The organism is Bacteroides sp. (assembly GCF_052357945.1).
Lineage (GTDB): Bacteria > Bacteroidota > Bacteroidia > Bacteroidales > Bacteroidaceae > Bacteroides.
On record NZ_DAWCXD010000027.1, the window covers coordinates 1 to 46505 of the forward strand.

Annotated in this window: 33 protein-coding genes and 3 riboswitches; of the genes, 17 read left to right on the plus strand and 16 right to left on the minus strand. The window is 42.1% G+C overall.

Annotation, left to right across the window (positions count from 1 at the left end; all coding sequences use genetic code 11):
- Window positions 1-193: 193 nt before the first annotated feature.
- From ACT8YW_RS07800 to ACT8YW_RS07810, 3 genes are read right to left on the minus strand one after another with little or no spacing between them, the layout of a single operon-like run.
- Window positions 194-1225: an ABC transporter ATP-binding protein gene (locus tag ACT8YW_RS07800; protein WP_074637581.1), complete on the minus strand. Its 1032-nt coding sequence runs from the start codon at window positions 1223-1225 to the stop codon at window positions 194-196.
- Window positions 1226-1250: 25 nt separating this feature from the next.
- On the minus strand, window positions 1251-2288 hold the full coding sequence (locus ACT8YW_RS07805) for a FecCD family ABC transporter permease (protein ID WP_008024880.1): 1038 nt from the start codon (window positions 2286-2288) through the stop codon (window positions 1251-1253).
- A 7-nt stretch (window positions 2289-2295) separates the two neighbouring features.
- Window positions 2296-3480 carry an ABC transporter substrate-binding protein gene (locus ACT8YW_RS07810; RefSeq protein WP_444104570.1) on the minus strand — a complete coding sequence of 395 codons (1185 nt, stop codon included), beginning with the start codon at window positions 3478-3480 and terminating at the stop codon, window positions 2296-2298.
- Between the two features lie 64 nt (window positions 3481-3544).
- Window positions 3545-3756: riboswitch (cobalamin riboswitch) on the minus strand.
- A 138-nt stretch (window positions 3757-3894) separates the two neighbouring features.
- Between ACT8YW_RS07810 and ACT8YW_RS07815 the strand changes: the two genes are divergently transcribed.
- The 10 genes from ACT8YW_RS07815 to ACT8YW_RS07860 all read left to right on the plus strand — a co-directional run bounded on the left by ACT8YW_RS07815 (window position 3895) and on the right by ACT8YW_RS07860 (window position 18129).
- A complete protein-coding gene (locus tag ACT8YW_RS07815) occupies window positions 3895-5028 on the plus strand; it encodes an ABC transporter substrate-binding protein (RefSeq protein WP_444104571.1) in 1134 nt (377 codons plus the stop codon).
- Window positions 5025-6041 carry a FecCD family ABC transporter permease gene (locus ACT8YW_RS07820; protein ID WP_444104572.1) on the plus strand — a complete coding sequence of 339 codons (1017 nt, stop codon included), beginning with the start codon at window positions 5025-5027 and terminating at the stop codon, window positions 6039-6041. Before ACT8YW_RS07815 ends, ACT8YW_RS07820 begins: the two co-directional genes overlap by 4 nt.
- Entirely contained in the window at window positions 6038-6793 is a 756-nt protein-coding gene (locus tag ACT8YW_RS07825) for an ABC transporter ATP-binding protein (RefSeq protein ID WP_004306689.1), read from the plus strand. The genes ACT8YW_RS07820 and ACT8YW_RS07825 overlap by 4 nt, the downstream gene beginning before the upstream one ends.
- Window positions 6794-6871: 78 nt before the next feature.
- A riboswitch (cobalamin riboswitch) is annotated at window positions 6872-7082 on the plus strand.
- A 214-nt stretch (window positions 7083-7296) separates the two neighbouring features.
- Window positions 7297-8982, plus strand: a complete 1686-nt coding sequence (locus ACT8YW_RS07830) for a putative transporter (protein WP_444104573.1) — start codon at window positions 7297-7299, stop codon at window positions 8980-8982.
- Between the two features lie 132 nt (window positions 8983-9114).
- Window positions 9115-9332, plus strand: a riboswitch (cobalamin riboswitch).
- A 137-nt stretch (window positions 9333-9469) separates the two neighbouring features.
- Window positions 9470-11533 (plus strand): TonB-dependent receptor, encoded by a 2064-nt coding sequence (locus tag ACT8YW_RS07835; protein WP_444104574.1) that lies wholly within the window; start codon window positions 9470-9472, stop codon window positions 11531-11533.
- Window positions 11530-12687, plus strand: coding sequence for a DUF5074 domain-containing protein (locus tag ACT8YW_RS07840; protein WP_444104575.1), 1158 nt, complete (start codon window positions 11530-11532; stop codon window positions 12685-12687). The genes ACT8YW_RS07835 and ACT8YW_RS07840 overlap by 4 nt, the downstream gene beginning before the upstream one ends.
- A gap of 34 nt (window positions 12688-12721) precedes the next feature.
- Window positions 12722-14341: a PL29 family lyase N-terminal domain-containing protein gene (locus tag ACT8YW_RS07845; protein WP_444104576.1), complete on the plus strand. Its 1620-nt coding sequence runs from the start codon at window positions 12722-12724 to the stop codon at window positions 14339-14341.
- A complete protein-coding gene (locus tag ACT8YW_RS07850; RefSeq protein ID WP_444104577.1) occupies window positions 14341-16053 on the plus strand; it encodes a PKD-like domain-containing protein in 1713 nt (570 codons plus the stop codon). The genes ACT8YW_RS07845 and ACT8YW_RS07850 overlap by 1 nt, the downstream gene beginning before the upstream one ends.
- 128 nt (window positions 16054-16181) lie before the next feature.
- On the plus strand, window positions 16182-17537 hold the full coding sequence (locus ACT8YW_RS07855; protein WP_444104578.1) for an MATE family efflux transporter: 1356 nt from the start codon (window positions 16182-16184) through the stop codon (window positions 17535-17537).
- Window positions 17538-17550: 13 nt separating this feature from the next.
- Window positions 17551-18129, plus strand: a complete 579-nt coding sequence (locus ACT8YW_RS07860; protein WP_008998873.1) for a Crp/Fnr family transcriptional regulator — start codon at window positions 17551-17553, stop codon at window positions 18127-18129.
- Between the two features lie 128 nt (window positions 18130-18257).
- On the opposite strand, the gene ACT8YW_RS07865 is transcribed toward ACT8YW_RS07860, so the two are convergent.
- The 8 genes from ACT8YW_RS07865 to ACT8YW_RS07900 are packed head-to-tail and all read right to left on the minus strand — an operon-like array spanning window position 18258 to window position 31708.
- Window positions 18258-20996, minus strand: coding sequence for a GH92 family glycosyl hydrolase (locus ACT8YW_RS07865; protein WP_008998874.1), 2739 nt, complete (start codon window positions 20994-20996; stop codon window positions 18258-18260).
- 17 nt (window positions 20997-21013) lie between these two features.
- A complete protein-coding gene (locus tag ACT8YW_RS07870; RefSeq protein WP_008998875.1) occupies window positions 21014-22195 on the minus strand; it encodes an MFS transporter in 1182 nt (393 codons plus the stop codon).
- A 5-nt stretch (window positions 22196-22200) separates the two neighbouring features.
- A complete protein-coding gene (locus tag ACT8YW_RS07875) occupies window positions 22201-23304 on the minus strand; it encodes a DUF4185 domain-containing protein (RefSeq protein ID WP_008998876.1) in 1104 nt (367 codons plus the stop codon).
- A gap of 16 nt (window positions 23305-23320) precedes the next feature.
- Window positions 23321-24814 carry a RagB/SusD family nutrient uptake outer membrane protein gene (locus tag ACT8YW_RS07880; protein WP_008998877.1) on the minus strand — a complete coding sequence of 498 codons (1494 nt, stop codon included), beginning with the start codon at window positions 24812-24814 and terminating at the stop codon, window positions 23321-23323.
- 13 nt (window positions 24815-24827) lie between these two features.
- Window positions 24828-27929: a SusC/RagA family TonB-linked outer membrane protein gene (locus ACT8YW_RS07885; protein WP_444104579.1), complete on the minus strand. Its 3102-nt coding sequence runs from the start codon at window positions 27927-27929 to the stop codon at window positions 24828-24830.
- 24 nt (window positions 27930-27953) lie between these two features.
- On the minus strand, window positions 27954-28826 hold the full coding sequence (locus ACT8YW_RS07890; protein WP_444104580.1) for a hypothetical protein: 873 nt from the start codon (window positions 28824-28826) through the stop codon (window positions 27954-27956).
- A gap of 21 nt (window positions 28827-28847) precedes the next feature.
- Window positions 28848-29948 (minus strand): ROK family protein, encoded by a 1101-nt coding sequence (locus tag ACT8YW_RS07895; protein WP_008998880.1) that lies wholly within the window; start codon window positions 29946-29948, stop codon window positions 28848-28850.
- Between the two features lie 29 nt (window positions 29949-29977).
- Window positions 29978-31708: a class I mannose-6-phosphate isomerase gene (locus ACT8YW_RS07900; protein WP_444104581.1), complete on the minus strand. Its 1731-nt coding sequence runs from the start codon at window positions 31706-31708 to the stop codon at window positions 29978-29980.
- Window positions 31709-31850: 142 nt separating this feature from the next.
- Here ACT8YW_RS07900 and ACT8YW_RS07905 point away from each other — a divergent pair, with 142 nt between their 5' ends.
- Window positions 31851-32579, plus strand: a complete 729-nt coding sequence (locus ACT8YW_RS07905) for a GntR family transcriptional regulator (RefSeq protein ID WP_004313528.1) — start codon at window positions 31851-31853, stop codon at window positions 32577-32579.
- Window positions 32580-32695: 116 nt separating this feature from the next.
- Here ACT8YW_RS07905 and ACT8YW_RS07910 read toward each other — a convergent pair whose 3' ends face one another.
- Window positions 32696-33487 (minus strand): hypothetical protein, encoded by a 792-nt coding sequence (locus ACT8YW_RS07910; RefSeq protein ID WP_444104582.1) that lies wholly within the window; start codon window positions 33485-33487, stop codon window positions 32696-32698.
- A gap of 607 nt (window positions 33488-34094) precedes the next feature.
- Here ACT8YW_RS07910 and ACT8YW_RS07915 point away from each other — a divergent pair.
- The 3 genes from ACT8YW_RS07915 to ACT8YW_RS07925 all read left to right on the plus strand — a co-directional run bounded on the left by ACT8YW_RS07915 (window position 34095) and on the right by ACT8YW_RS07925 (window position 35746).
- Complete coding sequence (locus ACT8YW_RS07915; protein ID WP_007751819.1) at window positions 34095-34697, plus strand: HU family DNA-binding protein; 603 nt, start codon at window positions 34095-34097, stop codon at window positions 34695-34697.
- A 181-nt stretch (window positions 34698-34878) separates the two neighbouring features.
- Window positions 34879-35358, plus strand: a complete 480-nt coding sequence (locus tag ACT8YW_RS07920; RefSeq protein WP_004313515.1) for an HU family DNA-binding protein — start codon at window positions 34879-34881, stop codon at window positions 35356-35358.
- A 142-nt stretch (window positions 35359-35500) separates the two neighbouring features.
- Entirely contained in the window at window positions 35501-35746 is a 246-nt protein-coding gene (locus ACT8YW_RS07925; RefSeq protein WP_004299385.1) for a DUF4248 domain-containing protein, read from the plus strand.
- A 23-nt stretch (window positions 35747-35769) separates the two neighbouring features.
- Here the strand turns inward: ACT8YW_RS07925 and ACT8YW_RS07930 are convergent, their stop codons facing one another.
- Genes ACT8YW_RS07930 through ACT8YW_RS07940 form a run of 3 tightly spaced genes read right to left on the minus strand, consistent with a single transcriptional unit; the run spans window position 35770 to window position 41341 of the window.
- On the minus strand, window positions 35770-37140 hold the full coding sequence (locus tag ACT8YW_RS07930) for a TolC family protein (RefSeq protein WP_444104583.1): 1371 nt from the start codon (window positions 37138-37140) through the stop codon (window positions 35770-35772).
- Window positions 37137-40274 (minus strand): efflux RND transporter permease subunit, encoded by a 3138-nt coding sequence (locus ACT8YW_RS07935; protein WP_444104584.1) that lies wholly within the window; start codon window positions 40272-40274, stop codon window positions 37137-37139. Before ACT8YW_RS07935 ends, ACT8YW_RS07930 begins: the two co-directional genes overlap by 4 nt.
- Entirely contained in the window at window positions 40271-41341 is a 1071-nt protein-coding gene (locus tag ACT8YW_RS07940; RefSeq protein ID WP_444104585.1) for an efflux RND transporter periplasmic adaptor subunit, read from the minus strand. The genes ACT8YW_RS07935 and ACT8YW_RS07940 overlap by 4 nt, the downstream gene beginning before the upstream one ends.
- Window positions 41342-41520: 179 nt before the next feature.
- Here ACT8YW_RS07940 and ACT8YW_RS07945 point away from each other — a divergent pair, with 179 nt between their 5' ends.
- A complete protein-coding gene (locus ACT8YW_RS07945) occupies window positions 41521-42381 on the plus strand; it encodes a helix-turn-helix domain-containing protein (protein ID WP_444104586.1) in 861 nt (286 codons plus the stop codon).
- Here the strand turns inward: ACT8YW_RS07945 and ACT8YW_RS07950 are convergent.
- On the minus strand, window positions 42371-43723 hold the full coding sequence (locus tag ACT8YW_RS07950) for an MATE family efflux transporter (protein ID WP_444104587.1): 1353 nt from the start codon (window positions 43721-43723) through the stop codon (window positions 42371-42373). The two genes, ACT8YW_RS07945 and ACT8YW_RS07950, sit on opposite strands and share 11 nt — an antisense overlap.
- A 105-nt stretch (window positions 43724-43828) precedes the next feature.
- Between ACT8YW_RS07950 and lysS the strand changes: the two genes are divergently transcribed.
- Both lysS and ACT8YW_RS07960 read left to right on the plus strand, forming a co-directional pair.
- The gene (lysS, locus tag ACT8YW_RS07955; protein WP_444104588.1) at window positions 43829-45556 is read left to right on the plus strand and encodes a lysine--tRNA ligase; all 1728 of its coding nucleotides are present in this window, start codon (window positions 43829-43831) and stop codon (window positions 45554-45556) included.
- Between the two features lie 26 nt (window positions 45557-45582).
- Window positions 45583-46505 (plus strand): NAD(P)H-dependent glycerol-3-phosphate dehydrogenase (locus ACT8YW_RS07960; protein ID WP_444104589.1); only part of this gene is annotated, 923 nt, incomplete at its 3' end.

Here is a 46505-nt window from a genome sequence, read left to right on the forward strand (position 1 = left end):
GAGAAGAGGTGACAGCAAAAGTACTGTCACTGTGCTGTCACATGCTGCCGTCACACCACTACTCATTCACTGTCAGATGTTTAAATACAAACATGTGACAGGTGACAGCAAATTTTTACTTTTTAATTCTGTAGTAGAGTGTTAAGAGATTATATTTCGGCTCATTTCCATACAGTTTTGAGGATTTTTTGAATCAACTATATCTGCTATTCACTAGATAACCGGACACCAACTTGAGCAATACCTCAATGTCTTCCGCTTTTCGAACTTCATTCTCCGGCAAATGCAGCAAAAATCCTTCCGTCTGAAGATTACCTGTTTCTATGTAAACATCAGATTCAATCTCACGCCCTGCCAGAATTCCATTTCGCAAAAGAGCTTTCCTGACCATCGCATATTTTTGACCATGCCCTTCAAGATGCATCTTTACAGAATATTCATTGTTGATTTTAAACAATCCCGTATTTTGGTCGAACATGATTCCTTTACGGGAAAAGAAGTTACTCAATGTACCATTCAGTGACAAGTCTTCAGGAGTTCCGATAGTCACACCGTTTTCTTTATCCATCATCCAGACTTTATCGGCAATCTGTAAAGCCAGTTCCAAATCATGGGTACTCATGAAAATCGTTTTCCCCGTATTGCGGGACAACCGATGCAACAGTTGCATCATCTCCACTTTACTTGGAAAATCAAGGAAGGCGGTCGGTTCATCCAGAAAAATTACAGGTGTTTCCTGCGCCAACGCTTTGGCAATCATCACCTTTTGTTTTTCTCCGTCACTCAACGTATGCATCATCCGACCGGTTAGCACCTCTATCCCTACACCGGCTATCGCACGGGAAACAATTTCTTTATCTCCTTTCTTCAACACTCCCCAAAACCCGGTATAAGGACTTCTTCCTAACGCTACCATCTCTTCCACCGTCATATTACGCAAGTCGCACTTTTCTGTCAGCACCACACTGATGACTTTCGACATATCCGCATCGGAATATTTCTCAACCTCTTTATTCATGATCCGGATCTCTCCCGACAATTTCGGAAGGAAACCGGACAGTGTATGCAACAAAGTGGACTTTCCCGCTCCATTGGCTCCGAGCAGGCAAGTGAGTTCGCCAGCATAAATACTGGCATTTATATCACGGGCTACGATATGCGTTTTATGCTTTCCTTTATAGCCTGTGGCCAGGTTCCTGATAGTTATGGTTTCTTGCTCTTGCATGTTAAGTTTCTCCCTGTTCTGATTATCATTCATTTACCTCTCCCTTACGCTTACGGAACAACACCGACACTACCACCGGTGCACCGACCAAAGCTGTGACGGAGTTGACCGGCAAAGCACCTTCAAATCCCGGCATACGGGCTATCAGATTACATAATAACGCCATTGCCGCCCCTACCAATAAAGAAGAAGGCATCAATATCCGATGGTCGGAAGTACGGAACAAAGCACGGCAAAGATGCGGCACAGCCAGTCCCAGAAAAACAATCGGGCCACAATAAGCCGTAACAATCGCCACCAAAGCTCCGGAACAGGAGATTACCAACAAACGGGCACGTTTGATATTCAAGCCCAGATTTCGCGCATAACTGTCTCCAAGCAACAACAGATTCAATGTCTTAATCAACAGAAAAGAGAGTGGAAGAAGTACAGCCATTGTACAAAGGAATGGGAATAACTGGTCACCGGAAATACGGGAAAAACTTCCTAATCCCCAAATGACATACGCGCGAATATCTTCTTCGACGCTGAAAAACTTCAAGACTCCAATCACAGCATTGGCTACATAACCAATCATCACACCGATAATCAACAGAGTCACGTTTCCTTTTACTTTCTGTGAGGCGAAAGCAATAAGCGCCATGATAGACAATGCTCCTGCAATAGCGGCAACCGTCAGCGCCAATTCACCAATCAGCCCCAGACTGCTCAACGCCACTCCTCCGAGACTGCCTGACAATAAAACGACAAAAGCCACTCCCATACTTGCTCCGGAACTAATCCCCAACACAGAAGGCCCCGCTAACGGGTTTCTGAAAACTGTCTGCATCTGCAATCCGCTGACGGACAACCCTGCTCCGGCAACTAGCGCAGTAACTGCCTGGGGCATTCTCGATTTCCAGATAATATTCGTCCAGATGTGGTTCTCATGATCTCCCCACAGGCAAATATCCCATACAGCACGAAACGGTATAGATACAGAACCCAATACGAGATTCAGGAAGAAAAGAAAAAAAATCAATCCAACCAACAGAAGCATCAACAACCAGACAGGAGTTTTCATACCCTTCTCATTTTAAAAGCTCATAAAAAACGGGAGTATATTCCGGTAGCAGTTCCGGATGAAATACTTTAATCAAATCTTTCAGCAGCACTTCCGGATGAGTGGGAACATTCTCATAATAAGGTTTCTCCTTGAGATTGCAATAAATCACTCCTTTATCTTTGAATGCCCGGAAATCAGCATACCGGGAATCCTGCGCTTTCAAGGCGTCGTAAGTGAACGTGCCGTTATGACTGTTCAATATCCGCCAATAATCAGCACTTTCCGCGCGACTGTAAACAGTCTCAAAGTCTAAAGTCACTCCACCTGTATTCGGATCATCTTTTAGGAAATAATCTGCACCGGCATCACGGAAAAGTTGTGCGAGGAAATTACGTCCTCCTACGGCGTACCAGTTGCCGCCACGCAGCTCACCACTAAAAACAACCGGCTTTTTCTCAATCTTTGCCGTCAGCTGCTTCAATGTATTATATTCAGCCTTAATCGAATCAAAGATTGCATTTGCTTTCTCCTCTTCTCCAATCAGCAGACCGATAAACTTAATCCATTCTGCCTGCCCGAGGGGAGAATTCTCTTTATATCCCAAATGCGGAATCAAAGGACTACCTACCTCTTTCAATGCGTCATATCCTCCCCGTTTGAAAGGAGAAATCAGAATCAGATCGGGATTCATGGAGATAATAACTTCATTATCAAAGTTTCCCTCTATCCCTATCTTACGAATTTTCTTCTCTTTCAACCGGCGTTTTACTTCCTCATTAAACAAATGGCGGGTACTTGTGATACCAACCACATGATCCAGCTCATCCAGTTTTATAAAATTAGATAGCTGCAACGAAGTCATACAAATGATATTCTTAATCGGAACGGACTGCACTACATAATCAGTGGATACTTTATTTTTCGCAAAGGCTTCCTTATCCCTGACAAACGCATACTGATAAATTTCCCCTTTACCTTTTTCTTTCTGCGGGTCCTGAATGGTCACCAGACACCCTCCCTCTACATATTGCACTTCGAAACCTTCAGCATATTCCGGAAGAATGATCCGGGAGGAATCAGAGGCGCTAACCGCCACTCCGACTGCCTGCGTATTGTTTTTACTCTTCTGTCCACAAGAAACGAGAAATAACAAAAGGCAAACAACCGGCCAGCATTTTCCTTTCAGCCGCATACTATTATATCTGCTCATATTTTATCTATAAGATTAATCTTCAGATTATTCAAGTATTTTTCGAACCTTACTCCCGGAAAGTATCGAAAACTTCATTCTGGCAGGTCTTCTGACTTACTCCATTTTCCTGACGCCCTTCCCGCCTCTTCATGATCGAGACAGTGGATTTGAGTATTGCAGGAAAACTTCAGCGGAGCTTACAGCAGCGGGTCTGTTCAGGATTTTCACCTGATTCCCTTTTCACCACTCTTTCCGTAGCATCGGAAAAGTGACACCAAAATTCACCTTGCAAAGATACATAAATAGGAATGATTTCGGAGAAAATGCAATAAAAAAAGAAAGAATATCTCCAAAGATACTTATCTTTGCCCCACAATGTCAATCTTCAGACACCGAAAATTATTTATTCATTTAAAAGATACACGAATAAAGATGAAATCTCCTATTTCAATCCTCACATGGCTATGTCTTCTCTTCCTGGCTAGTTGTATACCCAACAAGAAGACTTCTCTCGAGGCTTTCAAACAGGATGTCTATACACCTGAATATGCTACCGGATTCAAGATTCTGGGTGCGGACAATACCGCCAGCACACTTATTCAGGTTTCCAACCCATGGCAGGGAGCCAAGGACGTGAAAATGTCTTATTTCATTTCCCGCAACGGTGAACAAGCGCCTGCCGGATTTACCGGTCCTACGATTCCTGCCGGAGCAAAACGCATCGTATGTATGGCTTCTTCCTACATCGCCATGTTCGACGCACTAGGACAGGTGGACAGAATTATCGGAGTATCGGGCATCGACTATGTATCCAATCCATATATCCTTGCACACAAAGATTCTATTAAGGATATGGGGCCCGAAATGAATTATGAGTTATTATTGGGACTGAAACCGGATGTTGTCCTGTTATACGGTATCGGAGATGCGCAAACTGCCGTAACAGACAAACTGAAAGAACTGTCTATACCCTATATGTATGTAGGAGAATATTTGGAGGAATCACCGCTTGGTAAAGCCGAATGGCTGGTAGCTCTTTCCGAATTAACAGACAGCAGGGAAAAAGGCATCGAGATATTCCGTGAAATCCCTAAACGTTATCAAGTTTTGAAAGCGCTCACCGAATCGGTAGAGCAACGTCCTACCGTTATGCTCAATACCCCGTGGAACGACAGTTGGGTGATGCCTTCCACACAAAGTTACATGGCACAATTGGTAACTGATGCAGGTGCGGATTATATCTACAAAGAAAACACTTCTAACAGTTCCACTCCCATCGGACTAGAAACGGCTTACAAACTGATACAAAAAGCCGACTACTGGATTAATGTAGGCATGGCTTCTACGTTGGATGAACTAAAGACGGTCAATCCTAAATTTGTAGACGCCAAAGCTGTACGCGAAAAAACTGTTTACAACAACAATTTACGAACAACACCGACAGGAGGCAATGACTACTGGGAATCTGCAGTGGTACGTCCTGACGTCGTATTGCGTGACCTGATTCATATCTTTCACCCCGAACTCGTATCCGATTCACTTTACTATTACAGACATCTGGAATGAAACAACCTAATAAACGTACTCCCTTTTTATTCATTACACTGGGGATAGTTGCCATACTGTTATTACTGATAGACATGGCAACGGGAGATACATATATTCCTATCACCAAGGTATGGGCTGTACTCACCGGAGGCGAATGTGACGAAATGACACGGAATATTCTCCTTTCTATCCGTTTCATACGGGTAGTGGTAGCGGCTTTGATAGGAATAGCACTCTCCGTTAGCGGTTTACAGATGCAAACAGTATTCCAGAATCCGTTGGCAGATCCTTACCTGCTGGGAGTAAGTTCCGGTGCAGGACTGGGCGTAGCTCTGTTCATACTAGGTGCTCCATTACTTGGATGGGCGGAGTTTCCAATTCTTCAGTCGCTGGGTATCGTAGGTTCGGGCTGGATAGGAACTGCCGTAATCTTATTGGGAGTAGCCATTATCAGCCGGAAAGTAAAAAACATTCTCGGTGTATTGATTATGGGAGTTATGATAGGCTACGTAGCAGGCGCTATCATTCAGATACTCCAATACCTAAGTTCTGCCGAACAACTGAAAATGTTCACACTCTGGTCAATGGGATCTCTTAGCCATATCACAGTCACCCAATTGGGAATCATGATACCAATGCTATGTATCGGCTTACTGATTTCCGTAGCCTGTATCAAATCGCTGAACCTGCTACTGCTCGGTGAAAATTATGCACGAACGATGGGAATGAACATTAAACGTTCACGCACGTTCATCTTCGTTTCTACCGCACTGCTGACAGGAACGGTCACCGCTTTCTGTGGTCCGGTAGGATTTATCGGCCTGGCAGTACCGCACGTCACACGACTGCTGTTCAACAACGCCGACCACCGGATACTGGTCCCCGGCACCATGCTGACAGGGCTTATCAGCATGCTTCTCTGCGACATCATCGCCAAGAAGTTCCTGCTTCCGGTTAACTGCATCACCGCCTTGCTAGGTGTTCCGGTTATTTTATGGGTAATTACTAAAAACTTGCGTAGATTCAAATGATAGAGCTTAAAGAACTGACATTAGGATATGGACAGCGCACGCTGTTGGAAACGGTAAATGCCCGAATCACAGGCGGACAACTCGTTGCCCTGTTAGGACGTAACGGAACGGGAAAGAGCACCCTACTCCGTGCCATGATGGGACTGGAAAAGCCTCAATCAGGAGAAATTACTCTGCAAGGAAAAAACATAGCTTCATTGAAACCGGAAAAATTAGCCCGGAATATCAGCTTTGTCACCACCGATAAAGTACGCATCGCCAATCTCCGCTGTAAAGATGTAGTAGCCTTAGGGCGTGCTCCCTATACCAACTGGATCGGCCAACTGCAACCGGAAGACCAAAAGCGGGTGGATGAGGCTATGCAGCTAGTCGGTATGTCCGGTTATGCAGAAAAGACAATGGATAAAATGTCCGATGGCGAATGTCAGCGAATTATGATTGCCCGTGCCCTTGCACAGGATACTCCCGTCATCCTGCTTGATGAGCCGACCGCCTTCCTGGACTTACCCAACCGCTACGAGCTCTGTTTACTTTTAAAGAAATTGGCACAGGAAGAAAAAAAATGTGTCTTATTCTCCACTCATGACCTCGACATCGCCTTATCGCTTTGCGACTCCATCATGCTCATAGATAATCCGCAGATGTACACGCTGCCTACTCCGGAAATGGTGGCCAGCGGACATATAGAAAGACTTTTCCGAAATGAATCCGTCACGTTTGATGTGCAGGAGATGAGAGTACGCATCAAATAAACAAACAGATATCCGACAAGAATCAGACTGTGTATAAAATAAATAGGTAGCATTCATTTGGGTTCTATATAAATTCGCTATCTTTGCCCCCGAATTGGTTTCAGATAGCCATATCAACTATCTGAATTAAAAGGGAATCGGGTGTAAATCCCGGACAGTCCCGCTGCTGTGAAACTCTATTCAACTTCTTGATATTTACTTTTACCACTGACCGGGTATAGATAGTCAAGGTCGGGAAGGAATCAGGAAGGGAGTCAGTCAGAAGACCTGCCATTCATACCTTAATGGCTGTTTTTACTCGTGGGATAGGAAAACGGCAAACTATAAAAAAATAATCGAGTAGTCATGACATCGGAAATGATTGAAGGAGGATAAATTCTCTCTAGCTAAAATATCAAAAGGACGGCATTAGACCGTCATGCTCAATGTGTGCGTATCCCCGCAGAAGTGATTTCTCCGGGGGTACTTTTAGCTAAACTAAATATCATCATATAATAATCACAATGGAAGTTCTAAGAAATTTATTTGAAGGTTACCCCAATCTTTGGGGCGGCGGAGTGGCACACTCCGTACTGATTCTGTCACTAACCATAGCGTTTGGAATCATCCTTGCAAAAATCAAAGTGCGGGGAGTATCTCTGGGAGTTACCTGGATACTCTTTGTCGGAATCGTATTCGGTCATTTCAACATGAATCTGGACGAACACCTGCTCCACTTTCTAAAAGAATTCGGATTGATTCTGTTTGTTTACTCAATTGGTTTGCAGGTAGGACCCGGCTTTTTTTCAGCATTCAAAAAGGGTGGCTTTACCCTGAATATGCTGGCCATGCTGGTAGTAGTATTAGGAGTAACCATTACTGTTATCCTGCACTTCACCACCGGAGCTCCGATTACCACAATGGTAGGTATTCTGTCGGGAGCCGTCACCAATACTCCGGGGCTGGGAGCCGCACAACAGGCCAATAGTGATTTGAATGGTATAGATGCTCCCGAAATTGCTTTAGGATATGCTGTCAGTTATCCGCTGGGTGTAGTAGGTATCATCCTTTCCCTGCTTGCTTTGAAATATCTCCTTCGCATCAATACTGCTCAAGAAGAAAAAGAAGCGGAAGTCGGTCTGGGACATCTCCAGGAACTTACCGTACGTCCTATCTCCATTGAAGTGAGAAACGAATCGGTAGACGGCATCAGGATTAAAGAACTCCGCCCGTTACTGAACCGTAAGTTTGTCATTTCCCGCATCAAACACCGCGAGGGTGGAGAAACCGAATTGGTCAATTCCGAAACAATTCTACATGTAGGGGATATCATATTAGTGATCTCTACCCCGATTGACGTGGAAGCAATCACTGTATTCTTCGGAAAGGAAATCAAAATGGAATGGGAACAACTGAACAAAGAGCTCATTTCACGCCGTATCCTGATTACTAAACCGGAATTGAACGGAAAAACGCTTTCACAACTCAAAATCAGAAACAACTTCGGAGCAAACATCACCCGTATCAATCGTTCGGGAGTAGACTTGGTAGCTTCTCCACAATTACAGTTACAAATGGGAGACCGTGTCACCATTGTAGGTTCCGAACTGGCTGTTGCCCATGCAGAGAAAGTACTTGGCAACTCCATGAAACGCTTAAATCATCCGAACCTGATTCCTATCTTTATAGGTATCGCTTTAGGATGTATTCTGGGAAGTCTTCCTTTCGCATTTCCCGGAATCCCGCAACCTGTGAAACTAGGACTGGCAGGCGGTCCGCTCATCGTTTCTATCCTGATTAGCCGTTTCGGTCCGAAATACAAGCTGATTACTTATACCACCATGAGTGCCAACCTGATGCTTCGTGAAATCGGTATTTCCATCTTCCTCGCCTGCGTAGGTTTGGGAGCAGGCGAAGGCTTTGTAGACACAGTCATTCATGGCGGAGGATATGTATGGGTAGGCTACGGAGTCATTATAACCATCCTGCCACTTCTGATTACAGGATTGATAGGACGGTATTATTGCAAGCTGAATTATTTCACGCTTATCGGGGTTCTGGCTGGTTCTACCACCAATCCGCCGGCATTGGCTTACTCCAACGACCTGACCTCCTGTGATGCACCTGCCGTTGGTTACGCTACGGTCTATCCGCTCACCATGTTTCTGCGAGTATTGACGGCACAAATATTGATTCTGTCGTTGGGATAACATATTAATATATCCTTTTTCCATCCTACTGATTATTAACAAATGGGGAAAACAGAATCAGATGCCGGAATATTTGTTATTGGTCAGTGGGATATTTTTTTAGAATAAAACAAACTAATTAATAAAAACTTTCTAACTTTGTGCCGTTAAGGTTTCCTTAAACAACTTTTGCGTTGTTAAGGAATGAAAAGGGAATGCCGTGTAAACCGGCAACAGAACCTGCTGCTGTAAATCTCCGCTCCTTGTAATCAGAGAGCAAAATTGCAACACGAAAGTCACTGGATAGTTTATCTGGGAAGGCGTTGCAAAATGGGATGAGTCAGAAGACCTGCCTTGATGCTCTGATTTACACCTGCGGGATTTCGGGTAGTAGTCAAATAGAAAATAAGCAATTATCTTTTATTTGGTATAATAGCTATATGTCCGTTTGTGTAGATTGAATTCAGATCTGAACAAACGGATTTTTTATACCTATAAAATAAAAGACATGCTTTCTATTCAAGTCCATTCATACAATAAGCATTGTATCCATTTACGGTGGATATTATGTTTGATTCTATCTCTATTTACCACATTACCGGCCATTTCCCAATCCAAGGTTCGGCATCAGACTTCTCTGTCTGATACACTTCTCAAACTCAAAGAAGTTACTATCTACAGTAATCGGATACAAAAAAAGATGTCTCCTGTGCAGATACTGTCCGGCAAAGAACTTGAGAAGCTAAATGTTTACTCCGTTGCCGATGCTTTACGCTACTTTTCCGGAGTACAGATAAAAGATTATGGAGGTATTGGAGGACTAAAAACCGTCAATATACGAAGTATGGGCAGTCATCATGTCGGAGTATTTTATGATGGTATTGAATTAGGAAATGCGCAAAATGGAGTTGTCGATCTAGGTCGTTTTTCATTAGATAATATGGAAGTCATTTCACTATATAATGGTCAAAAAAGTGCCATCTTCCAACCTGCCAAAGATTATAGTTCCGCAAGTGCCATATATATGCAGACACGAAAACCCCTATTCAAAGGGGAAAAGAAAAACAATCTGAACATCGGGGTGAAAGGCGGTTCATTCTCTACCATCAATCCGTCACTACTTTGGGAACATCGTTTCAACGAACGAATAAGTAGTTCCATCAGTACGGAGTATATGTATACATCAGGACGATATAAATTCACATACGCCAAGAAAGATGGTTACGACACAACAGCTGTCCGTCAAAATGGAGACGTAAGAATGTTACGTTTGGAGAATGCATTCTTCGGAAAAATCCCCAAAGGAGAATGGAAAGCCAAAGCATACCTATACAATTCAGAACGAGGATATCCCGGAGCTACGGTAAGAGAAGAGCCGGGTAAGTTTCGACATCAGGACCGGCAGTGGGATACCAATCTGTTTGTGCAAGGCTCTTTTCAAAACTATTTTAAGCCTTGGTACAGTCTGCTAGCCAACGGAAAATATGCTTATGACTATCTCCACTATTTATCCGATCCCAGACTGGATGTCACCACCATGTACGTAGACAATCACTACCGACAGCAAGAAATCTATGCTTCGGCCGCCCATTTATTCACCATCTATCCCTGGTGGAGTATGTCATTATCCAACGATTTTCAATGGAATACATTACGGGCCGATCTCATAGATTTTGTCTATCCAACCCGTAATACAATCCTGACTTCTGCCGCCACGTCCTTTGATTTCAACCGCCTCATGTTGCAGGCGAGCCTGTTATATACTCATGTCGACGACAATACTCGTACCAAAGGAGCTAATGCAGGCACCAAAAACAAATACACTCCTTCTGTCATAGCCACCTGGCAACCATTGACCAAGTTCCCTCTGAATGTACGGGCCTTTTATAAAAAAGTCTTTCGCATGCCGACTCTCAATGATTTGTATTATACTTTTATAGGCAATAAGGACTTAAAACCAGAATATACCACCCAATACGATGTGGGTATCACTTTCTCTCACACCTGGAATAACCATTGGCTGAAAAGCCTGGACTTACAAATAGATGGTTACTATAATGAAGTAGATGATAAAATCATTGCCATGCCTACCTCCAACCAGTTCCGTTGGACTATGATAAATCTCGGACATGTGGAAATTCGGGGATTAGACGCAGCCATACGAGGAGAATGGGGTTTCGGAAAGGTGGAACTTAGCACTCTATTCAATTACACCTATCAAAAGGCACAGGATTTTACCGATCCTACCAGTGAATGGTATGGAGGCCAGATTCCTTATATACCTTGGCATGGAGGTTCCATCATCCTCAATGGAAGTTATCAAACATGGTCCTGCAACTATAGTTTCATTTATACAGGTGAACGCTATGAAGCAGTCGCCAATATCCCGGAGAACTACGCACAGCCTTGGTATACCCATGATTTTTCCCTATCCAAAACTTTTCAATGGGGGAAAACGGGAATACGTGTAACGGCAGAAATTAATAATATCTTCAATCAGCAATATGAAGTAGTGCAATGCTATCCTATGCCCGGTACAAGTTTTAAAATCAAATTAAACGTCATGTTATGAGAATATCTGTTCTATCCATCATTATCTGTTTTGTTCTTCTATCGACTTCTTGTCGCGAAGATGAACGCATTATTCCGTCAACTCCCAACCAAGTTACCCCCGGAGTAAGCGGTACCTCTGTCAAAGGTTTCTTTCTACTCAATGAAGGAAATATGGGAAGCAACAAGGCTACCCTTGATTACTTTGATTACGAAACCGGTATCTATCATAAGAATATCTATGCGGAACGGAACCCGGGAATCGTACAAGAATTGGGGGATGTGGGAAATGATATCCAAATCTATGGAAATAAGTTATATGCCATCATCAACTGTTCTCATTTCGTAGAAGTGATGAATGTAGAAACAGCAAAACACATCACGCAAATTTCCATACCTAATTGCCGTTATATAGTTTTTAAAGATAAATATGCATACGTCAGTTCGTATGCAGGCCCTGTCAAAATAGATCCCAACGCCAGACTGGGGTATGTAGCACGTGTTGACACTACCACACTGACTGTCAAAGATACCTGTGTGGTCGGCTACCAGCCGGAAGAAATGGTGATTGTGGACAACAAACTCTATGTAGCCAACTCCGGCGGGTATCGCGTACCTAATTATGACCGCACGGTATCCGTCATCGACTTGAACACATTCAAAGTTATCAAAACCATTGATGTGGGAATCAATTTGCATAGAATGGAATTAGACCAATACGGAAATATTTATGTCTCATCCCGGGGAGATTATTATGACACTTACTCCGAAACATTTGTAATAGATTCCAATACCGATAAAGTAATCGATGAATTACCGCTTCTTCCCAATACAGAAATGGCGATTTGCAGAGATTCACTGTATGTATACAGTACAGAATGGAGTTATTACACCAACAGTTGGACAGTCTCTTACGCCATCTATAATACAAAAACAAAGAGAACTGATACCCGCAATTTTATTACAGATGGTACGGAAAAATCTATCAAGATACCTTATGGAATAGCAATCAATCCGGAAACAGGTGAATTCTTCGTCACCGATGCCAAAGACTATGTGACTCCCGGCACATTATACTGTTTCTCCCGGGATGGAAAAAAGAAATGGTCAGTCATCACGGGGGACATTCCGGCACATATTGCCTTTACAGATAAGAAACTAAAAGCGATTCAATAATTCATATCACTATTACTAATTAAAAACAAAAGCAATGAAGAAAATTCTATTTTTACTGCTCACTATCATTACGGTATGCAGTTGCTACAATGACGATGATCTCTGGGATAAAGTCAATGATCTTGACGGACGAGTAGAAACACTAGAAACAACAGTCAAGAAAATGAACTCTGAAATTACAACTTTACAGAGTTTGGTAGACGCATTAAATCAAGGGAAAATAATTACGAATACAGAACAGACCTCCGAAGGCTACACATTAACTTTCAGTGATGGAAGCACCGTATCTATCAAAAATGGAAAGAATGGTACAGATGCTCCTGTGATTGGAGTGAAAGCTGACGAAGACGGAATATATTACTGGACCATTACTACCAACGGTACTACAGAATGGCTGCCGGATGCAACTAACAAGTTAAAAGTGACAGGTACAACTCCAGTTATGGGAGTTGACAGTGACGGATACTGGACCGTTGATACAGGCGAAGGAGCCAAACGTATTAACGGAACAGACGGAAAACCTGTGAAAGCGGAAGGACAAGACGGAGACTCTTTCTTCAAATCTGTTACAGTTAATGACAACCATGTACTAGTTACTCTTGCAGATGGAACGTCGTTCACATTGCCCAAAGGGGAAACATATACATTTGACATTGCCAATAGGGATTATACCTTGTTCTCGTCTAATGAAACAAGGACGTATCTTCTTACAACTGCCAATATAGACGACGCAACATTAATTGCTATTCCGCAAGGATGGACAGCGGTTCTTAATGATAAAGACTTAAGAATCACAGCTCCGGCAGTTTCAGGTGATGATGTCAAAGATGGTGAACTTAAAATACTTGTCACTCCGTCCAAAGCTTTCGGTAAAGTAATAAAAATGCAATTAAGAGCAGTGCGTGAAGCACACTTCTTGACATTCGAGGATGTTGATTATAAAGGTGATGCTAACATGGTAGGAGAAAGAAACTGGTCATCATTAATTGACAGCCAACAATATGGTGGCTCACTACTTTATCCTAAGAATAACCAACTCTATAACTGGAATGATGCAAACAATACTTTTCTTGCTTCCGAACTTCCTAACGGATGGGGTGATTACCAATACTGGGGTGGCGGACACGCAATTTCCAATTATCTGGATATGGACCTTACTCATGGAGACTTCCAGCACCAACTAGCGGTTTATTATCAGGATGCAAAAACTGGTTTTGGAGGACATAATGGTTCCAAAAACTTCTGCGTACATTACGGCTATGCAGACAATTCCGGATATGCCAACGGTCCATTACCCTATATTTACTTTGGAGACGGAGTTGCTCGTGTAGTTGACCACATGTATGTGACTATGACGACCTACCTAGCCAACTGTGTGGCCAACGGTAACGGTTTGACCGCACCCGCAGGCAAAGATGATTGGGTGAAACTGGTTGCTATCGGTTATGATGAAGATGGAAAAGAAGTAGCTACACGTCCGGAATTTTATTTGGTTGGAGTCGAGGGTAATATACTTGAATGGACAAAATGGGATTTATCCGCATTAGGCAAAGTGGTCAAAATAGACTTTAATGTCACTGGAAGTAATGATAACGGATATGGTTTCAGCCAACCTGCCTATTTTGCTTATGATGATGTAGCAGTGAGATTCTAATGAAACATATTATACTTTTTTTATTTGTTCTGTTAGCATTAATATCATGCGTGAAAGAAGAGGAGGACTCTCCTCTTCTCTCCGCTCCTGTCATTACCTTGAAAGAAGAATCCCCCATCTATAAAACAAAAATTGGTCGGGAGATAACCATCGCTCCCATTTATGAAAATACCGATTCGGAAACGACCTTTAACTGGACAATAGATGGAAAGAGTATCTGTACCGCTTCCACCCTGACATTTTCAGCCGATGAAGCAGGCAGGTATTTCATTCTGATTTCTGCCACCAATGCTGGAGGGACAACAGAAAAAGAGATACGTATCGATGTCTTTCAACTTGATGTACCTACTATCTCTATTGCGGATGCCGACAAAGGTTTCAAAGTGCTTCAAGGCTCTGAACTAACCATTACACCTATAGTAGATTCTTTTCTGGAAACCAGTTACTCCTGGCAAATAAACGGTGAAGATATTTCGAGCGAATTAACCTGTACTCTCCCCACAACCGAGCTTGGCGAATATCAGGTTCGTTTTGCTACTCACAATGAAGATGGCGATGACGAAGTAACTTTCAAAGTAGAAGTTTGTTCACCGGATCAAGTAGATTTCAACTGGACATTCCTGCAAACGGAATATAACATGTCAGCCGGCAGAACTATCCGTATCAAACCGGTTGACGTGAATAATGCACTGGATGCAGTCTATACATGGACCGTGGACAATGAACAAGTGCAATCCGGAGAAAATGATACTTATCTGTTTACATCCGAGCAGCAGGGAGAACACACGGTAAAGGTCGAAATGAAGAACTCATATATACTCGCTACGCAAACATTAAAAGTCAATGTTTGCCCTCCCGCAGGAACATACCAGCGGAAGATTAGCGCCACAAGTTCTGCGTCAATGAACAGAGTATATGAATATTTACCGGCTCCCGGTCAATTCATCAATGAGAATCATACCACAACTACTATGGCAGAAGCCTGCACCTATGCAGAAGAACGAATCAATCAGACGGCTTATGTTTCCCTAGGCGGATTCGGTGGATACATCATCGTTGGATTCGACCATAGTATCGTGAATGATGGAGATTACAACATTGCTATTACAGGAAACGCTTTTGATGGTTCGTCAGAACCGGGAATTGTATGGGTAATGCAGGACGAAAATGGTGATGGGTTACCTAATGACACTTGGTATGAATTGCGCGGATCCGAATATGGGAAAGCCGAAACCTGGCAGGACTATGCCGTCACCTATCATAAACCAACTGGTATTCAGCTTCCCACCTCATGGACAGACAATCATGGTCAAAGTGGGTCTATTGATTATCTGGGTGCTTTTCACCGGCAAGATTATTATTATCCCGCCTGGGTAAAGGAAAAACAATATACTTTGCGAGGTACTCGCCTGAAAGAGCGTAATTACGATCAATCCGGTAATGGTACTTATTGGGTAAATGATAGTTATGAATGGGGATATGCTGATAATTTCAGTGCCATTGATCGTCTGACAGATGATGACAACTATAATGCCGGACCGTCTGACAATCATTTCAAGATATCCCATGCTGTAACTTTCGACGGTAAGGATGCAAACCTGAAGTACATTGATTTTATCAAAGTACAAGTGGGTGTTAATAGTAAAAGCGGTTGGTTGGGTGAAATATCCACTGAAGTTTTTGGAATAAAGGATTTCAACATGCTCAAATAATTGATAGAATATACATAAGAGATTCTTTTCCCTATTAAATATAGAGATAAAAATTACCAAATGGTAATTTTTATCTCCTCCCATAACCCTACCTTTGTCACCATTTTCAACGACAAAGGTAGAAAGTTATGAAAGATAGTATTGATTTCGGCAGTATGAACATCTCCACGTTGTTCCGTAAGTTACTAATTCCTACGGTACTTGGGATGGTATTCTCGGCTCTGTTCGTTATTACGGACGGGATATTTGTAGGAAAAGGAATTGGCAGTGACGCGCTGGCGGCAGTAAATATCACTGCACCGCTTTTTATGATCGCAGCGGGTATCGGACTGATGTTCGGAGTGGGAGCTTCGGTGGTGGCTTCCATTCATTTATCTCAGGGAAAACGCAAAGTAGCAAGTATTAATATCACTCAGGCAATTGCTTTTTCCGCATTGCTCATACTTATCCTGTCTGCTCTGTGCCTTTATTTTATAGAGCCATTAGCCAGATTATTAGGTAGTTCGGACCGATTGTTGCCGTTAGCTGTAGAATATATGGCATGGTACATTCCTTTTCTCGTATTCTACGAAGTCTTAAATATAGGTATGTTCTGCATCCGTCTGGACGGTTCACCCACCTATGCCATGATGTATAATGCGGTTGCAGCCATACTCAATATCATACTGGATTATATATTCATCTTCGAATTTGGTTGGGGAATAATGGGAGCAGCTTTTGCCACCAGTCTGGGGACTGTTGTGGGAGGGTTGATGACACTGATTTACTTACTCCGCTTCTCTCGTACCCTCCATCTATGCCGGATAAAGTTAAGTATCAAAAGTCTGTTACTGACTCTTCGCAACATCGGTTATATGATTAAACTGGGAAGTTCTGCTTTTATCAGTGAAGCCTCCATTGCCTGTATGATGTTTCTGGGGAACTACGTTTTCATCCGCCATCTCGGTGAAGACGGAGTGGCAGCATTCAGTATTGCCTGTTACTTCTTCCCTATCATCTTCATGGTCTATAATGCCATTGCACAATCCGCACAGCCGATTATCAGCTATAACTTCGGAGCCGGACAACCCGAGCGTGTACGAAAGACACTACATCTCGCCATTCGGACCGCTTTAATCTGCGGTATCAGCTTTTTCATTCTTACCGTACTATGCTGCCAAGACATCGTTTCGTTATTCATTGACCGCAGCTACGCTGCATTTGATATAGCAGTAAACGGGCTTCCTTATTTCGGAGTAGGATTCATTTTCTTTGCCGTCAACATGATTGGCATTGGTTATTATCAAAGCGTCGAAAGAGGTCAGCGGGCAACAATTATCACTCTTCTCCGAGGAGTCGTGTTTATGTTGATCGGATTCTTTGCGCTCCCTCCGGTATTGGGTATACCGGGTATCTGGCTAGCCGTACCATTGGCAGAGTTATTAACCACTTTCTATATTTTCGGAATTTATTTGAAAGATCGTTTCATTGTCTGCCGACGATAAGTATCTTTGCAATATGAGAACATTCATTGAAAAACTTTGCGATAGATACAAGGTATCAGAAACCGATGTACAGTCTCTACTGAACTGTATGGAAGAGGTACATTTCAAAAAGAGAGATTTAATAGTACGCGAGGGAACAAAGAACTGTAATCTTTATTTTATCAAGACAGGAATATGGCGAGCCTATTATCATAAAGACGGAGTGGATACTACCATCTGGTTTGCTTCAGACGGAGAAGCTGCTTTCTCCGTCTGGGGCTATGTAGATAATGCCTACTCATTAATAAATATTGAGGTCATGTGTGACAGTGTGGCCTATTGTATTTCCCGAACAGCTCTGAATCAGCTATTCGCCTCATCCATCGGACTCGCTAATTTGGGGCTCCGCCTCATGGATCATCAGTTTCTTCAACAGGAGAACTGGCTTATCAGTTCGGGAAGCCCACGGGCTAAAGAACGCTATCTCAACCTTATCAAAGAGACTCCGGAATTATTGCAATATGTACCTTTAAAACATATTGCGTCTTACTTGTGGATAACTCCGCAGTCGCTAAGTAGGATTCGGGCGAAGATAGCATCTTCTTCTCTTTAATAGACGCCTCTAAAAGAAGTGGTTCTGTCAACATGATTAGTTATAACAGAACCACTACTCGGCATTTAATGCCATAATCGACATTATTCCAATCACTTAATAGAGAAATAACAACTGTTTTATTTCAATTATAAATCTGAGTCCGGAGCCAAATATTTAAGTTTTCCCCACGATTTATTGGGTTCATTACCTAACCATAGCTCAAGCTTTCCTCCTTTCGTAAAGTCTGCATGATTAAATTGTGCATAATTCCATTCCATATCGTTCAATTGCGCACGTTGGATATAACAATTTTCAGCAGAATTATTGTGGGTAGTTATAGTAAATGTACTTCCTTCATAATAATCCCCATTCAGTTTGATTGTGATCTTATCAAAAATAGGTGAAGTAATATCGTAGTATGGAGTATCAGATTCCGTACCTGTTACACTAAATAGTCCAAGTGCCATCAATGCACTGACCCCTCCCATTTGACCTTCATCTTCATCATGACCACCGTACCCTTTATCTGGAGTAATTCCTCCATACGCACGTTCTTTTACCTGACGTACCCAATATTGTGTCAACCAAGGTTTTCCACCATAAGCAAAGATGTGTGCATTAGAACATCCGGGCTGATTAGCATAACTTACGTATCCTCCACTGTAAGCATAAACAAAATCTAAATCTCTTGCCTGCTCAAATGCGAAATTTAATTTCTCGCAAAACTTATCTGCTCCTCCCATCATCTTTACCAGCTTAGGCAGTTCATGAGACAAAGACCAGGTGGCCTGCCAGGAATTCGCTTCCACCCAACCGTTTCCACTCAATGCATCCTGATGCAACCATTCACCATTTCTCTTTTTCGGAAATACCAAGCCCTGTTCCGCATTGAATAAAGGAGTCCATGCTCGTGAGCGTTTTTCAAACATACGTGCATCCGAGTGTTTTCCCAACCTTGCAGCCATCCGGCTTGCTCCCCAATCTTGAAATGCCCATTCCAGAGTTTTACTTGCATTGTCCGGACAATAACCATGACTGATATAAAACTTTAAATCATCAGCACTCTCATAGCTCATCATTCCGCCAGGCATATGATTACGTTTTATGACATCAAATGTATGCAAAGGATCGGCTTTTTTCATAATTCCTTTCATATATGTACTTACCAGTAAGCTGGTAGCCGGACAACCGGTCATAATAAATGAATATCCACCCGAACATGCCCCACGAGGCAACAGCTTACCATTATCAGCATACTGAACTAAACAAGCAGATAAATCATCCATGACTTCGGGCCATGCCAGACCCCATAATACGTTCAAATTCCAGTGTGTCAACCAAAGCCCGTCAAAGCCATACATATTAAACTTAGGTTTTCCATCCGCCGTAAGTGGAAGACGACGTACCTTCATAGGTTCAGACGTACGTTTATTGACGTATTTATTTCCGGCATAATCCGGATAATAGCCATTCACATCATTTATTTTATGTCTCCCTAGCAATACATGCCAAAGGTCAGTGTAGAATTTGATGCGTTGAGCATCCGTACCACCTTCAACAGCTATACGTCCTAAAGCCTCATTCCAGACAGAACGGGTTTCTTTACATACCTTGTCAAAATCCCAATGGTTCAGTTCCGCATCCATATTGGCTATTGCATTGTCTACGCTTGTATATGAGAATGCCATTTTAAAAAGCAACTCTTCAGCATTCAATTGTCCAAAGTTCAAAACCATACCGGCAGCATTCCCCGCAATAGCCTCAACATCGGGCAAGACACCTTTCTCATTCCATCCGTCAATGCTTTTTATGGGACGGTTACAATCTAGTACAAAGCTTATTTTTATGCTGTCAGGACCACCCCAAAAGCGTTCTGTCGTGAAAAATTCTCCTACAACACGTGTATTGCTGACACGCAGTAAGGTAGCTTTATCCATAGAGCAATTCCCTAAAACACTACCTACATCCACCAATAATTTGGCATTTACATTTTCGGTATAATTCAAACGGTAGAATGTAGCCCGCTCTGTTGCCGTATACTCCACCCAAGTCTTATACCGGTCCAAATACAGACGATGATAGCCTGGCTGAATTATTTCACTTTCATGTTTAAAAGGTGATTTCCATCCTGCCATACCTTCAGTAGGATTTATTTCCCCTACAACCGGCATAATGTTCGGACCGGAAATCATCCACTCATTTATTTGAGAGAATCCTAAGATATCCGGAAAATTATAATTATATCCGCCACCTCCCTGATTTTTATTGCGGGTGAAAGCATGAGCAGCCACCATACCAAAGGGACGTCCGCCCGGAGTACAGAAGAACCACCGTCCCCGGGTAGTTTCAATATAAGGGTCAACCCACTCTACATAGTCAGTTTGATTACCATGTGCGGCAAAAACTTCGATTTCAGACAACCCCAAATTTTTTCCATTCCCATCTGTTGCCTCAAAACGAATCCATTTCACCTTTTTCTTAGGGAAAGAGATACTTTTCGGGCTTCCATCATTAGGAATAGCTGTTACACTAAGCTGAGATCCATCACTGAAATGAAGAGTTCCACCGGCAAGGTGTTCAGCAAGAGATACCCGGTCATACAGCACCACTCGATCCACACACACTTCTTCATCCCATTCCAACTGTGCCCACGGGGTATACATGACTCCCCACGACGTAACACTTCCCTTGCAAGCCCACTCGCCCTTATCATCATACATTATTTTACCGTCAACCAGGTTGTCGGCAGCATAATTCTCATTCAACACATTAGATACCGTGACATGCGCCCGTGGGGCTATATTATCTTGTGCTGCCTGAAGTACAAGAATATTGCTGCACCATATAGCAGCTACTAGCAATCCTTTTATTATGTTTTGATTCATCATTATATTTTTATTTATTATAAAGTTGTCTGCTCTCCACATTTCCGTTCTCTTACCGCAAAAGCACAATAGGTGAGATACAACACACAAAGTAAAATGACAATAACTCCAGCCGTAATTCCGGCGTTATCTATTGCAAACCCAATAACAGGAGTTACCACTCCCCCTCCGGCTACAGCCGTCAGCATTAACCCGGAAATCTGATTCATTTTTGTGGGACATTCTTGAAATGCCATCGAGTAAATAATAGAAAATACAGACGAAGCAAAAAAGCCAATTCCGCCAATACATAATAGACTAACAGCTGGATTCTGAACACCAATCAATAATACAAGCATCATGATACATGCCAGAATATTGACTTTGAAATAGCGAGCACCTGCAATGCGGGTCAGCAAGAAAGCACCGAGAAGAGCACCAACCGTTCTACTAAAGAAATATACTTGTGGAGCAAACTTCACTTGTTCCGCAGTCCAATCATACCGGATGCTCATTAATTTTGAACTGACATAATTTGTAGCGACATCCACACCTACAATAAAGAATATTCCAAAAAAAAGAATGAGTATGGTTCTATTTTTCAGCAGGTTGAAAGAATCAGAAACAGATACTTTACTCTCTTCCACCTGCTCTCTCCGAATGGGAGTAAACGTCAACCATAAAGCAAAGAATAATGTAATAGCGCCTAAAATGGGGAAACAATAATACCATTTATCATCACCAAAATGCAGGGTGGCAAATAATACAATTTCAGGACCTACCAACGAAGAGACAGCCTTGATAACCTGTCCGGCCGTCAGACTGCTAGTCAATAGCCGAGGGCTGGAAATAACATTATTCAATAACGGATTTAAAGAGATCTGTAGTATGGCGTTCCCTATACCTAGCAAAACATACGCAATAATACATGTTACACTACTGTAGACCAACAATGGCAAAAACATCCCAACAACTGTCACCGCCATACTAGCGAGTACTGTATTTTTCCGTCCGTATTTACTCATTCTGTTACCAACAGGAATCCCTAAAAATAGAAACCAGATAAATACCATTGAAGGAACAAAACCCGTCATAGTTGGAGACCAATTAAAGCTCTTCTGCATATAGTCGGATGAAATACCGACTATATCACAGAATCCCATAACAAAAAAAGCGGCAAGCACGGGAATGGCTTTCAAATAAGAGTTATTCTTTACCATAACTATCACTTTAATATATGATCTACGGGTACCCAGAAGAAACGAGGCTGGTACAATGATGCCTTCTCAAATACCTTCTTCAAATCATAGGTATTAACGTTATAACACATCAATATTTTATCATTTTTCATGTATTGAGGATGTACCATTGTATTATAAGTCATCATACTGTCTTGTTCAAAATTAGGTTCATCGACCGTATAGAGCAATTTCTCATGACTAAATGCACCTTCAGGGCTGTCGGCAATATAGGAATAAATTTCTTTGGCATTTCCCGAACGATTTTGGGAAACCAACACAATTTTTTCATTTAGACTAAATACATTGAATTGCTCAGAGATATTTTTCTGAAGTCCTTCAAGTTTCGCTGTTTTAGTAGCATCCGCCTGCCAGCTAGCCCCATCCCAATACACAAAGTTCGCCAGCTTATTATCAACCAATTCAGCCTTCGCCACATGAACAACTGCCTTTGCTCCTGTCGAGTCCGACTTTGTTCCGTAAATGTAGATTGCATTTTGATAAGGCATCACTGCATGTCCATAGTGTACACCATTCTGATTGGCAGCAGGGATATTCATCTCATCAATGATCTTCATGGTTTTCACATCCAGACGAAAATAGTCACAACACATATATTCAAAACCAAAAGATCCCTCACCCACTTTCCTGAACTTGGACATGAACAAATGAAGAATACCATCTTTCACAAATCCATCTCCAGGCCAATACCAACGGGGTGAATCCCCATCCTGCTCTGCCGGTATATATGCAGAAGGATTCTTCAAATCACCACTATACAAGGTCTCCAGTTCTCCTTTCTCATTGATAATCGTAAAAGTGTTACCCATCACAAATTTAGAGTCTTTACTCCTTTTATCATCGACAACATCTCCAAAAAACGAGTCACCCCACATAAAAAGATTCCGTCCATCCTTCAAGTCTATTGATATAGCACCGTCACCTCCTGTCACTCCACCGCCAAGTCCGGGCATCAACCGTGTACACCACATTGAATCCAGTTCGACTTCCATCTGTGTTACAGATGACTTATTGTTGTTTTGGCAAGATACAAATAATGTACAGGCCAACAAATAGATAAACTTATTCATAATTCTATCTTTTTGGTTATTGTCCATAGCCTTCATTCTGCGTAATCATGTTTTGTGACAGGTCTATTTCTCTTTGAGGAATAGGAAATTTCACATGGTATTCTTTAGGAGTAGATTCCGGTTTGGCAGCCTTTATGATAGACACAAATTCTTGCGGTGTACACATCCTGGTCAAATCAAACCAACGATGTCCTTCCATCACAAATTCATGACGATACTCATTCAATACGGCCTTCTTAAATCCCTTATAGTCGGTAGGTACAGCCGTGGTCAGTCCGGCACGGTTCCTTACAGCATTAATTGCGATCACCGCCTCCTCATTAGCTCCTTGATTTATTTCATTCAAAGCTTCGGCTATAATCAAATACATCTCTGCTGTACGAATTGCCGGAAATATAGCCTCTGTATTATTCCCTTTAGGTTCGGCTTGACTATCCCAATACTTAAAAACATAGGGCTTATCGAAATCCTTAATGCTACCATCACTATAAGTAAAACTTCTCTTCAAAGTAACATCCAGGCGCTGGTCATTCTGCTGGTCAAAGCTATTCCATAAATCTTCGGTAGCATTTTCCCATCCTTGGGCATTGCTTACTCCGTCAAGGGCAGGCAATAAACGTACCAAAAACTGTGCACCTTTCCAACCTTCACTCAACGTTGCGCTAAAGTTTACTCCCCAGATTATTTCCGTATTAAAACGATTGGCCACTTTAAATAAATCACCGTAGTTTTCAAGCATAGGGAAATTCGGGATGACAGATTTAGCCTTGTCTACAGCAAGCTGGTAATGCTCCTGACTATGATGTTCTGCTGCATAAGTTAAATAAACCCTGGCTAACAAAGCTGATGCAGATGCAGGATAAGGTCTTCCTCCGCCAAAGCGTTCAGTGTACTTCAAATCGGTTTCAGCAGTCTTAAGATCCGAAAAGATCAATTCATAAATTGTCTCTTTGGAGGTCCGGCTAGTTGCATCTTCCTCTGCACTTTCAACATTATGTTCGCGTAAAGGAACATCACCAAACATCCGGATCAAATCAAAATACATCATTGCTCTAAAGAATTTTGCTTCGGCCACCAACTGATTTCTTAAAGTCACATCCATATCAATAGATGGAACTTTATCAATCACGACATTACAACATTTTATCGTTTGATAAAAATCTCTCCACAGCAATTCTACAGGCTGATTATATTGGTCTATTTGCATATTTTCCACCGATTGGTAGTCAATGCTGGTCTGATTAGTTTCCGAATTATCAGCAAACATATCCTGAAGAACCCAATAATCATTGTAGAAAGTACCACCATAGTTTTTATCCCATAACCCATTCGGAGCATATCCGATAATCAAATAATCATAAATAGCATTGGTGGCGGATATAGCATGCTGAGCTGTTTTATAATATCCTTCACTTGTAATATTCCCTTTAGGCACTTCGTCGAGGAAATCCGAACAAGCAGTGAACATGAATGCTCCACTCAATAAAATGCTTAATATGTATTTTTTCATAATCTATTCTTTTTTAAAAATTCATTCTTAAACCAAACTCATACGATTTAGACATCGGATAAGAACCATAATCAGCTCCCATTGAAAGATTGTCGTTAGAAAAACGACTTACCTCAGGATCATATCCGGAATAATTGGTGAACGTATAAATATTCTTTAATCCGGCAAAGATTGTAAGTCCCTCACAATAAAATTTCTGAAGGATGCTTTTGGGGAAAGTATAACTTAACGTGATATCTTTTATTCTGAGATATGAACCGTCTTCCACATAATGATCGGACAAAATAGTACCAGATGATTTAGTCGTGGCACGAGGATATTTATTAGTAGGATTCTCGGGAGTCCATCTTTCCAATGCTGCCACAGAATTATTTTTATGTCCGTCAAAACTTTCCAATGAAAACTTATTGAAGTTCACAATCTCATTACCTACCGCACCTTGCAAATAGACTGTCAGCCCAATGGATGAATGATCGCGCAGGTTATAAGTAAAGGTATTATTGAATCCGAAAGTAAAATCCGGATTAGCATTTCCCAACTCATATAAATCGTCCTCATTAATCACATTATCACCATTCTTATTGACATATTTACGATCACCATGTTTCAAGGTTTTTCCAGAGAAATATGGAATTTTAGACAAGTCTTCGCTCAATTGTGCTATTCCATCAGTTTTATATCCATAAATTGTACCGATAGGCTTACCCTCATTTATTTTAGTCCAATAGGTTACTCCCAAAATAGATGCCCCCGAAAGATTTTCCTGGCTTCCAGCTAAATCTGTAATTTCATTCTTATTGTAACCGAGAGTAAAATTCATATCCCAGCCGAATTTACCGGCAAAAGGTACTGCACCCAAAGCAAATTCAAAACCCTCATTACGCAGACTGCCAACATTCTTTACGGCTGTATCATAACCGGTATTAAACGACACAGGCATAGCAAGCAGCAAGTCGCGCGTATTTTTTCGGTAATAGTCCGCAGTTAAGGTAAGACGATTATTAAATAAACCCAAGTCAAAACCAAGATTCACCTGCGAAGTTGTTTCCCACTTCAAGTCTTGATTACTCAATGTATAAGGCACCACGCCGGTTGCCACTTCACTATTGCCAAAATACGCTTCTGTGTTATACATCAACCCTTGCGAACTATATGGAGGAATTCCTTCATTGCCCACAATACCATAACTTACTCTCAACTTCATATTTGAAATGGCTTGCGCCCGCTTCATGAAATTCTCTTCTGAAATTCTCCATGCACCCGAGATTGAAGGGAAAAAGCCATATTTATTGCCCTTACCAAATTTTGAAGATCCGTCAATACGACCGGTCAGACTCATTAAATAACGACCACCGTAATTATAATTCACACGAGCCAGATAAGATAACATCTGCCATTCGGAGATACCCGAACTTGCAGCTTGACGCAACGCTCCTGATTGTATTGAGTTGAATCCTAAAAATCCGTCTGTAAAATCAGCTGTTGAAACTGACGAATTTTCCGAGACAAAAGCTTGCGCTGTCATACCGGCCAAAGCGCTAATCGTATGCTTCTCAAAAGTGTTTGTATAGTTGACGGTATTCTCCCATACCCAGTTGTAACCGTCACGATTTCCTATGCTGGCATAGCCACCATTCGATTCTGCACGTTTAATCTCCCCGGGAGCAAAAGCCTGATCCTTTATATAGAAATAGTCAACACCGATACTAGTCTTAAAGGTTAGATTTTTAATTGGAACCCATTCTAAATAAGCATTAGCCAATGTCCGGAATGAAGTATTTCTATTTTTCGCTTCATAGGCATCTTGCACAGGATTACCCACATTATTAGTTGTAGTCAAATTGTTTTCATAAATGTAATCTCCGGATTCATTTCTCACGGGAAGAGCCGGATTCATTTCCAACGCCCAAGAAGTGATAGAAGAAGCAAATCCTCCTTCCGAATTCGTTACCACACCATTTGAACGGCTATAGCTCAGATTCACAGAAACGCCAGTCTTCAGCCATTTATTTATTTGCTGCCCCAGGTTAATACGGAAGCTTCCTTTTCCAAAATCTGAACCAATAATTATACCATCTTGCAACAGTAAATTACCGGAAACAAAATAAGTAGTTTTATCATTTCCACCTGATACTGAAATATCATAGTTCTGCATAGGTGCTGTACGGAATATCTCATCTTGCCAGTCCGTATTTAGTTTGGACAGATTATTCAACCCAGCAAAAACGGGATTTCTTTCTTCACCAGCATTGTCCGTTGCCTCATTTCCCAACTCGGCCAATTGGACCGCATTCAGCATATCCATTTTTTTAGTTACCTGCTGCAATGTGTATTTAGCTCCGATAGAGACTTTAGGCTTTCCATTCTTACCTTGTTTGGTAGTGACCAGCACCACACCATTCGCCCCACGGGCACCGTATATGGAAGTTGCAGAAGCATCTTTCAAAATTTCAATAGATTCAATATCATTGGGATTGATATTAGTCAAAGGATTAAGAGCCGGATTCTTTAAAGTCCCGGTGCTGAATGTATTTGCATCACTAATCACAGGAACACCATCAATCACATACAAAGGTTCATTGTTTCCATTAATAGAACTGGTACCTCTGATTCGAATAGAAGTTCCGGCACCTGGCTGACCCGAAGTGTTTAAAACAGCCACACCGGCTGCTCTTCCCTGAATACCCTGATCTAAAGAGGTTATCGAAGTGGAAGATAATTGTTCTGACTTAATAGTAGAAATTGACGAAGTCAGATCACTTTTCTTTTGCACACCATATCCTACCACTACCACATCAGCCAATACTTGCATATCATCTTCCAGCACTATGTGAAATTCTCTCTTTTGTGCGGTAACTTTAACGATCTTTGTTTGGTATCCTACAAAAGAAATCTCAAGTACTGATTTGTCAGGAACAGATAATGAAAATTCTCCATCCTTATTAGAAATGGTTCCATAAGTTGAACCTTGCTGTAAAATAGTAGCTCCGATAATGGGGTCACCCATTGCATCACGAACTGTACCCTTGACGTTCAAACTTTTATTCTGTGCACTAACACTTCCCAGAATAAACATCAACAACAATAAAGTTATGCTCCTAAATAAATTATTCATGTGTTTTTATGATTAGATTGTTTATTAATAAGATCCCGGATTACAAGACGCTACAATATAGTTATCCGGATTTTGTCCCCGATAAGGAGTAAAATCTTCAGTTTTGGATACTGGCGTATAAACTTCCAACACTCTTTCATTTGAAGAATAGCCATCCCCCAGCCCTGAAAGGTCTTGATAACTTTCCAATATCATTTTACGATCCGACAACTGCAATACATTATAATGAGTTATCAAGGCTTCGGCCGGCGAAAACACATTATAGTGAATAGTAGATAAAGTCTTTACAGTAGCTCCGTCCATGGTAACCTGCCATGCACAATAGGAATTTAACGTTTCCAAAGCAGCACTTGAGAATATGTATCCCCAATCGACCTGCCAAGTCAAGTCCGAATTAAACCGATGTATATCATCTTTCAAATCAGGAGTAGCTGTATCTTCCCCTTTAATAGTTTGCGATGCCAATACCCAGTCATATTTTAACAATAATGGAATCTGTGCCAGCTCCACTGTTAAAACCAGATCTCCGGCATCCACCACTTTGTTGTTCTCATCCATTCCATAAAAGGAGTACACTAATATTCCATTTTCATCACCGGCGATAATCTCCTCAGTGAATGTATATGGAAAGCTCAACTCACTCACATTCAGTTCCTTTAAATAAGAACTGACTTCTTTTCCTTCGATACTTTTCTTAACCACAATTTTTGAAATCAAATCAGGATCAGACAGTGACAGTTCTACAGAAACATGATCCCCAATCTTAATTTTCCCCTCCAAAATACTTAAGGTCAGTAACCCTGTCTGTTGCTTATCATCACTCTTACACGAAATAATTAATGATGATATCATTCCTAATACAATAGAAATGAAAATGATTTTTTTTAGTGTTTTCATACGATATTTAGTTTACGAATATTACGTTAAATCTATTTTTTGCAGCGCATAGGCATAAGCACCTCGCATAATAGAGCGGCTAGCACCTTCTCTACTGCACAGCACCAAGGTCTGTTTTAATTGATGGTAGGTAGTAGTCAAATGAGTACCTGGAATGACAACCTGACTATCAGATAAACTCAAGAAACGAGCTCTTTCCGATTCATCTTCTCCATTATATACTTGCATAGAAACGCATGGAAACTTATTTCCCGAAAAAGTAGTCAGTTGTGCCCTAAGTTCTGTTATCAAAGCTGGTAATATATATTTTGAGGCTCCTGCGACTCCTCCACCTATAACCACCAAACCATCCACAACATTCAGTACCGAAGCAATAGCAGCACCTGCCATCATACCAAGTTCATTAAAACTTGCGATTGCTGCATGACGGTTACCTTCCTTTATACCTTCAGCAATGTCATAAATATCTTTTGGACTTAATGAGGCAGAGCTTTGTCCGGACAAGTCGCTGTACACTCTTCTCACAGCACGTATACTAACACTTTCTTCAGCAAGCATATCCGGATATTTCTTATTTCTCATAAGCCAGATGTCTCCTCCACAACCATTATCTCCGGTCAACAAGACTTTATTTATAACAACTCCTGCGCCGAATCCGGTTCCCAATGTTATACCAATCAAATTTTTATATTCCCTGCTGCAACCAGCTAAAGATAATTCCCTGTTTATCATAGGCAATGCACCCGATAAGGCTTCACCGTAAGCAAACAGATTTCCATCATTTTCTATAAAAACCGGAATTCCGTATTTATGCTTCAAAAAAGGACCTAATGCAACACCTCCTCTGAATGAAGGAAAATTGGGCAAATCTCCTATGATTCCATTCTCATAATCAGCAGGACCCGGAAAAGCAAAACTGATTGCAACTGGGGGAACTGGTATAGCAGCTATTACTCTATCAAATCCCTTCACCAACACTTCCAGGCATTCGTCTAAATTATCAGAAACTGCCGGAAGCCCTATTGGACTTATCATTTCATTATTCCCTTGAATGGCAGAAAATACAAAATTTGTTCCTCCTGCATCCAGAGTCAAAACTACCCGTTTATCATATTCATACATATACTATTTTAGGTTTAAAAGTTCAACTACTAAAATCTGACATATGCCTTGATAGTGACACATTCCTTATCGCGACACTTTCCATAAGGTTTGATTGTATATTCGCCAACAGAAGCAGGAATGATAAATGTTTCCGCATAATGCACCACGAAAGGTTCAAAGGCGTGAGTAGGACTCTCAACGACGGCCTCTTCTCCCTCCAGCAGATTCAGCACATTTACACTGTCGTTTGTGTGATGCAGCACCGGTGACGAGAAACGGTGACGGCGGGTTTCGATAAATTCATTCGGATGCAATCCGGTACGTTCCTCAATCCACCCATCTCCGGAAGCCACTTCTTTAAACTGGTTGCGAAGATGTTCATTTACATATTCCGTATCCCGATTCCAGTTGATTACGCATTTACCACGTTCCACATTGATTGGGCGTGGTTTTCCATCCAGTCCCAGACGTTGCCAGTCCCATAGTTTGAAAGTAAAGAGGTTCGGAGTCGAACTGATTTCAAGTACCATACTATTCGCACCGGAACAATGAATCGTTCCTCCCGGAATCAGGAAGTGATCGTGTTTCTTTGTCGGAATCTTGTTGACATACTTTTCTGCGTCGAACACCAGTTCACCTTTTTGTGCTTTACGCAAATCGCCGATCATCGCCTCTTTGTCCACTCCTGTCTTCACTCCCAGATAAACTACGGCATCTTCTTCCGCGTCTACCATGTAGTAACTTTCATCCTGCGTGTAGTACATACCGAAACTGTCACGGATAAATTGAGTAGTAGGATGCACCTGCAAACTCAAATTACCTCCGCCCATCGTATCCAAAAAGTCGAAACGAATAGGGAAGTCTTTTCCAAAGCGTGCCTCCACCGGTTCACCAAGCAACTCTTTACTTTTCAGCAAAACCAAATCAACCGAAGGCAGTTCAAAGCGCACTCCGTTCACTTCAAAATAAAGGCTGTTCTCTTCAGGTACACAGTCAAAGCACCAGCCGAAATTTTCGCGTTCACGATCCAGGTCGCAAACCTCTTTCATCCATTGACCACCCCAGGGAGCCGGATCGAAGAAAGGAACTACCCGGAACGGTGTGTTCACCGTTGCCTCTACCCCTTTAAAGAAAGTATCCTTATCAATCATCTTCGGTGTCCCGGCCACATGGGTGTCAATCCAGAATTCTACCCTGTCAAACAATCTTTCCTTATACCTATCACATACTCTCCAATCGTTGAAATACCCTCTCTTGTATTGCAAAGAAACGGCATCGTTCCGATTGTCTATACCTAAAGCTTTTACCTCATGCCGACGGAAACGTTGTTGGATTTCCCAACGTGCCATATCCGCATAAACCACCATTGCGTCCTGCGGAGCAACAACAGCAGCACCCGTACCTATGATTACAATGGTTTCTTTTGCTTCACTGATTTGCTTCCGTGCAGCAGCCACCTTATCCGCATCCAAATAATCTTCCAGCTTCAAATTGGTGACATAGCCGAATAATACATCTTCAGTCATGAAGCGTTCTGTCAACGTTTGAATTTCTTTTTCCGGTTTCATCAAATCACGTACATTCATCACTCTTCCGGAGAATTCTTTTGAAAAAGCATCCAGCACTTCTTCTTCATATACTCCTGTATATAAATCCACAGCCAGCACTTTTCTTGCATCCATTTTCTCTTTTAACATAGAAATGATAGAATCCCACCCCTGAACAAGCATCCCCGTCAGCTTCGTAGAAGGAAATTTATCATAATTAGCTTTTCTCATGTTTATAGCGTTTTTAAATTTTATATGTTCATACATACTTTCAATTGTGCAAATATATAGATTTTATTTTTATTCCAAACAAAACTTGGATTATTTTTTGATAAATCTTATATTTGCTGAAAATAAACCAATCAGGATAGATATGAAATTAGATCATAATAGTGACAAACCACTTCATATTCAGGCAGAAGAGATACTAAGAAGACTCATAGAATCTGAAGAGTACAAAAACGGGAAGCTATTTCCCAATGAGGTCGAATTGTCTGAACAATTACATATTTCAAGGAACACATTGAGACAAGCTATCAACAAACTCGTGTTTGAGGGGCTTTTGGTGCGCAAGAAAGGCTACGGGACGAAAGTAGTAAAGAAAGGTATCGTAGGCGGAGTAAAGAACTGGCTTAGTTTCTCACAGGAAATGAAGATGTTAGGTATAGAGATTCGCAATTTCGAGCTACATATCAGTTTAAAGCGTGCAACCGAAGAAATCGGTACGTTCTTTGATTTAGGTTCCAGTCCCGACACTCGCTGTGTAGTGATGGAGCGCGTCAGAGGAAAAAAAGAATATCCGTTTGTTTACTTCATCTCTTATTTCAACCCCAATATTCCACTGACCGGAGAAGAAGATTATACACGCCCATTATACGAAATGCTGGAAACCCAATATAATATAGTGGTAAAAACCAGCAAGGAAGAGATTTCAGCCAGACTTGCAGGGGAATTTATTGCAGAGAAACTGGAGATAAAATCCAATGACCCTATATTAATAAGGAAAAGATTTGTTTATGATGTGAACGGAGTACCTATTGAATACAACGTCGGATATTACCGGGCGGACAGCTTTACTTATACAATAGAGGCAGAAAGATAGACCGTATGTTCATACATATATAATATAAGGAGGCTATTTTAGAAGTTGAAATCTCTATCTTTCCTTTAAAATAACCTCTTTATATCATCTCTCTTTCCATAATTATGTCCTACCCGTCATTTATTATCGAACTTACCATTAGAGCATCCGGCAAGAATCCGATCCAGACTTTCATCCACAACACCTATCATCTGAAGTTTGGATAATAAATGATAGTAGGAAGTTTTTCCTACTCCTTCTATTCTCAACAGACTTTTCCAACCTCTTCCCGATACGATTTCCAATAAGTCCTTTACCGTTCGAACATCTTGATTATACAAGATATTAGCCAACCGGGTATCAGCTACTTTACAAACAGGCAATTGAAGTATCCACTCCTCCTGCCCAACGTTTATATTCTTATTATTGTCTGCCAAAGATAAAAAACGAGCATTGATAGCACGCTTTCGATAAGTAGCCAATATATCTTTCTTCAATTTCAACCCTTTAAGTATAGAATTATACATTTGTAATGTCTTCCCATAGGTAATTCGATGCCGACCAGCCACTTTCGCTACTGATTCTCCTGTAGAAATAGAATAGAAAACATTGCGGGCAACAGGGTGAAGAATCAATACTGCCAGTTCACGAATGATTATTTCATATAGCGGTTTACAAGTCTTCTGTGTTCTCAATACATATAGTAAATCATCATATTTGGAAATAATAAAGTCCCGTTCCAGTTTCTTTTCTTCCACGATTTTAGAAAGGTAATCCGCTTCTAAACCAAGTTTTTTGTGAGCTTCCAGATAAGCGTCCAAACTCTCATCATCCAAAAACAACTGATCGTTGATTCGGGAACTTGTAATATATCCAAGATTTGCCCAATTTTTTAAAATAGCTTCTTGGATGTCGTGTCTTTCGGACATCTGTTTTGTTGTGAGCCAATTTGACATAAAAAAACGGAACTAGATTAATAATATCAACTAGTTCCGTACCTTTTATTATAAAAGAGTACGGAGCTGCCACAATCCCGCAAACAGGAGGTAGTAGCGGCTACCTTACTTACACGGGCAGACAGCCCGTACCCTATGAGAAGTCATAGAAGTACAGGCGTCTCCCGGCGTAAGTAAAAAAAATCCGCTACGATTTCCTGTTCACCGAGGAAACGCACAATCGCATACCACAAAGGTATGCTACGTTCCAATGACAAAGGTACAAATACTTTTCGGAAAATAACAAGAGAGAGTTATAAATGTTTAGGAAAGAAAATAAATGATGATTGTATAATTAAAGCGTATGTATATAAATAGACAGGCTTCAATTAGTTATCTTATTCATATAAGAAACCACTCTACAATTAAAGCACCTCTCTCTCGCATAAACTAGCTACTTTTGTAGCACACATCAATTCGTTCCACAAATATGGAACGAAACAATAACAGATGTGGAACTAAAGGGAAACAACTGTGGAACTAAAAGTCAACAGTTGTAGAACGAATTAACAGTAACTATAAAACCACTAAACATTAGTATATGAGTGCAATATATGACTTATTTGAGACTCCTAGTCCAAACAAAGAAGAGAAACAACCGCTACATGCCCGTATTGTCTCCAAAGGAACCGTAGATAAAGAAGAGTTTCTGGATCGTGTCCACAAATTTACCGGTATCAGCAGAAGTTTATTGGCAGGAGCCATGGAAGCCTTTGCCAATGAAGCACGGGATTTACTAGCCGACGGCTGGAATGTAGAAATGGGAAACTTCGGATTCTTCTCTACATCGTTGCAATGTCCGCCGGTTAAAGATAAAAAAGAAATTCGGGCAGCGTCTGTCCAAATGAAAAATATTAATTTCCGCGCAAGTCGTCCATTCAAAAAAGAAGTAGGCGACAAAATGAGGCTGCAACGAGGAGAATCTATCACACGCCCTAAGAAAAATAGTATCTCCCGTGAGACGTGTCGCGAGCGCCTCAACACATATTTGGAAAATCACCTATTCATCAGCCGGACAGATTATAGCCATCTGACAGGACGAAATAAAAAAGTAGCTATTGAAGAATTAAATTCCTTTATCACTGACGGAATAATCCAAAAGGAAGGGGTTGGAAAGTTGACTGTATATATAAAGGTATATTAAAGTAGAAGATATAAGAATCTATAAATCAGAGGCATACAAACAAAATAAATAAAAGTGAATCAAAGTACGTACATCTAGGACCGTTAAAGCACCTCCCCGGAAAGTGCCCATAGTATCTTTGCATCGTGATCACAAAGAGAATTGATAAGTAAAGTAACTAATTAAAAAAAAACAAAAAACTATGGCACTTAGATACGTCATTAAAAAAAGAACATTCGGCTTTGATAAAACTAAAGCTGAAAAGTATGTAGCACAAAATGTAATCACCAATACGGTGGATTTCAGAGATTTGTGCGAGGAAATCACTAAAGTCGGAATGGTTCCCAGTGGAGCGGTAAAATTTGTACTCGATGCTTTGATCGATACATTAAATCTCAACCTTAGAAAAGGGATCTCTGTTCAATTAGGAGATTTCGGATGCTTCCGTCCTGGTATGAATTGCGAAAGTCAGGATACTGAAAAAGAGGTAGATAGCGATACAATACGCAGAGTGAAAATCATTTTCACTCCGGGCTACAAATTCAAAGAGATGCTAAGTAAAGTCAGTGTTCAAAAAGCGGTAGCTTCAGATGATGGTTCCATCAGCCCGGAACAACCGGACCCCAACCCGAATCCCAACCCGGATGACGGCAAAGGAGAAGCACCGGACCCGGCAGCATAAGATTAATCATCAGCCTTTAAAAGCAGGAAAACAGTACCCGCCTACGGGCGGATACTGTTTCCCAAAGTATTCCTGTAAAAGACTTGACAACGCCTTTTTTATTTTGTATCTTTACCACATCTTAAAACATTAAAATATCAACATGAAAGAATTGCCATCAGAAGAGGAAGAAATTCCGTTTCGCATTAAAACTTATAAGAAAAAGGAATTGGCTTGTATGTACAATCCGAACATTACACCCCGTTGCGCCATACGCATATTCACCAAATGGATTAAAATAAATAAAGAACTGCTCCGGTTATTGACTGCCACAGGTTATCATCCGCGTACACGAACGTTTACTCCCCGGCAGGTACAAATCATCACCAGTATTCTGGACATTCCATAAGGATGTCCAGAATACTGGTTTTATCATTGCAGTTGTCCCGCCGCTTTCAAATAAGCCATATAATTCACATACAATTGAAAATGAGCATCCACTTTCGTCCGATAAGCCTGTTGCCAGAGCACTTGCGCTTCCAGATAATCCGAAAGAGTTTCCAGTCCCACTTCATATTGTTTACCACTGACTTTCATATTCTCCTCTGCCTGTTCCAGCGAACGTTCGGAAAGCTCCGTTTCCAGCCGGGCCTCATCCAGATTATTGGCAGCTTGCATCAACTCCAACAACATCTTCTCATTGGCATTTTCCTGTTCAAGACGAACTTGTTCCAACTTCACTTTGGCAGACTTTACTTTATTGGTACGCTCGCCAAAATGAAACAGAGGGACAGAGACATTCAGGAATACGGAGAAAGCACCCTTTTTTATCAAAGTTTCATCATTGACTTCCAATCCGTGAAGATAATCATAACTACCTCTGACGCCGATACGCGGTAACAGTTCACTACGATTCAGCTTTACCTCCTGCTCGGCAATGGCTATTTGTTTGTTCAAGATTCCATATTCGGGACGGGCGGTAATATCAGAAACCTGCACTTTCCACTCCTGCTCCACTTCCGGAAAATCATCTGATATATCAATCTGTGCTGTCAAAGGGCGTCCGATGTAATGACAGAGATTCATACTTGCAAGACGAAGAGCGTTATCAGCCTTTCGCAAAGAAAGTTCACTCTCGTTGAGCTTCACCTGCACTTTCAGTACATCATTCTGCGGTTTCATGCCATGCCGGTGAGCACTCTTTACATTTTTGGAAAGTTCCGTCAGTAAGACGTGATATTTTTCCGCCGCTTTTCTCATTTCCTTGGCTTTCACTAACTGCACGTATGCTTTATCTGTATTCAGAATAACTTCCGAAGTAGTTAAGGCTTCGTTCAAGTGTGCCATTTCTTTTCCCAGTAGTGACATTTTATAGGCGGCACGGATTTTTCCTCCCATATAAAGAGGTTGCTCCACTTGTATACCGCCCGAGTAAACAGTTCCGACCTTATAGTCCAGATTCAATCCGGGAAAATAAGCGAAACCGCTCGATACCAGTTCTCCGGTAGCAGGATTGGGCAAGAAAACCGGAAGGTTTCCTCCCGGAACTCCGAGACTTCCATCCGCTGTGCTATAAATACCCGTTCCGTTGGCTGTAAAATTAGGGAAGAAATTGGCTTTATAACTAAGAGACATCAATCGGGCTGCTTCCGTCTGCTTATTAGCGACAGCCATATCCTTATTATATTTCAGTGCCATTTCACGGCATTGCGCCAGACTTAGTTTTTCTTGCGCGGCAAGAGAAACCGACAGGCCGAACAATACACCCGCTACACTAATGGCTACAAGAATTTCTTTTTTCATTTGTCTGTCTTTTTTATATGAAAGAATAATGCATACAAAATCGGGATAAAAAGCAACGTTATCAACGTGCCGAACAGCAACCCACCCATAATAGAAGCCGCCAACGAACCGAACATGGCATCCGGCAACAATGGAATCATTCCCAAAATCGTAGTCAGCGAAGCCATCATCACGGGACGGAGACGACTTTGCGAACTGTCTATCAATGCCGTCACAGGTTCTACTCCCTGATTAATTTGCAAAGTGATCTCATCCATCAAGACAATACCGTTCTTAATAATCATACCGATCAACCCCAATGTACCGACGATAGCCACAAAGTTGAATGTCTTCCCGGTAAGCAGCATTACAGCAACAACACCGACAAATACCAGCGGAATAGTACAGAAGATGATAACCGGTTTCCGGTAATCTTTGAACAGCATGATTAGAATGGATATCATCAGAATGATAGCAAACGGGAAATTCTTGAACAGATATTGCATAGACTTTGTGCTGGCGTTCCTCTCGCCTTGCCATTGAAGCCGATATCCGTCAGGCAGCGGAATCTGTTCAATCTGCGTGGCAATGGATTGCCGCGCCTTCTCCGTTTCTACCCCCGGAACAGGGGAACATTGCACCCGTTGGCTACGCTGCCCGTTATAACGGGGAACCACCGGATCTTCCCACTTCACATCGATCCGCTTACTGATTTGTTTCAACGGAGTTGTTCCCATCAACGTTTCCACCAGTTCTTCTTTTGATAGTGTTCCTGTCTTCAGCTTCATCATCATTTCCTGTGTCAGCAAACCGTTCAGAGAAGGAAGAGACGAGAATATCTGCGTATTGTCCAGGTTCTCAATCGGATTTCCGTGTTCGTCCAGGCAACGCAAGTAGATATTATCTTTGTGAATACCTTCATAGAAAGACCCGATAGGGATGCCGCTGGTAGCTGTCAATAAAGAAAGGCTTACATCGTTCCGGCTCAATCCGATAGCACGTGCCGTAGGCTGGTCATACTCAATAGTCAGCACCGGGATCTGTGGTTCCCAGTCCGTAGTAATCAGGTAAACATCCGGACAATTCTCCATAATCTTGCGGGCACTATCCGCCAACTGATGCAAAACAGCAGGGTCAGGACCGGTAAACTGCGCTTCAATAGGGTATTTTTTGAACATCAGGTTGTAGCGGTTCATCTTTACGTAAGCATCCGGATAATGTTGCGAAAGATATTGTTGAATTTCCGCCATGTTATCCACCAAATCATCCGGAGAGGTGAAGTCAATAATCAGTTCACCGTAAGATAAGGAGGGATTGGCTACGTTACGCACCAAGTTATAACGGGCAGGAGTACCACCAATAGAAGCAGTGACGTGTGTGACTTCCGGACGCTTTTTCAAGTAAGCTTCGATTTCCTCCAAGTCACGCGCCACGCGAGTGGAGTTAGTTCCTTCCGGCAATTTATATTCCATATAAAGCTGGTCGTAGACCATATCCGGGAAAAAGCCCTGCTTCATGAAACGGTAACTGAAAGCTGAAAGTAATACCAAAGCGATCATTGTAAACACAAAGCTCCAATGATGCGCCAGACTGAATGTCAACAATGAACGAAGCACGGCATAAATCTTTCCTTCATACACACGCTTTCCGGCAGCAGTTGTCGCAGAGATTTCCGGATGCAAAATCCGGTCGGCCATCAACGGAACGTGCACTAAAGCCAGCACCCAGCTAAGCAACAGGGAAACAGCGAGTACGATAAACAAATCGCGCGTATAGACGCCTGCCGTATCAGGCGACATAAAGATAGGAAGAAAAGCGATGATGGCAATCAGAGTAGCTCCCAGCAAAGGCATTGCTGTCTGCCGTCCGATAGCAGTCATTGCTTCCATCCGGCTCTTCCCGGCTTTCAAATCTACCAAAATACCGTCAATGATAACAATTGCGTTATCCACCAGCATCCCCATCGCAAGCACGAACGAGGCCAATGAAACACGCTGCATCGTACCATCCATAAAATAAAGGAACAGGAAGGAACCGAATACCGTCACTACCAGGCTGATACCGATAATCACCCCGCTCTTGAACCCCATAGCGGTCATCAGGATAACGACTACGATAATCACGGATTCTATCAGATTAAGAATAAACGTCCCCAACGAAGTGCCTACGCGTTCCGGCTGATAGAAAACCTTATGACACTCTACTCCTGCCGGAAGGCGTTCGGCCTTTAGTTGCTCCAGTTTCTTTTCCACTCGATGCCCCACTTTAATAATGTCGGCATCCGGAGAGGCAGCCACCATGATTCCTATCGCACGCTGGCGGTCATAAAACAATTCGTTGCGGGTAGGGTCTTCATAATCTTTCTCAATACGGGCAATGTCACTCAACCGCAACTGATCGGCATCATGTCCCTGAATCAGCATACGACTGATGTCCTCCACCGTCTTAAACTTATCACTGACTGTCACCCGGATACGATTATCGCCATTATCATAATAACCAGTATAAGTAGTTTGGTTCTGTCCGTTCAATGTGGCTAGCACTTCGGCGGGTTTCACACCCAAGTTGGCCATCCGGTCTTGCAGGAGAGAGATGTTAATACATTCGGGACGTTTACCGTATAAGTCAACGCGCTCCACCCCATCCAATTCACTGACTTCACGTTTCACCAGTTCTGAATAATCAGACAGTTCCCTGTCGGAAAGTCCATCACCCGTCAAAGCGAAAAACATTCCGTAAACATTTCCAAAATCATCTTTTACAATAGAAGGACTGGCACCTTCGGGAAGTTCTGCCTGTGCGTTCGCCACCTTACGACGCAACAAATCCCAGCATTGCTCTACGTCCGTCTCTTTGACAGTCGTTTTCAGTTCTACCTGAATCAGAGAGAGATCGTTGTAGGAATAACTTTCCACATTATCTATATTCCCCATGGAGCGGATATTTTTCTCCAGCACATCCGTCACTTCCAACTCTACCTGATGTGCAGACGCACCGGGATAGGTAGTGACTACCATAGCGAGCTTTACCGTTATTTCGGGATCCTCCAGTTTACTCATTTCATAACTGGAATAAGCTCCTCCTACAATCAGTACGGCAATCAGGAAGTAGATCAACTTCTTGTTCTCAAATGCCCATTTACTAATATCAATCATAGCAGTCCTCCCACATTGGTTTCAGTAGCCGGAAGAAGCGGCTCCACCTGTTCTCCCTCTTTTACATGATGTACCCCCGAAGCGACAACCAAGTCACCGGGATTCACTTCTCCTGAAGTAATCAGACATCTGCCGTCACTAAGCAGACGGGTTACTGTCACATCACAACGGCGAATAGCGTGACTGGAAGCATCATAAAGAAAGATACTCGTACGCCCGTTCTCACGAAGAATCGCTCCACCGGGAACCGACAGGTTACGCACATCTCCTTCACTACATTCGATAGTTACCATTGTATTCATGCCGGGCGATGGAACTGCCTGTTTATCTTCTTTTTTCAGTTGAAGCCGCATGGTGTACAACTGATTGGCATTTGCCTTAGGGGTGACACTAATCAGTTCCAAAGCATATCTTTGATGAGGATAAATATCGAATGTACAATAGTATCGGGTAAACTGCTGTCGACGAATATATTCCACTGCCGGAAGATTAATTTCTACCTCCGGGCTTCCCTCACTGATGATGGAAACGACGGACATACCGGCAGCTACCGTCTCATGGGAATCAAAAAGACGTTTCTGCACATATCCGCTAAAAGGAGCATACAAACGGGTGTATGCCAACTGGTCTTTAGCATGGTTATATTTGGCGGTAATCTGTCTCAATCCGTACACGGCCTTATCGTTAGCATCCGGTGTTGTCACATTTTCCTTATAAAGTGCCATCACCCGTTCCGCCTCCGCTTTCACACTTTGATATTCTGCTTCTGCCGCATCCAGCTGAATCTGATAGTCTGTCGGATCTAATTCTGCCAGTAATTGCCCTTTACGCACATAGGCACCGTCATTTACATGCATATACTGAATAGTACCACTCACCCGGAAAGACAGACTTATGTCCTGTGCCGCTTTCACCCGTCCCGGAAACTGCAAAGCTATTTGTCTGTCGGCAGAAAGTACGGTATCAATCTTCACTGCCGGATTACTGCCTGCGTTCTGTACACGCTTCCCACACGAAGTCAACAGAACTATTAAAAAGCCTATCAATAAGAAGTCCAATCGTCTCATATTTTCATTTGTTATTTAGTTGCTACAAAAGTATCCCAAGCAAACATGAGGAGAAAGGTTGATTTAGACGAAACATTGTTCTATTTGTACGCTACCTAAGATAAAAAGCCGAAATAGTTTGCTATTTGTATTTATTTGTTTGTTTCTTTGTAAAGAAATTCATTTCAACGAAAAAGAATATGGAACCACTGATGCCATTCAAGTATGTTATAATATCTCCGGAAGATACTTCCATGAAAGAAGGATGCATTATTTCCGAATTCAACCAATGCGGACTTTTCCTCTGCCAGAAAGGACAGGCGGAAATCCTGCTGGGAGGTAGACCATATCAGATTAACAAAAGGAATCTTTTTATATATACAGCTGCCAATCTTCTACAAATACGCCAAAGGAGCGCTGACCTCGAAGGAATCATGATAGAGGTCGACCTGGATTATGTCATACCAATAGTAAACAAAGTAGCTAACTCGGAAAATTTGCTTTATTTGCGGGAAAATCCCTGCCTGTCGCTCTCTGAAGAGCAATATACATTTGTAGAGAACTTACTCAAATCTGTAGAAAAACGAATTAACAGGGAGAGTGTCTGTAACAGTTCCCGTCAGAAACAACATTTAATTTCTGAATTAATCAAGTCCTGGGGACAGGTGATATGCTATGAGTTATTAAACATTTATTTCAGTAACGAACCCCAAACACCACTGCCACAGGATAAAAAGGATAAGATCTTCCAAAATTTCATGATTACCCTTTATCGATATTATCGTCAGGAACGTGATGTTACTTTTTATGCAGACAAGCAATGCTTGTCCGCCCGATATTTTTCTTCTGTCATCAAAGAGAAATCAGGGAGCAGTGCTTTGCAGTGGATTATACAGAATGTCATTACAGAAGCTAAATATCTGCTCGATAATACCGATTTAAGTATTAAGGAAATAGCAACCAAACTCAACTTCCCCACACAATCATTCTTCGGGAAATATTTCAAGCAGTATGTCGGTATATCTCCTAAAGAATATCGGAACAAACTTATCAAACAGTAACTTTCTTAAACTGCCGGAACTGCCACCACAACATTCCTCCGGATATAAGACTAGCCGCCAAATCTGCCACAGGCATACTGGCCCAAACGCCCATTTGTCCATAATAGTGAGGTAGAATCAATAAACAGGGAACGAGAAATAACATCTGCCGCGTCAGCGACAAGAAAATGGCTTTACTTGCCATTCCAATACTCTGGAAGAAGTTGGAAGCTACCATCTGAAAACCAACAATCGGGTAGAAAAATACCACAATACGAAAACCTTTAGAAGCAATGCTGATTAACTCTTCGTCCGAAGTAAAGATGGAAGATACGATTTCCGGAATAAACATACCGATCAGGAAACCAATCGTTGTCACTACAGTTGCACAACAAATGGTTACTTTCAGTACTTCCGTCACACGAGGATAGAGCTTCGCACCAAAATTATATCCCGCAATGGGCTGCATCCCTTGGTTTAGTCCCAATACAATCATAATAAAGACAAAAACAATACGATTAACAATACCGAATGCACCGATCGCCAAATCACCTCCATGCTCTTTTAATCCCTGATTAATCAGAATCACAATAAAGCAAGACGCCATATTCATCAGGAAGGGAGACATACCAATAGCCAATGAATCCAACACGATTTTCCGCTTCAAATGGAAGATGCCTTTTTTCAACCGTATCAGTTCATCTTTGCGGCAGAACAAATGAAGCTGCCAGACCAATGCAATCAACTGCGCACAAACCGTAGCCGTAGCCGCCCCACGGATTCCCCAGTCGAATACAAAAATAAACAATGGAGCAAGCAATACATTGATTATCACTGTCGTTATTGTTGCCATCATCGCTTTCTGCGGATGGCCCGAAGCACGGAGCACTGCATTCAGCCCCAGATATAAATGGGTAACCACATTTCCGAGCAAGATAACCTGCATAAATTCACGGGCATACTTCACCGTTTCATCGCTTCCTCCGAAAAAGTAAAGTATCGGATCGAGAAAAGGAAGAACGATTACCGTAAAAGAGATACCTATAATAAGGTTTAATACAAACACATTTCCCAAAACCCGCTGTGCGGTATCATAATCTTTCTGTCCCAGCTTCACCGAAATCAATGTAGCCGCACCGACACCGACCAACGAGCCGAAAGCCGCGGCAAGATTCATTAGCGGGAAAGTTAATGCCAACCCGGAAATAGCCATCGCACCTACCCCGTGACCGATAAAAATACTATCTACCATATTGTAAAGAGAAGACGCCGTCATGGCGATAATTGCCGGAATGGCATACTGCATTAAAAGCTTCCCAATCTTTTCCGTACCCAACGCAGTGGGTGTCTTTTGTCCTGTCATACCTATTAGTTTGAGGCAGCAAAGATACAAAAAAGAGGTGGATTACAGGATATATGAGAAAAGTTTCGTATTTTTGCCTCCAAAATTGAGTTAATACGTAACGAAATGAATATATTAGAACTAAGTGAACAGGAAATCATTCGACGCAACAGCCTGAATGAGCTTCGTGCGATGGGTATTGATCCATACCCTGCAGCAGAGTATGTAACCAATGCTTTCTCTACAGATATTAAAGCTGAATTTAAAGACGACGAGGAGCCACGCCAAGTTTCCGTAGCCGGCCGTATCATGAGCCGCCGCGTGATGGGTAAAGCATCTTTCGTTGAATTACAAGACTCTAAAGGTCGCATCCAGGTGTACATCACCCGCGATGATATCTGCCCAGGAGAAGACAAGGAACTGTACAACTCTGTATTCAAACGCCTGCTCGACTTAGGTGACTTTATCGGTATCGAAGGTTTCGTATTCCGCACACAAATGGGTGAAATCAGTATCCATGCTAAGAAACTGACTGTACTTGCAAAGTCTATCAAACCGTTGCCTATCGTTAAATACAAAGACGGGGTAGCTTACGATTCTTTTGAAGATCCCGAACTCCGTTATCGCCAACGCTATGTGGACTTGGTAGTTAACGACGGTATCAAAGAAACATTCCTGAAACGTGCCACTGTAGTGAAAACTTTGCGCAATGCTTTGGACGAAGCCGGTTACACGGAAGTGGAAACTCCCATCCTGCAATCTATTGCCGGTGGAGCAAGCGCACGCCCGTTCATCACTCACCACAACTCACTGGACATGGATCTTTACCTGCGTATCGCAACAGAACTTTATCTGAAGCGACTGATCGTAGGTGGTTTTGAAGGTGTATATGAAATAGGTAAGAATTTCCGTAACGAGGGTATGGACAAAACCCATAACCCGGAGTTCACTTGTATGGAACTCTACGTACAATATAAGGATTACAACTGGATGATGAATTTCACCGAAAAACTGCTGGAACGTATCTGTATCGCTGTAAACGGCTGTACGGAAAGCGTTGTCGACGGAAAAACGATCAGTTTCAAAGCTCCTTACCGCCGCCTGCCTATCCTGGACGCTATCAAAGAAAAGACAGGATACGACCTGAACGGCAAAAGCGAAGAAGAAATCCGCCAAGTTTGCAAGGAACTGAAAATGGAAGAAATCGACGAGACAATGGGTAAAGGCAAGCTGATTGATGAAATCTTCGGAGAATTCTGCGAAGGTACGTATATCCAGCCAACTTTCATCACCGATTATCCGGTTGAAATGTCTCCGCTGACCAAGATGCATCGTTCTAAACCGGGACTGACCGAACGTTTCGAGTTAATGGTGAACGGTAAAGAGCTGGCTAATGCTTACTCGGAATTGAATGACCCGCTGGATCAGGAAGAACGTTTCAAAGAGCAGATGCGTTTGGCCGACAAGGGAGACGATGAAGCGATGATTATCGATCAGGACTTCTTGCGCGCTTTACAATATGGTATGCCTCCTACATCGGGTATCGGTATCGGTATCGACCGCCTGGTAATGTTAATGACCGGACAGACCACTATTCAGGAAGTATTATTCTTCCCCCAAATGCGTCCGGAAAAAGTAGTGAAAAAAGACGCTGCCGCTAAATATATGGAATTGGGAGTCGCAGAAGACTGGGTTCCGGTGATCCAAAAAGCCGGTTACAACACTGTAGCTGACATGAAAGATGTCAATCCGCAGAAGTTGCACCAAGACATCTGTGGCATTAACAAGAAATATAAATTAGAACTGACCAATCCGTCGGTAAACGACGTAACTGAGTGGATACAGAAAATTTAATAAGTTCTTCATCCAAATCCATACAAATGAAATTACCCGGCAAGATAGCGATAATGGGCGGAGGAAGTTGGGCTACAGCCATCGCAAAGATGTGTCTGGCCCAGGAAGACTCTATCAATTGGTATATGCGGCGAGACGACCGCATTGCCGATTTTAAACGATTAGGGCACAATCCGGCTTATCTGACAGGAGTGAAATTCGATACAAGACGCATCACGTTCAGTTCCAACATCAACGATGTGGTGAAAGAATCGGATACACTGATCTTCGTCACTCCCTCTCCTTATCTGAAGGCGCATCTGAAAAAACTGAAAACCAAGATAAAAGATAAGTTTATCATCACCGCTATCAAAGGAATCGTACCCGATGACAACGTTATTGTATCGGAATACTTCACAAAAGAATATGGTGTACCACCAGAAAATATAGCAGTCCTTGCAGGTCCCTGCCACGCAGAAGAAGTGGCTTTGGAACGCCTCTCCTACCTGACTATCGCCTGCCCTGATAAAGACAAGGCACGTATCTTCGCACGCCGTCTGGGAAGCAGCTTCATCAAAACATCTGTCAGTGATGACGTGGCGGGTATCGAATACAGTTCAGTACTCAAAAACGTGTATGCCATTGCTGCCGGTATCTGTAGCGGACTGAAATATGGCGATAACTTCCAGGCTGTATTGATCTCTAACGCCATTCAGGAGATGAATCGTTTCCTGAACACGGTGCATCCGTTGAACAGAAACGTAGATGAATCTGTTTATCTGGGGGATTTATTGGTGACCGGCTACTCCAACTTTAGCCGTAACCGGACTTTCGGAACGATGATAGGTAAAGGGTATTCCGTGAAGAGTGCGCAAATTGAAATGGAAATGATTGCAGAGGGTTACTATGGTACGAAATGTATCAAAGAAATCAATAAGCATCATCATGTCAATATGCCGATACTGGACGC

Coding starts and splice junctions, on each gene's coding strand:
- ACT8YW_RS07800 (WP_074637581.1), bottom strand. CDS start 1,225: ATGCAAGAGCAAGAAACCATAACTATCAGGAACCTGGCCACAGGCTAT.
- ACT8YW_RS07805 (WP_008024880.1), bottom strand. CDS start 2,288: ATGAAAACTCCTGTCTGGTTGTTGATGCTTCTGTTGGTTGGATTGATT.
- ACT8YW_RS07810 (WP_444104570.1), bottom strand. CDS start 3,480: ATGAGCAGATATAATAGTATGCGGCTGAAAGGAAAATGCTGGCCGGTT.
- ACT8YW_RS07815 (WP_444104571.1), top strand. CDS start 3,895: ATGAAATCTCCTATTTCAATCCTCACATGGCTATGTCTTCTCTTCCTG.
- ACT8YW_RS07820 (WP_444104572.1), top strand. CDS start 5,025: ATGAAACAACCTAATAAACGTACTCCCTTTTTATTCATTACACTGGGG.
- ACT8YW_RS07825 (WP_004306689.1), top strand. CDS start 6,038: ATGATAGAGCTTAAAGAACTGACATTAGGATATGGACAGCGCACGCTG.
- ACT8YW_RS07830 (WP_444104573.1), top strand. CDS start 7,297: ATGGAAGTTCTAAGAAATTTATTTGAAGGTTACCCCAATCTTTGGGGC.
- ACT8YW_RS07835 (WP_444104574.1), top strand. CDS start 9,470: ATGCTTTCTATTCAAGTCCATTCATACAATAAGCATTGTATCCATTTA.
- ACT8YW_RS07840 (WP_444104575.1), top strand. CDS start 11,530: ATGAGAATATCTGTTCTATCCATCATTATCTGTTTTGTTCTTCTATCG.
- ACT8YW_RS07845 (WP_444104576.1), top strand. CDS start 12,722: ATGAAGAAAATTCTATTTTTACTGCTCACTATCATTACGGTATGCAGT.
- ACT8YW_RS07850 (WP_444104577.1), top strand. CDS start 14,341: ATGAAACATATTATACTTTTTTTATTTGTTCTGTTAGCATTAATATCA.
- ACT8YW_RS07855 (WP_444104578.1), top strand. CDS start 16,182: ATGAAAGATAGTATTGATTTCGGCAGTATGAACATCTCCACGTTGTTC.
- ACT8YW_RS07860 (WP_008998873.1), top strand. CDS start 17,551: ATGAGAACATTCATTGAAAAACTTTGCGATAGATACAAGGTATCAGAA.
- ACT8YW_RS07865 (WP_008998874.1), bottom strand. CDS start 20,996: ATGAATCAAAACATAATAAAAGGATTGCTAGTAGCTGCTATATGGTGC.
- ACT8YW_RS07870 (WP_008998875.1), bottom strand. CDS start 22,195: ATGGTAAAGAATAACTCTTATTTGAAAGCCATTCCCGTGCTTGCCGCT.
- ACT8YW_RS07875 (WP_008998876.1), bottom strand. CDS start 23,304: ATGAATAAGTTTATCTATTTGTTGGCCTGTACATTATTTGTATCTTGC.
- ACT8YW_RS07880 (WP_008998877.1), bottom strand. CDS start 24,814: ATGAAAAAATACATATTAAGCATTTTATTGAGTGGAGCATTCATGTTC.
- ACT8YW_RS07885 (WP_444104579.1), bottom strand. CDS start 27,929: ATGAATAATTTATTTAGGAGCATAACTTTATTGTTGTTGATGTTTATT.
- ACT8YW_RS07890 (WP_444104580.1), bottom strand. CDS start 28,826: ATGAAAACACTAAAAAAAATCATTTTCATTTCTATTGTATTAGGAATG.
- ACT8YW_RS07895 (WP_008998880.1), bottom strand. CDS start 29,948: ATGTATGAATATGATAAACGGGTAGTTTTGACTCTGGATGCAGGAGGA.
- ACT8YW_RS07900 (WP_444104581.1), bottom strand. CDS start 31,708: ATGAGAAAAGCTAATTATGATAAATTTCCTTCTACGAAGCTGACGGGG.
- ACT8YW_RS07905 (WP_004313528.1), top strand. CDS start 31,851: ATGAAATTAGATCATAATAGTGACAAACCACTTCATATTCAGGCAGAA.
- ACT8YW_RS07910 (WP_444104582.1), bottom strand. CDS start 33,487: ATGTCCGAAAGACACGACATCCAAGAAGCTATTTTAAAAAATTGGGCA.
- ACT8YW_RS07915 (WP_007751819.1), top strand. CDS start 34,095: ATGAGTGCAATATATGACTTATTTGAGACTCCTAGTCCAAACAAAGAA.
- ACT8YW_RS07920 (WP_004313515.1), top strand. CDS start 34,879: ATGGCACTTAGATACGTCATTAAAAAAAGAACATTCGGCTTTGATAAA.
- ACT8YW_RS07925 (WP_004299385.1), top strand. CDS start 35,501: ATGAAAGAATTGCCATCAGAAGAGGAAGAAATTCCGTTTCGCATTAAA.
- ACT8YW_RS07930 (WP_444104583.1), bottom strand. CDS start 37,140: ATGAAAAAAGAAATTCTTGTAGCCATTAGTGTAGCGGGTGTATTGTTC.
- ACT8YW_RS07935 (WP_444104584.1), bottom strand. CDS start 40,274: ATGATTGATATTAGTAAATGGGCATTTGAGAACAAGAAGTTGATCTAC.
- ACT8YW_RS07940 (WP_444104585.1), bottom strand. CDS start 41,341: ATGAGACGATTGGACTTCTTATTGATAGGCTTTTTAATAGTTCTGTTG.
- ACT8YW_RS07945 (WP_444104586.1), top strand. CDS start 41,521: ATGGAACCACTGATGCCATTCAAGTATGTTATAATATCTCCGGAAGAT.
- ACT8YW_RS07950 (WP_444104587.1), bottom strand. CDS start 43,723: ATGACAGGACAAAAGACACCCACTGCGTTGGGTACGGAAAAGATTGGG.
- lysS (WP_444104588.1), top strand. CDS start 43,829: ATGAATATATTAGAACTAAGTGAACAGGAAATCATTCGACGCAACAGC.